Here is a 54,642-nt window from a genome sequence, read left to right on the forward strand (position 1 = left end):
CTTGGTGGGTCTTGGCTTGTGTGGTGGCCCGGTTCGCGTACTACCTCTCCAGCACGGGGCTGATCTGACCGCAGGCGAAGCGACACCCTGGGCCCGGGGGGGGGGGCGACGGCCCCCCCCGCGCCCGGAGACGGTCCCGCCACCGTCGCGCGGTCCGCTCCAGGTGCCAGCGCTCCTCGTACAGCAGGCGCCCCACCAGCGAGCCGCCGAAGACCACGAAGCCGACCCCCACGAGCCAGGACTGGACGACCAGCATGGTCCCGACGGGGCCGTACGCCACCGTGTTCGAGGCGATCAGCGGCGAGAACACCAGCCGCGAGAAGCCCCGCAGCCCCGCCAGTCCGATCACGGTCGCCACCGCACCCGGCAGCAGCGCCCGCCAGGGCAGCCGCCCGCCCAGCAGCAGCCGCTGTGACCACCAGAAGAACAGCACCCCGCTCACCACGGCCACCGTGGCGCGCCACGTCAGGTCGCCCGCGTCGGTCGGCCGCGTGGCCACGTGCGCGGAGAGCAGCAGGTAACCGATGAGGACGGCGAGCCACACGCCGTGCCGCCACATGGTGTGCCAGCGCGCGGCGGGCAGCTCCCACACCTTCTCGTACCCGGTCTGCACGACACCGCCGAAGGTCACCCCGAAGACGGCCAGCGCCGCGAGACCGAAGCCGGTCGTCGACTCCAGCGCCCTCCCCGGCGTCGCGAACAGCCGCCGCACCTCCATGTCCGCCGGCGTCGACACGCCGAGGCCGTCCGAGACCCAGTCGGCGAAGCCCTGCCCGTTCGCCGGATCGGCCGCCGCGACCACGATGAGCAGCGGCACCAGGGTCAGCAGCCCGAGCGCCGCGAACCCCATGGACCGGTGCATCAGCTCCAGCTCGTTGCCCCGGCGCCATCCGCGCCCGGCGGCCGAGCCGTGGAAGGCGCCGTACAGCCGGCCGAGCCGGTCCAGCGGGCCGGCCCACCACCGCCGGCCCTCGGCACCGGAAGACTTCTCGGGCATGGAAGTCGCATACCCCGACGGCGCCCGCCGCTACGGCCGGTCGCGGAGGAGGCCCCGAATGGACGCTCGCGCGGATACTCCCGCCGGGACCTGTCCCAGCGGCCCTTTTCGTGGTGCACTGAGGGTGGGCAGAAAGCTGGGCCGATGGGTACGAAGCGGAAGCCGGGACCAGCGGCGGCAGGGATGGCCGTGGCGGTGTGCGCCGCCGTGGCCGCCGGACTCTACGGCTGCTCCTCCTCCGAGCCCCGGCGGGAACCCCCGAAGCCGTCCACGCCTCCCGCCTCCGCCCCGGCCGGCGTCTCACCCTTCACCGGGCTCCCGGCCCGCTCCGGTACGCCGGTGCTCGCCATCAAGATCGACAATGTGCCCCCGGCGCGCCCGCACACCGGACTCGGCGCCGCGGACATCGTCTACGTCGAACAGGTCGAGGCCGGGCAGAGCCGCATCCTCGCCGTCTTCTCCTCCCGGCAGCCCCCGACGGTCGGGCCGGTGCGCAGCGCGCGCGAGTCGGACCTGGAGCTGCTGCGGCAGTTCGGCCGCCCCGCGCTGGCGTACTCCGGCGCACAGTCGAAGCTCCGGCCCCTCATCGACGCCGCGCCCCTCTTCCCGCTCACCCCGTCGGACGCGCCGGGCGCCTACTTCCGCGGCGGCGACCGCCCGGCGCCGTACAACCTCTACCTGCGCCCCGACCGGGCCCTGGCCGCCGCGCCGCAGGCCGACAAGGCGCGCGACATCGGCTTCCGCTTCGGCGCGGCCCCGGCGGGCGGCCGTCAGGTCAACGAGCACACGGTCCGCTACCCGGCGGCGCGCTACACCTTCACCTGGTCGGAGAGCGGCAAGCGCTGGCAGGTGGCGATGGACGGGACGCCCGCCCGGACCACGGACGGCGGCCGGATGGGCGCCCCCACCGTCGTGGTGCAGCACGTGGAGGTGCGGCCCTCGGAGTTCCGCGACCGGTCCGGCAGCGTCTCGCCGTACACCGAGACCGTCGGCTCCGGCAGCGCGCTCGTCCTGCGCGACGGCCGGGCCCACGACGCCCGGTGGAGCAGGCCCGCGGCCGAGAGCGGCACCACCTTCACCACGCCCGCCGGGCAGCGGCTGAACTTCGCGCCCGGCCAGGTGTGGATCGTGCTCACCGCCCGCTAGGGTCTGTCCTTCGGATCAGCCCTAGGCGCGGCGACGCCGGGTCAGTACCACGCCCAGGAGGACCATCCCGGCTCCCAGGGCGAAGTGCAGCCAGTTGTCGGCCGTGTTGACGGGGATGAAGTTGGCGCCGCTGTCGTGGTCGACGAACAGCCCGTACAGCCACAGCGCCAGGTAGACGACCCCGCCGCCGATGAGGAACGACCGGGCGCCGGACACGGACCGCGCCATGGCGAGGCCCGCGATGCCGAACAGCAGGTGCACGAGGTTGTGCAGGATCGACACCTGGAAGACGCCCAGCAGCTTGGCCTCGGAGTGGTGCTCCGCGAACTCCATCGAGCCGTAGTCGGTGGTGATGCCCGGGATGAAGCCCAGTACCGCCACCAGCAGGAAGACCACCCCCACCAGGAGCGCTGCCTGCTGCACGGGACTGCGGGGCGTGGAGGTCATACGGGGTGTGCTGGTCATGACGGGAGCCTCCCTTTCCGGGGCGGTGCCTCGGGGCCCGCCGTACGGGCCCGCGGCGCCCGGGTACCCCCGGATCGGCACCATGTGCCCAGGGGGTGTCTTGTCGATCAGGCCGGATTAGTGAGCGGGGTCTGGTGCCGTGGATCGCAAGGCGGAGGAGGGAGCCACTGCGGAGCATTGGCGACCGACGACAACGCGGCGTGGGGGCACCCCCAGGCGAAGCTCTGGGGGAGCGGTGCCAGGCGTCGCGAGCCCGGCAAGGTCGACAAGACACCCCCTAGGGACCCCGCCCGTCTCGTCCGGGCGGGGGTCACTCCATGCGGCGGCGGTCCTCGTCGGTCCACTTGCTGGTGTCGCGCGGCTCCACGTACGGCTCCTCGTCCGCCGGATGGCCGCCGTCGATGGCGCGCTGCCGGGCCAGCTCCGCGTCGAACTCCAGGCCCAGCAGGACCGCCAGATTCGTGATCCACAGCCAGACCAGGAAGATGATCACGCCGGCGAGGGTGCCGTAGGTCTTGTTGTACGAACCGAAGTTCGCCACGTACAGGGCGAAGCCGCCGGAGGCCACCATCCAGATGAGCAGCGCGACCAGGCTTCCCGGTGTGATCCAGCGGAAGCCGCGGCCCCGGGCGTTGGGTGCGGCCCAGTACAGGATCGCGATCATGATGGTGACGAGGAGGACCAGGACCGGCCACTTCGCGATGGACCACACGGTCATCGCGGTGTCACCGAGACCCAGCGCCGTACCCGCCTGCCGGGCGAGCGTGCCCGTGAAGACCACGATCAGCGCGCTGACCAGCGCCAGTACCATCAGCGTGACGGTGAGCGCCAGCCGCAGCGGCATCACCTTCCACACCGGGCGGCCCTCGGGCATGTCGTACACCGCGTTGGAGGCGCGGATGAACGCCGCGATGTAACCGGAGGCCGACCACACCGCGGCCAGCAGACCGACCACGGCCATGACCGAGCCGACCCCCGCCGAGCCCTGCAGCTGCTGCACCGCGTTGGTGATGACGTCCCGCGCCGCGCCGGGCGCGAACTTCTGCAGGTTGTCCAGCACCGACCGGGTGACCGAGTCGCCCGCGAGGCCCAGCAGCGAGACGAGGACCAGCAGGGCCGGGAAGAGCGAGAGCACGCCGTAGTACGTCAGCGCCGCGGCCCGGTCGGCGAGCTCGTCGTCCTTGAACTCCGCGAGCGTCCGCCGCAGCACAGCCCCCCAGGACCGTTTGGGCATGTCGGTGGGCTGATCGGGTGCCCTGTCCTCGACCTCGGGGTCGGGCCCGGGGCGGTCGTCGCGGTGAACGTCGCGGTGGCCGCCGCCGCCCTGGCCGGGGCCGGTGACGGGGGGCTCCGGCTCGTTCCTGTGCTGCCGTTTCGTCATCCGTGCCATGGATCCGCGAGTAACCGCTGGGACGGTGGTTCAACCCTCCCGCGGCGGGTCCGGATCCTCCCCGGTGCCGCCGCCGGTCCCTCCGCTCTCCAGGGGCTCCAGGGTGGCGGCCACGTACTCGGCCTCCCGCTCGGCCGCGGACATGTCGGGGACGAGGAAGCCGTCCCCCGGCCGCTCGGGCGACCGGCCGGCCCCGGAGAGGCGCTCCCGCCACCGCTCGGCGAGCTGCTGCTGCCGCTCCTCCGGTTCCCGCTGGACGCGCGCCCGGCTGGCGGAGGTGAGGGCCGACAGGAAGTCACGCAGAACGTCGTTCATGGGGCCAGTGTTCTCCCGCCGGTCCCTTCCGGCACCCGTAAAACGGTTTGCACGCCGTGACGCCCGGCGCCGACAGTGATCCGATGCACCCAGCACCCCCATTGACCGTCCGGGCCGCCCGGACGGACGACGCGCCGCTGATCTGCGAGCTGCTCAACGCCGTCGACACGATCGAGACGGGCGCGCCCGACACCGAGCTGCACAGCGTCGAGGCCGACCTCGCCCACCCCGACGTCGACCTCGCCGAGGACTCGTGGCTCGCCTTCGAGGGCGGCCGGCTCGTCGCCTACGCGCTCGTGCTGCCCGCCACGAGGGCCGAGCGCGTGAACATCGACCACTACGTCCTGCCCGCGCACCAGGCCGCCGGCGAACGGCTGCTGGAGCTGGCCGAGGGGCGGGCCCGCACGCGGGCGGCCCGCAGCGGCGCGCACCAAGCGGTCGTCCACCTCCACCTCAACCACGAGCCCACCACCGACACCGCCCTGCTCGACGCCCGGGGCTGGCGGCGGGTGCGGCGCTACCACGTCATGAGCCGGGCCATCTCGCCGCAGGGCGACCCGGTGCCCGCACCGCCCGCCGGGGTGACGCTGCGCGACTGCACCGACGAGGCCGACCGCCGCCGCGCCCACGCCCTCGTCGAGGAGACGTTCGCCGGGCACTTCGACCACCGGAGCCGTACGTACGAGCAGTGGCGCCACGACATGGACGCCGCGCAGTGCGACTGGTCACTCGTCTGGATCGCCGCCCTGGAGGGCGCCGGCGACGCCGCCGTCCTCGTCAGCCGCAACGACCGCGAGTCCATGGCCTGGGTGAGCAACCTCGGCGTCCGCGAGGACGTACGCGGCCGGGGCCTCGGCGGCCACCTCCTGCGGCACGCCTTCGGCGCGTACGCGGCCCTGGGCCGCCGGACACTGGGCCTGGGCGTGGACACGCTCAACACGACGGGCGCCCTGCGGCTCTACGAGGCGCATGGGATGCGGAGGGAGTACGCCGTCGACACCTGGGAGGTGACGCTTCCCGTGGCGGCCTGACCGGGAAGAGGCCCCCGAGGCGGCCGCACGCCCCCCACGGCGGATCATGGGCCCGTACACTCGTGCCCGGCTTACCCCAGCGGCGGGGCGAGCGACGAGCGACCAACACGCTTTACCGGAAAGGTATTTCGACATGGACTCCGCTGTACTGGGCGATGCCCCGATCTACGACAGGCTGATAGCGGAAAGAGGAGACGTCCCCACCGACGTCCGCCGCGTCGCCGAGGAGACCCTCACGCAGGTGGGCCGCGCGATGGACTTCAGCGGGCTGGGCGGGCGCCAGGCGTACACGCCCCGCATGCCCTTCCCGCCCGCCCCGACGGGCTGACGCGCGACGGGCTGACGGCCGGCGGGCCGACCCGCGGCGTACGGAGGTCCCGGCGGGCTGCACAAAGGTGCGGACCGCCCACACCCCCGCCCCGACCGCGCTCCGCCCCGCCCTCACCCGTTCGCCCCCGTCCTGTTACGGCCGTGCCCGGCGGGGTACCCCTCAGCCCCATGGAGATCGGTTACAAGCTCGCGGCAGAGTCCTTCGGACCCGGTGAACTGGTCAGGCAGGCGGTCCTGGCGGAGGAGGCGGGGTTCGACTTCGTCGAGATCAGCGACCACTTCCACCCCTGGCTGGACAACCAGGGGCACTCGCCGTTCGCCTGGACGGTGCTGGGCGCCATCGCCGCCCGGACCAGCCGGATCGGACTGGCGACCGGTGTCACCTGTCCGACCGTGCGCTACCACCCCGCGATCATCGCGCAGGCGGCCGCGACCCTCGCCGTCCTGTCGGAGGGCCGCTTCGTCCTCGGCGTCGGCTCCGGTGAGCGGCTCAACGAGCACGTCGTCGGCACCGGCTTCCCCGACGCCGTCAGCACCCGCCACGAGCTGCTCCGCGAGGCCCTGGAGATCATCCGCCTGCTGTGGCGCGGCGGCTACCGCTCGTACGAGGGCAAGCACCTGCGCCTCGCCGACGCCCGCGTCTTCGACCTGCCCGCCGAGCCGCCCCTCATCGCCGTCGCCGCGAGCGGCGCGGCCTCCACCCGGATCGCCGCCGAACTCGGGGACGGCCTCTTCGCCACCGAACCCAAGGCCGACATCGTCCGCCAGTACCGCGAGGCGGGCGGCGGCGGCCCCCGGTACGCGGAGGTCCCGATGGCGTGGGCCCCCGACGAGCACACCGCGGCCCGCGCCGCGCTGGAGACCTCCCGGTGGGCGGTGACGGGGTGGAAGGTGATGAGCGAGCTGCCCAACCCCGTGAACTTCGACGCCGCCACGACGACCGTGCGCGAGGAGGACATCCTCGGCCAGTTCGCCTGCGGAAGCGACCCCGAGCGCTACGTGGAGGTGGCGCAGGGTTTTGTCGACGCGGGCTTCGACCGCCTGGTCATGCAGAACGCCGGCCCCGACCCGGACGGTTTCATCGACTTCTACCGCAGCGAACTCGATCTGCGGATGCGTCAGCTGAAGGCCGACGGGGAAACCGGCTGAACGCGGCCTGATGCAGGGCCTGATGCAGGGCCCGCACGTCGACGCTGAGTCGAGGGTTGTCAACTTTCTGGTGGGCGAGCTATATAGAAAGCCGTAGGGCATCCCACGCAGTGAGGAAGACGAGAAAGGCGACTCGCACACCCATGCTCACCACCGTCCCGGCCCCGCGGACCCACACGCCCCTCTCGTACGACGAGTTGGTCGACCTCGTGAAGCGCAACGGCCTGTACGCCACACGGGCGCAGGCGGACGCCATCACGCGCAGCGTGCTGGCGGAGCTCGGTCGCCAGGTGACCGGGGACGAGAGAGTGGAACTCGCGCAGCGGCTCCCCGCCGAAGCGGCGCGCGAGTTCGCCTCGCAGATCCCCGCGACCACGGCCGTGTCCGGATTCGGTTTCGTCCAGCAGATCGCCGCCCGCACCGGCGCCGGCCTGGGCGCCGCCCGCTGGGACACCGGCTCGGTGCTCCGCGCCGTCGCCCGCCTCGCCGGCCCGGAACTCCTCGACCGCCTGCTGGCACGACTCCCCGACGGCTACGCCCTGCTGTTCGGCCAGGCGCAGCTGACCCGTCCCCAGGCCGCCTGAGAGCGGGCAAGAGGACGGGCCGGGCCGGTCAGTCCTCCACGGCGTCCAGCTCAGTCCTCCACGGCGTCCAACACGTCGCCGAGGTCCACGAACGTGAAGCCGGTGGCCGCGCGGTCGCCGTCGCCCGGGGTGTCGTGCCCGTCCTGGACGACGAGGAGCCCGCGCGGGTACCGCGTGCCCAGCGGGGCGTTGAGCACGGCGGCGCCGTCGCACTCCTCCGACCCGTCCAGGACGGAGGAGGCGGCCGTGACGCGGAAGCCGCCTTCGTACTCGTTGGCGTCCGCCACCTCACGGTCGTAGAGGGCGAAGGTGTCGTCGCCCTGGCTGGAGGCGAGGAGGTAACCGTCGCCGTCCGCCTCGGTGAGCAGGGTCAGCCCCTCGACATCGGCCGACAGCCGCGAGCCGCCGAACCCCGGATCGGCCCCCGCCACGCACTCGTCGCTCGGCTCGTCGTACACCACCGGCACCCCGTACTCGCGTACGCGGTCGATCAGCCGCGGCGCCGTGGTGAGGTCGGCGCTCAGGCGCCAGATGCCGACGTCCTCCTGACCGGCGTACAGGACGCCGTTGGCCGGGTCGACCACCATGCCCTCGACCTGCGGCAGTTCGCCCGGCTCGGCGCACGGCGACCAGGTGGACCCGTCGGGGAGCCGGAAGGCGGAGGGCAGGTCCACGGTCCGGACCTTGCGGTAGCCCACCGTGCCGTCGGCGCCGGCCGTCAGCTCCAGGAGCGCGATGCTCGTGCGCTCGCGGCGGCTGACGAGGGCGTACGAGCGGCCGGTCGCGCGGTCGGTCCAGGTGGCCAGACCGTACGCGGTCCGCTGCTCCTCGATCTCGCTCTCGTCGGCGGAGAAGACGGGCGGCGCGGCGGGGTCGGTGACGTCGACGAGCGGGCCGCCGGGCGCACCGGGCCGGATGCGGTAGACGCGCAGCCGGTCGTTGCCGCGGTCGGTGGTGACGGCGACGTCGGCGCGCCCGGTGGGCAGCCGCAGACCGTGGACGAGGTCGACGTTGTTGAACCTGCCGCCGGGCGGTGTCGCGAGGGACTGCACGGGCCGGGCGTCGAGGTCGTAGACCCGTAGGCCGCCCTCCTTGGCGGTGCCGATGACCAGACTGCGGCCGGGATCGGCGGCGTTGCGCCAGATGGCGGGGTCGTCCGCGTCGGCGTTGCCGCCCGCTTCGTCGTCGTACAGGGTGGGCGTCTCGGCCCTGGGAGTGACGGACGGCAGCGCCTCGGCGCCGCCACCGCCCGCCTGTGCGGGCGGGGCGGTGGCGGTCAGCGACGCCAGCGCCGCGAGCGCGGCGACCGATGCGAGGACGGCCGGGTGGGTACGACGGACCCTGATCACGCACGAACTCCTTCATGCCGGGAACATGACACCTTCGGCCCGGGATCTTGGTCGGCTCCCGCGTCGCTAGGTCGTCTTCCGCCGGTGCAGGAGGTGTACGGCGCGTGAACCTACGCGTCCGGCGTGTCCCCCTCGGCCCCTCCCGGCGCCGCCTCGCCGTCGAGGCTCGTCGTGGCCGACTCCAGGGGTCCGAGGAGGTCCGGGGTGCTCAACCCACCCCCGCCGGGAGCGGCTTGGGCGGAGGGAGCGGGGCTGAGGGCGGCGACCGCCGCTCCGACGGCGAGGGACGCGACGGCGAGCATGCTGCGCTTCTTCATGCCCTGTTCAACCGCGAAACCCCGCCCGGCGTCACGACCCACCCGCCTCGTACGGATGTGCTGGTGGTGCCGCGGCCGGTCTCACGGCGCCGGGTCGCGCGCGTCGTACCGCGCGAACCCGCGCCAGCGCAGCGCCAGCAGCCCCACCGCCACCACGCAGGCGACGCCGCCGCCCGTCACGGCGAGCGCGGGTGTGGTCAGGTCGGCCACCGACCCCGCGACGAAGTCACCGAGGCGCGGGCCGCCCGCGACGACGACGAGGAACACGCCCTGCAGACGCCCGCGCATGTCGTCGGGCACCGCCGCCTGGAGCATGGTGGTGCGGAAGACCATGCTGACCGTGTCCGAGAACCCGGCGAGGGCGAGGAAGAGCACGCCCAGCCACAGCTCGCGCGTCAGCCCGAAGACCGCGACGGCGGCCCCCCACGAGGCCACCGCGAGGAGGATCGCGAGCCCGTGCCGGCGGATCCGGCCCTGCCACCCCGAGAACAGTCCGCCCAGGAGCGCCCCGAAGGCGGGCGCGGCCACGAGCAGCCCGGTGGTGCGCGCGTCGCCGCCGTACCAGAGGACGGCGACGGCAGGCAGCAGGGCACGGGGGTGGGCGAGGATCATCGCGCAGAGGTCCGAGAAGAACGTCATCCGCAGGTTGGGCCGGGTGCCGAGGAAGCGCAGCCCGTCGAGGACCGAGGCCCGTCGGGCGCCGTCCTCGCCGTCCTTGGTGTCCTTCCGGTCCGGGAGCATGGCGGGCAGTCGCCACATCGCGTACAGGGCGGCGCCGAAGGTGACGGTGTCCACCAGGTAGGCGGCCTCGTACCCCCACAGGCCGACGATGAAGCCGCCCAGCATGGGCCCGACCAGTGTGCCGGACGTCATCGTCATCGAGCTGAGCGCGTTGGCGGCCGGCAGCTGCTCGGGCGGCAGCAGCCTCGGGATCATGGAGCTCCGGGCGGGCCCGTTGAGCGCCTGGCAGACCGCTTGCAGCGCGACGATCCCGTACAGGAACCAGACGTGGTGGAACCCGGCGAGGGTGGCCGCGGTGAGCGCCGCGGACAGCGCGGCCGAACCGGTGGCGCTGAACAGCCCGAGCTTGCGCCGGTCGATGGTGTCGGCGACGGCGCCGCCGTACAGGCCGAAGAACAGCAGCGGTACGAGGGAGAACAGGCCGACCAGGCCGACCGAGAAGGTGGAGCCGGTGATGTCGTACACCTGGAGGGAGATCGCCAGGGTGGTCATGCCCTGACCGATCCAGGAGACGGTGTTGCCGAACCACAGACGCCGGAAGTGCACCGAGGACCGCAGGGGGGTCAGGTCGGCCAGTATCCGGCGGCGTACGGCGGTGGGTGCCGCGGTCACGGCCGGTCCACCGCGCGGCCGGAGGGGCGTGCGGGCGCGGAACCATGTGCGTGGTGCGTGCATGTGCGTCTCGGCATGGGCAGCAGCATAGGGTTTGACCTTCAAGCCGCTTGAACGCCCACACTCGCGGGCATGGACGACAACGACGGTTCCGACGACAACGACGGCCTGCTCAGCATCGGCGCCTTCGCGCGCAGAGTGGGACTCGCACCGAGCGCGCTGCGGTTCTACGACGACTGCGGCGTACTGCGCCCCGCCCGGGTCGACGAGGTGACGGGCTACCGCTACTACGCGCCCGGCCAGGAGCCCCGCGCTTCGCTGATGCGGCGCCTGCGGGAGGCCGGGGTACCGCTCACCGACGCCTCGCTGGTGCTCGACGGCCCTCCGGAGGAGGCGCGCGCGGTGCTCGAGGCGCATGCGCGGAAGGCGCGGGAGGCGGCCGACGCGGCCCGGTCGGTGATCGGGGAGGTGCTCGGCGGCGGCGCGGGGGACGGCGCCGCCGGGACACCGACCCGGGCGCGTATCGGGGGAGCGGAACTGGCCAGCGCGGTACGGCAGGTGGCGCCCGCCGTCGCAGGCGCGGCCCTGCGCGAGGAGTTCCCCGCCCTCGGCTGCGTCCTCGTCGAACTCGACGGCCAGGAGGTACGGCTGGTGGCCACGGACCGCTACCGGCTGGCCGTCCGGACGCTGCGGCCGCTCGCGATCGAGGGCGGGCCCCGGCACCTCCTGATCGACGCCCGCGACATGAGAGAGCTGGCGTCCTGGGCCGTACGCCGGTCCGAGATCGTGATCGAGACCGACGGCGGAGGCGGCACACGCCTCACGGGCGACGGCCACAACCGGGCCGTGACGCCCGTCGGCGGGACCTTCCCCGACTACCGCCTGGTCCTCGACGGGCTGCCGGCGCCCCGGACGCGGATCATCGCGGACCGGACCGCCCTGCGCGCGGAACTCGCCACGACCGGCGAAGGCGGCCCCGTCACCCTGTCCACCGAGGACCAGCACCTCCTGCTGTCTCGCCCCGGCGCGGCACCCGCACCCCAGCGCGCCATCCGCACCGGGGAGCCGCCGCGCGTCTCCTTCGACCCCGAGGTGCTGCTCGCGGCGCTCGACGCCGGGGTCGGGCCCGACGTGCTCCTGGAGGTCTCCTCACCCTCGGAACCGGTCGTGGTCCGCTCCGCCGACCAGGGAAGCTTCACCACGCTCGTGATGCCCGTCAGAGAGAAGGCCGCGTGAACGCCGAGAACCCCGTCGTCCGGCTGTGCGCCCAGGGCATGCGTGCCGAGGCCGAGGGCCGGGAGAGCGACGCGCTCGCCCTGTTCCGGCGCGCGTGGGAGAGCGCCGCCGACGACTACGAGGCCTGCGTCGCCGCCCACTACCTGGCCCGCCACCAGCCGACGCCCGAGGAGACGCTGCACTGGAACCAGGAGTGCCTCGACCGCGCCGACCGGGTGGCCGACGACCGCGTCAAGGGCTTCTACGCCTCCCTCCACCTGAACATGGCCACGGCCCACCGGGACCTCCACCACCCCGACCTGGCCCGCGCGCACTACGAGCGCGCCGCCGCACACCTGGGCGACCTGCCGCCCGGTCCGTACGCCGACGCGATCCGCTACGCGGCCGCCGCCGGCCTGCGCACCTCGGACACCGCCGCCGACGGCCCCCTGCCGGACCTGATCTCACGCTGGTGCGCCCGCGGCGACCTCAAGGCCCTGGCGCTGGTCCTCCCGCCCCATCTCGGCGACCTCGGCACCCCCGAGGACCGGACACGGCTGGCCACGGCACTGCGCATGGTCCACGCCGGCCGCTGGCTGCCTCAGGACGAGCAACACCTGCTGGCACAGGCCCTCGCCGCACTGCCGGCCGTAGCCCCGCGCGGGCGGGCAGGGGCTTGAGGGCTCAGCCCGTCAGGTCGATGACGACCTTGATGTCGTCGTCCTGCGCGGCGAACGCCTCCTCGGCGCGCTCCAGCGGCACCCGCCGGGTGATCGTGCGCTCCAGCCAGCCCCGGTCCGCCTTGGCGAGTGCCTCGGCGGCGTGGCGGTAATGGCGCAGGTTGGCGTTGACGGAGCCCACGACCACGTCGTTCTCCAGGACCAGCTCCCGGTTGATGGTGCCCGCGTCGACGGACAGCTGCCGCCCCTGGGGCGACACGCCCGTCAGGCACACGACGCCGTACGTGGCCGTCCCGGCCATCGCGGCGAAGACCAGGTGCCCGGCCCCGGTCGCCTCGATCACCACGTCGGGCCGAACGGAGGAGGTCACCCGGTCGATGTCCTCGCTGTGGTACGTCGCCCCGAGGCCGGCCACCAGGTCCGGCTTCGGCCCGGACGTCACCCGGTCGAGGACGTGTACCTCCAGTCCGCGTTGTACGCCGAGGAGCGCGGCCAGCAGCCCGATCGGCCCGGCCCCCGTCACCAGGGCGCGCCGCGGTTCGAACCAGGCCCGGCCGCCCACGCGCTCCACCTGCTCCCACGCCTTGGCGACCACGGTGGTGGGCTCCAGCAGCACGCCGACCTCCTCCAGGCCGGGGTCGAGCCTGACCGCGTAGTCGCTCTCCACGGTCCAGGACTCGCTGCCGTACCCGTGACGCTCCTTGATGCCGCGCTCGGTGTAGCGGCCGTTGCGGCACATGTCGAACTCGCCGTGGGCGCAGGCCCCGCACGGCTCCGGGTCGGGGCGACGCACCACGCCGACCACCAGGTCGCCCGCCTCGAACCCGCCGCCCGGCGGGGCCTCGCGTACCCGCCCCAGCGACTCGTGGCCCAGCACCAGCCGCTCCTCGCCCGGTGGAGCCCACCCGTACGCGCCGGCCAGGATCTCCTTGTCCGTGCCGCAGACCCCCACCGCCAGCCCCTGCACCAGCAGCTCGCCACGGCCCGGCACCGGCTCGGGGACGTCCCTCACCTCCAGGGACCGGGGGGACGAGGGACGGACGGTGACAGCGCGCATCGGCTTCTCCCTGGGCATGCGGAACTCGAGGTGCAGCGGCCGGGAGCACGCGGCCGCCGCACCACGCCTGGCTTATCGCGGGTACCCGACCAAAGGGTGCCAAACGGCCGAAAAAGTCCGCGGGACGCGTCGGACACGCCTCCGCCACCCGCCCCCCGCCGGCCCGCCGATCTGCCGATCCGCCGATCCGCCGGCTCGCCGCGACTGCGCGAGCCGGCGGAAGCCGTGGGGCCGGGGGCTCAGTCGACGGCGGCGAGGACCGCGTCGGCCATGGCCTGCTCACCGGCGGCGTTGGGGTGGAACGGAGCGGCGGCGTTCGTGCTGAGCGGCTCCATCCAGCGCGTCCCGGCCGGCTTGCACGCGTCATGGCCTATGGACTTGGTGTACGTGTCGACGTAGACCGCGCCGTGCGCGGCGGCCTGCGCGGCGATCATGCTGTTGAGGCGCTTGTGGGTGTCGCGCAGCCACGGGGCGTCGCCCTTGGCGATGGAGACCACCGACGGGCAGTTGGTGCCGTCGTCCGGCAGGATCGCGGGGTAGCCCGTGATCAGGATCCTCGCCTGCGGGGAGCGCTCGCGGATGCCCTGGATGGCGGCGGCGATCTTGGGGGCGGTGGCGTTGATGGTCTGGGCCAGTCGGTCGGTTCCGGTCCAGGTGTAGCTGGTCTTGCAGGGCGAGCCCGACATGTTGAACAGGCCGAGGCTCACGCAGCGGACGATGATGTTGGCGAAGCCGATGTCGTTGCCGCCCACGGTGAGGGTGACCAGGTCCGTGTCGGCGCTGAGCGCGTCGAACTGCGGGGGCGCGGAGGCGTGCTGCGCCGATGTCAGGTGCACGGTGGTGGCACCGCCGCAGGTGACGTCCTTGTGGGCGGCGGGCGTCAGCGCGGCGTTCAGCAGCGCGGGGTAGTTGCGGCTGGAGCGCGTGCAGGTGGAGTCGGTCTGGTCCGGTACGCCGGCTCCCGAGGCGTACGAATCACCCAGGGCGACATAGCGGTTGACCGCGGCCTCCTCGGCGACGGCGGGGCTCGCGCCGGCCCCGGCCGCGGTGGCGAGGGCGGCCGCGGTGGCCGTGAGGGTGAGGACGGCCCGGGTGCGGGTGCGGGTGCGGGTGCGGCTGGGTGCGCCGGTACGGCGGCTCGACGGAACTGATCGCATGACGGTGCCTCTCAAGTGGGGAGGGAGCGCCTGCCGTTGGCGGTCGGGACGGTTCGGCGAGGCGCACGGCGTCATGGAGGCGAGGCGGGCCCGTCCGCCTGCCCCATGACACCGCGAGGGCACTGCGCGCGCAGTTACTGATCAGTTGTACTGGCACGTAATATGAGGTCGGAGTGACGGCCCGTCAAGGGATCTCGCAGGAAGTGGTTCAATCGGATACTTGTCTGCCCGAGCCCCTCGTCGCCGGGCTCTTCGATGCGGCGCTCGAACATCGGCAAGCGGCCCCACCCCGTGGCCGTCAGCTCCTACGGTGACGGGTATGAGTACCGACGACGTCAATCCCGATGGCGGCATCAATCCCGATGACGAGTGGCCCCTGCCCCCCGCCTGGATGTTCGACTGCGCGGACTGTGTCCGCATCTACTCGGCGATGAAACGCACCCTGGCGGAGATCGACATCCTCAGCCTCACCGTGGAACCCGGCGTGGATTACGACCCGTTCGACAGCGGCCCGGGCTCACAGATCCGTCTCGCACACCATCTGGCGACCGCCCACCGGGAGTTGTTGCCCGACTGGCTCGGGGGCTGCGCGCGCTGCGCCGATCACCAGCGATGGCTCGCCCGGAAGGGCACGACCGGTTACGAGCTGGTCGCCGCCGAGCACCGGGCCGCTCATGTCTTCATCCCGCCGAGCAGAGTCGGCCTCTTCTAGAGCCCGAGAGGTTCTAGAGCCCGAGAGGCCGAGGGCCCGAGAGCCCGGCCCCGGCCGCCCCGCCCCCGAACCCACCCCTGGAGGAACCCATGTGCGCCGCGAAGATGCACGCGGACGAGCCGGACACCGGCGAGACGCTCGTACACCGCCTGATCAGTGCGCGGTTTCCGCGGTGGGCAGGGCTTCCGGTCGCGCCGGTCGCCTCGGCGGGTACGTCCAACGCCATGTACCGGCTGGGCGAGGACATGGTCGTCCGGCTGCCCCGCACGGCGGGGGCGGCCGGTGATGTGGCGAGGGAGCACACGTGGCTCCCGCGGCTGGCCCCGGAGCTCCCCGTACCCATCCCCGTACCGCTGGGCAAGGGGCACCCCGCCGAGGGCTATCCGTGGCCGTGGTCCGTCTACCGCTGGCTCGACGGCGAGAACCCCACCCCCGGGCGGCTCGCCGCACCCCACGCCTTCGCCCGCGACCTCGCGGAGTTCGCCGCCGCGCTGCACGGCCTCGACACCGCCGGCGGCCCCGCCTCGTACCGGAGCGAACCCCTGGCCGCGAGGGACCCCGAGACCCGCGCCGCGATCGCGCACCTGCACGGAACCCTGGGCCCCGAGGCGGCGCACGGCGCGACCGGCGTATGGGACGCGGCTCTACGCGCCCCCGCCCGGTCCGGCCCGCCGGTCTGGATCCACGCCGACCTCCAGCCGGGCAACCTGCTGACCGTCGACGGCCGGCTCAGCGCCGTCATCGACTTCGGGTGCCTGGGCCTGGGGGACCCCGCCGTCGACCTGATCGCCGCCTGGTACGTCCTGCCGGCCGAGGCCCGCGGCACGTTCCGGGACGCCGTCCGGGCCGACGACGCCTCCTGGGCCCGGGGGCGCGGCTGGGCGCTGTCCACCGCGCTCCTCGAACTGCGGTACTACCGGGACACGAACCCGGCCATGGCGTCGATCGCACGGCACGTCATCCACGAGATCCTCGCCGATCACGAACGCGCCGCGGTGTCGCCCGTGTGACCGCGCTCCCGCCGGGGACCTCTCTCACCCCTCCAGCCAGTCTCCCGGCACCGCCTCCCGCAGCCCCTCCAGCGCCGCCTCCGTACGCGCCCGGGCATACAGGAAGGAGCCCTCGACCTCCCGTATCAGCACGTCCTCGCCGGCGAACCAGCGCGTCCCGCGACCCACGGGCGGCAGTTCCCGGAACCGCCGCTCCACCTCCTCGCTCTCCTGCTCCTCGATCTCCAGGTAGTCGGAGAACCCGTCCGGGAACAGGACCACTTCCGCCATGACCATCTCGACGCACGCGGCGGTCAGGCTGGAATCCCATGGCTCCCAGCGCTCCCGCGACGCGTCCGCCAGGTCGGCCCGGATCACCGTGCCGGGGTCGTCGCCGTCGAGCTCGTCCAGGAGGACGCCCCAGCAGGCAGCGCCCTGGTTCTCCACGCGGTAGACGAGCGCGCCGTCGACGACGTACAACTCCTCGGGCGCCAGCAGCGTGTCGTGGTTGCTGGTGAGGTCCTCGCGACGCCCGAAACGCAGGTACGCCTCCCGGAGCGCCGCCGGCAGGCGCAGGCCCAGGCGCCGCTCGGCGGCCGCCACCTCCGCCGGGCTCCAGCCGTCGCCGGGGCGCAGCGGCTGCTGCCAGTACGCGGCGAAGCCGGCGATGAACGGCCAGGCCTCCGCGCGGTCGCGCAGCGCCCCGGTCAGCCCGGCGTGGATGTCGAACGTCTCAGCCATGCCCGCACCCTACGGCCACGCACTGACAACGCCCCATGGCGCTTCTGGCGGTGCGGTACGCCTCGCGCAGGTCGTCACCGTCGTACCGGTAGCGGGCGAGACGGCGCAGGGCGCCGTCGGCGTTGACCGCCACGGTGTGGGTGAGCTCGCGGAACAGGGGTATGTCGGAGCCCGAGTCCCCGTACGCGACGCAGGAGTCGCGGTCGAGCCCGAGCGCCGTACGGATGCGGTCCATGACGAGGACCTTGTCGGCGGGGGTGAGGATCCGCGCCGGGTCGGGTGCCGCACGCAACGGCAGCGGCGGGAAACCGGAGGCGATGACCTCGTCCACGCCGAGCGCCGTCAGGCGCCCGGCGAAGAAGTCGGGGGACATGGTGATGACGGCACTGTGCTCACCGCGCTCGCGGATGTCCGCGACCACCTCCGCCAGCCCGCCGATCCAGGGAGCGCCGTCGAACACGTCCGCCACGGTCTCGGCGGCCAGCTCCCGCCACAGCACGCACAGTTCGGACGCGAACCCGCGCGTGTCCACGGCTCCCGACGCGAAGGCCGCCTCCAGCCGGACCAGCTCCGGCAGGCAGCCCAGGCGGCGGGCGATCTCCAGGCCGGCGGTGGTGCCGCGCAGCAGGGTGCCGTCCATGTCGAACACGTGCAGGCGGCTCAACGCCCCGCCCCTGGGTCGTCCGGGACCTCCGGGGCGTCAGGGGCGTCCGGGCCGTCCGGGACCTCCGGGGCGGCCTGCGCGGCCGCCGGGTACAGGGCCCAGCCGTCCGGGGCGGGCCGGTTCAGCCAGGCGGCGAGCAGCGCCGCGCTCGGCGGGAACAGCGGCGCGGGCAGATCCTCGGGCCGGGCCCAGACCCACCGGTCCAAGACCTCCGGCTCGCGTACGGAGGCGACGGCGTCCTCGGCCGCGACCCGGGCCAGCACACCCGCCGTCATGTGGACGCGGTCGCCCTCGGTGTGCAGGGCCACGGCGAACACCCGCGCGCCGCCCGCCCCCGTGATGCCGCTCTCCTCGACGGTCTCCCGGAGGGCGGCCTGCTCGAAGCTCTCCCCGGCCTCCACGTGACCTCCGGGCAGAGACCACGAGGCGGGCTCGCCCTGCTTGATCCGGTGCCCGATCAGCACGGCGCCGTCGGGCCGCAGCAGTACGGCTCCGACCCCGACGACCGGCCGGGGAGGCTGCGCCGAGGTGCCCGTCACCGCCGCGGGTCCGTCGTGGTGCACCTCACCCGAACCGCCTCCGCCCACGCGCCCTGTGCGCCCCATCGTTCCCCTCGCATGCCCGCTGAGCCACCCTCGTCATGGGTGGCCCCTCAACCTACTAAAGGCCCGGCTCCGGGCTCTGCCGCAGTGCGTCCCGCAGCTCATCGAGGCTCGGAGGCCGGGGCTCGGGTATGGGCTGTCCGATGTCGGACGGCCAACCGGGGCGGAAGCGGGCGACGAACTCCGCGAAGTCCCGTCGCAGGTACCGGGGATCGGACGGCTTCAGCCGGACCTGCCGACGGTCGTCGGCCCACCAGATCTGGAACGTGGTGACGGTCCCCTCCGCCGGCCAGTGCTCACTCTCCTCCAGCAGCAACACGACGTCGACGAAGCCCCCGACGCCCAGGCCGATGTCCACGAAGATCCCGATCGCGCCGGGCCGGGGCACCCTCACCACCGTGCCCTCGAAGACCTGACCGAAGCGCAGGCCCCTCCGTATCTCCGCCCACTCCTCGTCCGTCACCACCGCCGCATCATCGCACCCTCGTCCGGATCACTGAGAGGATCGCGTACCGGGTGGGTTCAGTGGGGCAGGTCGCTCAGTACCAGCCCCAGCGCGGCTGCCAGTTCGATCGTCCGGCCCGGTGTCGGGCACTGCCTGGCCAGACTGGTCTGGTCGAGACGGCCGCTACGGGCTTGGAAGAGAACCTTCGCCGCAGGATGCCGGCGCATCGCGTCCGGGGCGAGCCCGTCGGCGGCTCGATGCGCTGCGGCGACCAGGGTGGGGAACGTCGCCTGCAGACCCGCGGCCCACTCTTGGAGTGCCTCCAGCCACCGGTGTACCGCTGGGTCGGATGTGGAGGAGAACCGCTCTGCCGCGTCAGCCAGCTCCCGCCAGGTGGCGTCGTGCCAGGGCCTGGTCTTCAGGACGGGCAACTGCCACTGGCGCTTGACCGCCGACCAGTGGTCCGCGCGCGCCCGCACCGAGTGGATTGTGAAGCCCGGGAGACACAGGGCGGTCAGGTTCCAGCCGTGGCAGGCACCGGTGTCGAGACCGAAGATCCTGCCGTCGCGGATCAGCGGTTCCCGGCCGGTGACGTGATGGCCGAACACCACCGGCTTGGCATCGGTGTAGTGCTCGTGCCACGAGCCGTCCGGGAACAGCGCCGTGAGCTCGCGTTCACCCCTCGTCGAGCCACAGAGGATCTCCTCCCGCTGGTCGGCCAGAGGAATGCCGGACAGCATCGCGGCGTGGACGACACGGACGTGCTCGTTCTCGAAGTAGTACGGCAGAGTCCGCATCCAGTCGACCGTTTCGGCGTACTGGTCGCCCAGTTGCAAGCGCGTGATCTCCTGCGCGTAGGAGAGGACGCCGCGTACGTGCTTGCGCTCGTGGTTGCCCATGACCACGACCGAGTTCGGGCGCTCACGGAAGAGCCCGACCACCGCACCGGGCGCCGGACCGCGGTCGACCAGATCACCGACGCTGACCAGCAGGTCGTCCGGCTGGATGTCGACCTCGTCGAGCAGTTCGAGCAACTCGTCGAAGCAGCCGTGGATGTCGCCGATGATGATCGTACGCCGCATGCGGACGATGCTAGGGAGGCGGCGGTGCGGCGGACAAAGGGATTTGTACGTGGAGACGGCTCCCGTGGCGCGCTCATCGGCTAGCGGCGCCCGAGCGCCGGAGCACCGGCCCGCAGCGGAAGCGTCAGGTGCGACGGGGTCAGGGACATGCGGGCGCCCGGCGGGTTGTGCTGCCGGTAGAGGGGGTCCGTGGTGTCGACCACCAGACTGATCCGGTTGCCGGCGGGAACGTCGTACGCCGTCGCCCCCATCTCCAGCTCCACGGTGAACGGCACCCCGGGGACGCGGTCGCGGAAGGTGAACGGCACGTGGCCGATCAGCCGCCCGACACCGAGGGGTTCCACCTCGTAGAGGTAGGCGAACAGCGTTCCCCGCGCAGCGCTGGGCGTGACCGACAGGGTCAGCGAGGGTGTCCCGCGTACCGCCAGGGGCGTGGGCCGGCCGGGGAGCAGGTCCCAGACGGCCGCCCCCGCGCCCGGCAGGAGCGGCATGACGACCGGCTGCGGCAGGCCGTGCTTGTCCAGGGTGGGGGACAGGCCCGGCAGGCCCGCCTCCGCACCGGTGAGCACGCCCGTGCGGACGGTGGCGGTACGCGGCACCAGCGGCCGCAGCGCCGGCCGCCGACCGGTCATGGCCTGCCAGCCGGTGTAGCCCTCGTCGCCGTGCCCGAGGCGGGGCCGTACGAGCAGCGGGCGGGGCTCGCGAGCGGTGGCCCTCTGGTCCCGGACGTAGGTGTCGAGCCATTGCTGCGCGCGTCGGCACGGGGCGATCCGCAGGTTCAGGCCGCAGTACACCAGCGGTTCGACATGGTCACCCGGCCGCAACTCCAGGTGCTTGGCGCCTTGCAGGGCAGTGAAGAAGCGGACCATCTGGGCGGGAGGGGCGACGAACATGTCCCCCCAGTTGTGCACCAGGAAGACCGCGGGGCGGTGCGCGTTGAGCGCCTCCAGGTGGTGTCGCGGTGACCGCGCCTGCGCCCACGTCCGCATGCCCGCGGTGACGGACCCGGTGAGCGCCTCCCGTGCGTACGCCGTCAGCTCGGGCGACGGACGCCCCAGCAGGCGGGCGGAGGCCGCGAGGACGGCGATCTTGGCCCGCTCCTCCGTCGTTCGCCCGAGCAGAGCCTCCTCCAGGTCCGCCCACCCGCCGATCGCGGCCACCGCGTCGATCCGCGGATCGGCGGCGGCACCCAGGAGGCCGATCCCCGCTCCGTAGGAGTAGCCGAGGACGCCGATGCGCTCGGGGTCGACCGCCTGACCGCGTACGGCCCAGTCGATGACGGCGGACAGGTCACGGACATCGCGGGGCCCCGCCGTGTCGATGGTGCCGGTGGACGAGCCCCACCCCCGTGGGGAGTACGCCACCACGAGATAGCCGGCGTCGGCGTAGTGGCGGGCCTCGAGGAGGTAGGGGAGCCTGCCGGCGATCCACGTCCCGGGCATCACCAACAGCGGCGGGCGCGCCCCCCGGGCCCGTACGGTGGGGGCCGGGGCGTACACCATGGCGTCGAGGGTCACCCCGGGCTCGGTCGCGATGCGTTGCACGGGCGGCAGCGGAACGACCGCCTGTGCGGTGGCCCGGGGCGCCGCGGACGGCGTCGCGGACCAGGCCAGCCCGAGGGCGACGGCCACGGCCACGGCCACCACGCCACGGCGGCGGCGTCGTCGGTGAGACGGGGAGCCTGCGGGCGGTGCCTGCGGGGACAGGGGCATGGGCAGGGGCATGGGGCGGCATCCGTCATCAATGCGTACGCGCGTGCACGCGTGTCCGGTCGGTGTGGGGGCTGCGCGCTGGTGAACGACCGCACACGCCGATGGTCACCGCGCCGTCCCGAGGCCTCCGGACTCCGGCTCGTGGAACGCGAGCGCCCTCGCGGGGCAGAGACCGGCGGCCATCCGTGCCGCCGCGCGGTGGGCGGGGGGCGGCTCGGCGTCCAGCAGGAGGACGAGGCCGTCGTTGGGATCCTGGTCGAAGACCTCGGGAGCGGTCAGCACGCACATCCCCGCGCCGATGCAGCGCTCACGGTCGACGCGCACGCGCGCCGCCGGCCTCACCGCGACCCCTCCTCGTCCCAGGTGACCGGAAGGCTCTTCACCCCGGCGATGTCCGCCGTCTCCGGGCGCAGGACCACCTCGTCGGCCGGTACGGCCAGGCGCAGCGTCGGGAAGCGGTCGACCAGCGCGCGGAACGCGACCCGCATCTCGACGCGGGCCAACTGCTGCCCGAGACACTGGTGGATGCCGTGACTGAAGGCCACATGCCCGCCGTACGGCCTGTGGAGGTCGAGCACATGCGGATCGGTGAAGCGCTGCGGGTCGCGGTTGGCGGCGTGCAACGACAGGACCACCGTCGTGCCGGCCTCAATGGTGTGGCCGCCCAGCTCGACGTCCTCCAGCGCCGTCCTCATGAACGTCTTGGCGACGCTCAGGTACCGCAGCAGCTCCTCCACGGCCCCGTCGGTGAGCGCGGGATCGTCGCGCAGCGCGGCCAGTTGCTCCGGGTTCTGCAGCAACGCGAACGTGCCGAGCGCCAGCATGTTCGCGGTGGTGTCGAACCCGGCCGCCAGCAGGATCAGACTGATTCCCTTCAGCTCCTCGTCGGTCAGGTCGGTCTCGGTGAGTTCGCTGAGCACGTCGTCGGTGGGGTGCACCCGCTTGGCGGCCACCAGCTCCGCCAGGTACTCCTGCGTCGCGGTGTAGGCCGCTATCAGCTCCTCGTCGCTCGCCTCCCCGCCCATGAAGGTGTCGATCTGCTCCTGGAACGAGCCCCGGTCCTCGTACGGGACCCCCAGGAGATCGCAGATCACCATGGTGGGGATGGGCTTGGCGAACGCGGTCACGAGGTCCGTCGGCGGCCCGGCCGCGGCCATGGCGTCCAGGCGTTCGGCGGTGATCTGCTCGATGCGCTCGGTGAGCAGGCGCATCCGCCGTACGGTGAACTTGCCCACCAGCGGCTTCCGGTAGCGCCCGTGCCGAGGCTCGTCCATGAGGAGGAACTCGCCCGGCGGCGCCGGAGGAAGCTCGAAGTCGACGACGTTCATGAGCTCCTTGCGGGAGCTGAACCGCGAGTCGGCCAGGACCTGCCTGACCAGGTCGTAGCCGGTGATCACCCAGCCGGGTTTCGCGGCGGGGCCGGGGTGGGTGTAGCGGCTGATGGAGCCGTGCCGGTGCGCCTCGGTCAGCTCCGCGGGCGGGTCGAAGGGGCAGCCGGGGGGACGCGCCGTCGGCAGGGTCGTGACGGTGTGGAGGGACTTATCCATAGCCATTCCTCAAGTCGCGATATGACGTGTTCGGTGTTGCCTGAAAGCTATGGCGCCTTCGTGCGGCCGTCAATCGGCAAGGGAGAATAACTGCAGGTCAGCACAGGCAAATTGATGCAAGGCGCTGGCGTCGAATGCAACGACACGTTGCAATGGACGCCCGGCGAAGGCGATACTCGCGACATGCCAGGAGGACGACTGACCCAGCAGGACCGCCAGCGCATCGCGGCCGGGCTCGCCGACGGACTCTCGTACGCCGAGATCGCCAGGCGGCTCGACCGCTCCGCCTCGACGATCAGCCGGGAGATCGGACGCAACGGCGGCCCCGGCGACTACCGGCCCCAGCACGCCCAGCGGGCCACGGCCCGGCGAGCGCGGCGCGGCAGGCCGGGACCCGCGCGGGCGGGCCGCCCGCCGGGCGGCGGTCCCGTGGAAGAGGAGATCATCCAACTGGCGGTCAGGTCGGGCATGTCGAGGATGACGGCGCGCGTGCACGTCGACCTGCTCCTGTCGGAGGACGGCAGACGCACCGCGGCCGAACTGACCCGCAGACTGGGCGTCAGCCCGGCCTCCGTCTCCGTGGCCGTGAACTTCCTGGTCCAGCACGGCTTCGTCCGGCGCGAGCGCGATCCGCGACGGCGGCGCGACGTCTACGTGGTCGACGACGAGGCCTGGTACCACTCCATCGAGGTCAGCGCGCGCCAGACGCTCCAGGTGGCCCAGGCCGCGATGGCGGCGGCGGAGACGCTCGGCCCCGACGAGCCCGCGGGACGGCGGCTGTCCAAGGGAGGGAGATTCCTGGAGCGGGTGGTCCTCGACATGCAGGACTCGGCGGACCGGTGGCGGGCCCTTTTGGGGTGAAGGCTCGGTACCCGAGGCCATGGTGTGCCCCGCGCGCCGTCGGAGGCGAGGAAGTCTCCGTAACGGTACGGGGAACCATGACGGCTGAACTCCTGCTCCGGGCGGACACGCTGCTCGCCGCGTTCGCCGGCGGTTGAGGCGCCGGCAGCCGGTGCCGGTACGCGGTGGCGTGCCGCCCCGAGCGTCAAGCGCGGCGGCGTTCGCCCGTACCGCACGCGCCTTGCCCTCACGCGAGCCCGGCGGGGATCATGCGGCATGCGCCCGGATCGCTGGCACCTCACCGAAGACGTCGACGCATTCCTCGCCCACGCCGGGGCGTTCCTGCGTTCGCGCCCCGTCCCGCACATCATGCCGCTGACCGTGATCGCGAGGCTGCGCGCCCGCGGCGCGGACGCCTCCGGCGCGCAAGCCACCCTCTTCGGCCACCTCGAGCGGACGGGCGAGGTCCTCGCGACCCTGCACCGCCTTCCCTCCCGCGGCCTGGGCCTCACCCCCCTCACCCCCGAGCAGGCCGACGGCCTCGCCGCCCACCTGGCCGCCCTCGGGCACTCCCTGCCCTACGTCAGCGCGGACGACGGCACCGCCACGGCCTTCGCAAAGGCCTGGCGGCGGCACACAGGAGCGGAGCCGGTTCCGCGCGTCCGGCTGTGCCTGTACCGGCTCGGCACGCTCACCCCGCCCACGCCGTTTCCGGCGGGCCGGGGCCGGCTCGTGGGGGAGCGGGACCATGACCGGCTCATGCGCTGGTGCGCCGAGTTCGCCGCGGACGTCGGAGAGGACGTCTCGATCGACGCCGCCTCCTGGGCCGGCACACGCTTCGCCGACAAGCGCTACACGTTCTGGGAGACCCCGGACGGCACGCCCGTCTCCATGGCGGGCGCCAACCCGATGGTCGCCGGCATGGTCCAGGTCGACCCCGTCCACACCCCGGCCCACCTGCGCGGCCGCGGCTACGCGGGCGCCGTGACGGTCGAGGTGAGCCGGGCCGCGCTGGCCGCGGGCGCCGAGGAGGTCGTGCTGTTCACGAACGCGGCCAACCCCACCAGCAACGCCCTCTACCAGCGCCTCGGTTACGTCCCGGTCACCGACTGGACCGTTTACGACTTCACATGAGCCGGCCGATTGCCGGCCGAAAGCCGATCGAACCGGCCGGTCGGGCTCAGAACGACTGGAACGCCCGGGTGAGTTCGGCGACGGCCGCCGCCAGGGGAGCCGCGGGCTGGGCGAAGAGCGCGAGCCGCTCCAGGGCCCGCCGTACCACCCCGGGCTCGGGAGCGTCCTCATCGAGCTCCTCGCGCAGTCTGCGCAGCTCGGCCCGGGGCGACTCCTGGTCCGGCAGGGCGGCCCTGTGCTCGTCCAGCAGGCGCTCGACGAGCAGCAGCAGGGCGTCCACCTGGGCGCGCTGGTCCGTTCCGGGCGGCTGGATGGAGACGTGCCCGGCGACGGCCCGCGCGTGCGGGCCCACCGCCTGGTTGGCGACCTGGCTCTGACCGCCGTACTGCTGCACACCGAAGTTGAGCACGCGGGACGGCTCGTCGGGGGAGGGGGACTGGGGAGCTTGACCGGACACGTGCCTCTCCTATCGCTGGGCGGGGCCACCGGACCGCGCCGGGTTCCCGGCCGCGGGTGCGGCGGTGGCCGTGGCCGACTCCGCGGTCGCCTGGGCGCCTTGGCCCACAGCCTGGTTCCCCACCACGCTGACGCCGCCCGTCTGCAGGACACCGTGGTTGAGGATCGTCTGCGTCTGGCTACGGAAGTCGGCCGTGTCCACGCCGTGTTCGTCCAGGAAGTCCCGGACGGCCGCGAGGGCGTGCCGGTCCAGGGCGTTCAGCACGCGCTGCGCGTCGCCGAACTGGAAGTGGTGGAAGTACTCCGGGCCCTGGACCTCCTCGCGGACGCTCACGCGGGCGCCCCGGTCGTAAGCGGGGTCGTCGTCCGCCGCCATCTGCTCGTGGAGCAGTCGGCGGGCCCGGCGGCGCTCCGCGAGGACGTCCGCCAGCCAGGACCGGGGCGCGCCCCACAGCGCCGGGCCGGTACGCCCCAGCGCCTTGACCGTCAGCGCCAGACGCGCGTCGTCGGGGCTGCGCAGAAGCACGTCGACCGCGTGCAGATCGCGCCGTACGGGCCCGAGGACGAAGCGCTCGCAGCGCAGGTGGAGCGTCCTGCCCACCACCGCCACGTGCAGGAAGTGGCTGGGCACGACCTCGCCGCCCCACAGGGGGAGGTGAGCCGCCAGGCAGTGGCGGGCCACCCCGTCGGGGTGCGTGGCGATGCGCTCCAGCTCCTCGGCGGGAAGCCGGGTGACGGGCGCGCGCAGCGGGTCGGGCAGGAAGGGCCCGTCCTCGGTGAGTTCCCGCCCACTGACGAACACCCGGTCCTCCACGGCGAGCCCCACGAGCCGCGCATCCCGAGCCCCGGCGCCCGGCGCCCCGTCGTCATGCCGCCGGCCGGGGCCGGGGCCGGGGCCGGGGACGACCGGCAGGCCGCCCGCCGCCGCGCGCAGCCGGTGACGCAACCGCTCCACCACGTCCCAGGCGGTGAAGTCGGCGACGCCCGCCGGCGGTTCGTGCCGTCCCGCTCCGGGCGCGGGCTCGGCCGGCAGCAGCGGCAACGACAGCGTCCACTGGGACTCCTGCCTTCCGTACCCGATGAACGGCGAGAAGCCGCTGTAGCACGTGACGTTGCCGCGCTGGGCCTCCGCCACCGCCGCGATCCGCTCCGCCGCCCACGGCTCCACCGCGCCCGGCCGTGGCAGGGCCTCCGGGTCGAAGGCGTCACGCCGCAGCGCGCCGCGCAGCCGCGCGTCGACGTCCGCCTCCTCGGCGGTGACGGTACGCAGCGCGAGTACGCCGCCCACGATGACGGCGACGAGCGACGAGATGCCCCACGAGTAGCCGCCGACGAGCCACTTCACCAGGCCGGGGAGCGGCAGGGACGACAACCACGTACCCACCAGCACGCCCACCAGGAGGAGGGCGACCGCCGTGCCGGCGAGCCGCCACACGGCCCCGGACGCGTACGGCAGTTCCCGTCCGCGTACCGCATGCTGCCGTGCCCGCGGCCGGGCGGCCGACCCCAGGGCCCCGAAGGCCACCCGGGCGAAGACCAGCCACAGAGGACCGAACAGCGCGATGACGCCGAAGGCCACGGTCAGCTCGCGGTCCCGCTGCCGGCGCAGCCGCCGGGCGGTGAGGCTGTGCCGGGCGACCGGCACCAGATCGACCCCGGGCGACACGGCGATCGCACCGAGCCCGTCCCCCAGCACGTCCTCCACCACACGGCGGGCGAAGGCCGGGTCCGTGTACGCGGCGGCACACAGGTAGCGGGTGGCGTCCCTCGGCCCGGCGCCGGTCGCGACGGCATCGGGGACGTCCGGGGATACGTGCGTCATGGCGGTGCTCCGTTCACGGAGTGCGCGCGGTGCGCGGATACGTGAGGCCGTCCGGCCCCGGGCCTGCGCGGCCGTGTACGTACCCGCGTACAGGAACGCGATCAGGAGGCCCAGCAGTACGCCGAAGACCAGACCGTCGACGAGGAAGGTGACGAGGATGCCGTCGGCGTCCCGGCCGTAGGCGAGGAACACGCCGGGCCCGGCGTTCGCGACCACGGTCCAGGACACCACCATGCTCAGGACCGAGACGAACACCCCCGCCCCCAGCGCGGCGGCCCACCGTACGCCTGTCGCGGGACCGCGGGCGACCAGCCGGGGAACGACGAGGACGACCCCGGCCAGCAGCGCCACGGTCCCCAGGTTGGCCGGCCAGCCCACCTCGCGGGCCACGGGGTCGGTTTCCGGCGACAGGTCCCACTGAGGCACGAACAGCGCCTGGTGGACCAGCGAGAGCACGTGGTTCTCCGGCCACGACGCGATGAGCGCCTCACGCGTCCACGGGCCGCCCAGCACGATCAGAAACACGCAGAGGAAGACGATCCTCCCTCTGTCACCCGCACGTCCCACGGCACCCACCCCCGCCAGATCCGAGACTCCGTACTCTAGGAAGCGGGCGGCCGGGTGTCAGCCGAATGCGCGACAACTCCCTTGACGAGTACGGCACGTCGCGCGGGGCAGGCACAGACGTACGATCGGGGTGTGACGATCACGTACGAGTGGCGGGGCGACGTCGACAACACCGCCCTCAACGCGCTGCACGCCGACGGCTTCGGCCACCCCGTCGCACGGACCGACTGGCGGGACCGCCTCCAGCGCCACAGCCTCGGCTGGGTCTGCGCACGGGAAGACGGCGCTCTGATCGGCTTCGTCAACGTCGCCTGGGACGGCGGGGCCCACGCCTTCCTCCTGGACACGGTCGTCGCCCGGCGGTTCCGGTCGAGAGGGGTCGGAGCCGCGCTCGTCGCGGCCGCGGCCGAAGGAGCCCGTGCCGCCAAGTGCGCGTGGCTGCACGTCGACTTCGAGGAGCACCTGCGTCCGTTCTACTTCGACGCCTGCGGCTTCACGGAGACGCGAGCGGGACTGATCGCCCTGTGAGCGCGGCGGGCCCCGGCCCTCCGGTTGCCGTCCCTCCACGCGGAGCCGATACGGTGCTGACGTGGTGATCAATGGGCACGATGGGGCAGGGACGGCGCTCGTCCTCGCGGCCTCACCCGTCGGCAAGGGACGTCTCATCGACGCGGTGAGCGTCCTGCCGGCGCTCGCGGCGGTACCTCCGGCGGCACTGACGGGAACGGCCGCGGCGACGCTCGTCGAACTCGCCGACCCACTCGAACCGCAGGCGGTGCTGACCCGTCTGCGCGCCGCCGTGGCCTCACCCGGGCCGCTGGCGCTCTACATCACCGGCCAGCTCCACCTGGACCACAAGCAGCGTCTGCCGCACTTCGCGCTCGCCCGTACGACACCCTCCACCCTGCGCTACACCGCACTGCCCTGGCACTGGATCACCGGCGAACTCAAGCTCCGCCGCCCCGGCACGACCGTGGTGGTCGTGGACCTGGTCGCCGACGCGGCGGTGTGGGAGCGGCTGGCGACGCGGCCGTCCGAGCTGGCGCTCGGCTACGGGATACGGGTCTACGGGCGCGTCGCGCCACCTCCGGACCGTCGTACGCTCGCGACACCCGACTACCTGAGAGCCTGTACGTCGATCTGGCGCAGCGGAGCGCGCCCGTCCCTCGCCGACCTGCACGCCCAGGCCGCGGTGCAGGCCGGTGCCGAGGGCAGCCTGCTGTTCGCCGCCGAGCCCCCGTCGGGCGCCGGGACGGCGCAGGGGCCCGCTGTGCCCCCGCAAGCGGCGGTCCCGGCGGCCCCGGTAGCGCACGTGACACCCGTACCGCCCGTACCGCCCGTACCCGGCGGTACGCCGGACCCGCTGCCCGCGATCCTCGGCGCCGCGAAGGCCGGACGCCACGGAGAGGCCCAGGCCGCCGCTCAGGCGTGCGAGCAGGAGGCCCTGCAGGCGTACGGGCCCGGCTCGCCGCAGGTCATCCACTGGCTGGAGGTCCGCGCCGACCTCGCCCGCCTCGCCCACGACGCGGCGCGGAGCTGCGAGCTGTGGATCGCCGCCGCCGAGGCCCGCCTCCAGCGCCAACAGGCCCCGGACCACCCGGACGTGGAAGGCGCCGTCGACCGCGCCCACCACCAGTGGGAACAGCTCCGCGACGCCCAGGCCGCCCGCGCGCTGGCCCCCGCCCTCGTCAGACTGCGCGGCCGGGTCCCGGGGCGGCAGCGCGGCGCCCTGCAGCTGCTGCGGCGCAGGGTCGAGGCCTTGCACACCCCGGCGCCCCCACCGCGGTAGCGGGCTCGCCCGCCGACACCCCTAGGCGGCGCTGCGGGACTGGCGGCGGTAGCCGCCCGGCGCCAGCCCGTACTCGCGCTTGAAGGCCTTGGCGAAGGCGTACTCGGAGCTGTATCCGGTGCGGGCGGCCACGGTCGTCAGAGGCACCTCCGACTCGCGCAGGAGCGTGGCGGCCGTGGTCATCCGCCAGCGCGTGAGGTACGCCATGGGCGGCTCGCCCACGAGCGCGGTGAAGCGGCGGGCGAAGGCGGCCCGGGACAGGCCCGCGGACCGGGCGAGGGACTCGACGGTCCACTGGGCGTCGGGCTTCTCGTGGAGGGACGCGAGCGCCGGGGCGACGGCCGGGTCGGTGAGCGCCGCCGCCCAGCCCGTGGCCGTGGCCGCGGGCTGGGACTCGAACCAGGCGCGCAGGATGTAGAGCAGCAGCGATTCGATCAGCGCGGGCACGATGCCGGCGGAGCCGATGCGCGGGTTCTCCAACTCGGCGGCGAGGAGGCCGACGGCCGCGCTGAGTTCGGGGTGGTGGCCGAGCCCGGTGGAGAGGTGCACGACCTCGGGGAGCTGGCGGACCAGCGGATGGGGACGGGCCTGGTCGAGGTGGTAGTTCCCGCACAGCAGGGTCGTACGGGGGCCGTCGCCGCCGACGGTGACGGTGCCGATGGGCCCGTCGGGGTGGAACTGGTCGGGGCGTTCCTCATGGGCGGGGGTGGAGGGGTGGTCGGCCAGCGCGTGCCCGGGGCCGTTGCGCAGGAACACCACGTCGCCGGGGTTCAGGACGAACGGCTCCAGGCGCACCGTGTCGTCCATGGGGACCAGCCAGCACGTCCCGCGCAGGACCACGTGGAATCCCGCGCCCGCCGCCGGGGGCAGGCGCAGGCCCCACGGCGCCCGGCCCTCGGTCCGTACGGAGGTGGGCACCTGGGTCTTCATCGAGTTCAGGGCCTCTGTCAGCACGTCCATCGCACCACACCTCCGCGTCTCTCTTCCCTGCCGGGCTCAGGCTATGGTCAGGACGACCTTGCCCTGCACGCGCCCCGAGCCGACCAGTTCATGGGCCTTGGCCGCCTCTTCGAGCGGGAAGGTCTCGGCGATGTGGGGGCGAAGGAGCCCGGAGTCGACGAGCGCGGCCATGGCCTCCAGGGAGGCGTAGTCGGGTTCGACGGAGACACCGGCGAAGCGACGCCCGGCCGCCTCGATCCGCGCGGCGAGATCCCGGTTCCAGTGCTCCATGATGCTGACGAGGGTGCCCCCGGGGCGCAGGACTTCGAGGGAACGGGTGCCCTCGGAGCTGGAGTCGAAGACGACGTCGACGTCCCGGACGGCCACGGCGTAGTCGGTGGTGCGGTAGTCGATCACCTCGTCGGCGCCGAGGGAGCGTACGAACGCGTGCTTCGGCTCGCTCGCCAGGGCGATCACGTGCGCGCCCCGGGCCTTGGCGATCTGGACGGCCAGGTGCCCCACGCCGCCCGGTGGATCAGCACCCGCTGGCCCGCCTCCAACCGCGCGGCGTCGACCAGGCCCTGCCAGGCGGTCAGTCCCGCCAGGGGAAGGGCGGCGGCCTGCACATGGTCGAGACCGGCCGGCTTGCGCGCCACCTGGCGGGAGGGGACGGCGACGTACTCGGCGTACCCGGTGGCGGCCCGGGGGAAGAACGGCATGCCGAACACCTCGTCACCGGGCTTGAACCGTGCCCCCGGCCCTACTTCCTCGACGACACCGGAGACGTCCCACCCGACCCCGAACGGCGGCTCGCCGAGCAGCGGCAGGGCGCCGGAGCGCACGGCCGCGTCCACCGGGTTGACGCCGCCGGCGTGCACGCGGATCAGCACCTCGGCGCCGAGGGGAGCGGGGCGTTCGGTCTCGACGACCTCCAGTACCTCGGGTCCGCCGAAAGTCTTCTGGACGACAGCGCGCATGGCGGGTGCTCCTTCAAGTCGACTGCTGGAGCGGCAGGTTGTCCGGCCGCTTCTCGATGCCTCGACTCTAGGAAGATCCAATGAGCGGGTGAATGTTCCGCTGTCTCCCTTAGATGTCCCAGCGTCTCGCCGAGCGGGTGTCCTGGCCATCCGATGCGGGCTCAGCCCGGGCCCACCGGCCCGCGGCCGCGTGGAAGGATGGGCCCATGTGGTCGCGACGGGCACCGGCGTGGGGGGACGGGTTACGGGCCGAGCTGGGATCATCCCGCTACTGGCGCAGACTGGGCAGCAGCCCGCGCTCGCGCGTGTGGCGCGTCCAACTGCCGGAGACAGTGGCGGTGGTGAAGCAGATCGTCGACGGCCCCGATGCCGACGAGCGTTACGCCCGCGAGGTCGCCGCCCTGCGCCTCGCCGCCCGTGCCGAAACGCCCGTGGTGCCCGCGCTGCTGGCCACCGACCCCGGCGAGCGGGTGCTGGAGCATCTGGAGCATCTGGAGCATCTGGAGCATCTGGAGCACCGGCGCCCGTCCAGCGACTGGATCGTCGACTACGCGGCCGCGCTGGCCCGCCTGCACGCCACCGCCGGCCCGCGGGACACGGGGGTGCTGCCCCGATGGCAGGGCCCGAACGAGGCCGACGTCGCTTCCTTCCTCAGGCTGGCCGCGGCCCTCGAGACGCCTGTCCCGCCCGGTGTTCCCGAGGAACTCCACGCCCTCGTGAGCCGGCTCGCACACGCCCCCGGGCACGCGCTGCTCCACGGCGATCCTTGTCCGGGGAATGACCTCCACACCGCGACGGGCGTCCGATTCGTCGACTTCGAGCAGGCCTCACTGGGCAGCGGCCTGATGGAGCTGGCCTATCTGCGCATCGGCTTTCCGACCTGCTGGTGTGTCACTTCGGCGGCCCAACCCCTGCTGGAACGGGCGGAGTACGCCTACCGCGAGGCGTGGCGCACCGTGACCGGCTCCGAGGTCCACGACGGCCGCGAGGCCCACGACGGCTCCGAGGTCCACGACGGCCGCGAGGCCCACGACGGCCTCGCCGACGCGTGCGTCGGCTGGTTGCTCCGCGGTGACGCGCTCGTCGAGCGGGCACGCCGCGGGAGCGAGGACCACCTGGCGCGGATTCCGAGCGGGGACTGGAAGTGGGGCACGGTGACGGCCCGGCAACGGGTCGTCCACCGGCTCGGTGTCGTCAGCGGGATGACCGCCGGCCACCCCTCTCTCAGCGGCGTCGGCAGCCTCACCGCCGGCATGCGCCGCACCATGCTCACGCGCTGGCCCGGGCTCCGGCCGGTCCCCGCGAAGCGGCCGTAGAAGTCGGACTGGCAGTATTCCCCGGCAGGCACGGTGCACGGTGCACGTGGCGGGAGGCGGAGACGATGGGCGACTTCTTCGAGCGGATCGTCGACGTCGAGGTGACCGGCGAGGAGGCCGGGCCGCTCGCGGAGCGGATGGTCGCCTGGATGGTCGGCGAGGGACTCATCACGCAGGAACTGACCAGCACCGGGGTGTACAGCACGACCGTGGACCAGGGCTACGTGCCGGGCCCCGCCTGGGCGCGGGCCGTCGCGGACCCATCGGACCCGTCCTGGCTGCCGGGCCCGGTCGCCGTCATCGTCGGGCGCGACTACCACGTCGGTGGCCAGGGAGCGGACGAGGCCGAGTACGCCGTCTGCCCGCGGTGTGGCGGCAGGACCGTGTTCATCGACTACCCGGAGGAGTTCGCGGCGGACGAGAAGGTGTGGCAGCCGTTCAAGGCCGCCATCGCCACCTGGAAGGAAACGGGGGAGGGGAGCGCCCCCTGTCCTGCCTGCGGTGCCTCGGTGCCGGTCACCGAGTGGCAGTGGGAATCCGGTTTCGCGGTGGGCGCCCTTGCCTTCGACTTCTGGGGCTGGCCGCCGTTGTCCACCGACTTCTACGCGACGTTCAGGCGGCGCCTGGGGCACCGCACGGTGGAGCACATGGGCAAGATCTGACAGCGCCTCGCCGCGGCCTGTTCGGGCTGCTCCACCGTGAAGGTGACCGCTTGCCCCGCGGCCGGCGCGGCTCGGGCACACCCCCCGGTTCCAGTGAGCGTCGACCCGGCAGGCGGCACGCAACCGGTGATCGTCCGGTACCGGCGCCGCCTCCCCCTCCGGGTGGAGGGGGAGGACGGCCCGCCGGACGTCCGTCACAGGTCGCGGATCTCGAACTCCGACCGCGCCTTGCCCAGGAGCTCGTCGGCCTTCTTCTCCGCTTCCTTCCCGGCGGGCAGGGAGACCGTGAGGGTGAGCCGCTCCTGACGGGAGGTGACCACGACGAGGGTCTTGTTCAGACGGCGGGGTGTGCCCTCGGCCTCCACGCTGTGGGTGGTGGTGAACAGCGCGGCGTCCCGGCCCTGGTGATTGTCCGGCTTCACTGCCGCCACCGCCGGCTGACCGCCCTGCGGCGGAGTGGCCTCGGTGTACTCGCGCTTCCAACGCTCCGCGGTCGCCAGCGGGGTCTCGGTGACGTTCTTCAACTCGTCCACCAGGATCGACGTGTCACCGGAGGGCGAGGTGTAGCGGGTCGCGGTGTAGGGGCCCGCCTGGTTGTCCAGTGCGTCCTCGGTGGTGATCTTCCAGTCCGCGGGCGCCGCGACGGAGAGCTGCATCCGGTACTCGTCGTACCGCTTCCACCCCTCCGGCAGCTCCTCCCCGGTGAACTGGAACACCAGCGTCGTGACCAGCGCGAGCACCGCCGCGGCGGCGGCGGCCACCAGCGCGTAACACTTCCTGCGCGCCGAGCCGTCGCCGGCCGCGAGGGGCCCGCCGGAGCCGGGGGGTGCCGTGGCGGAGCGGGCGGTGTCCTGGACCGGCCGGGTCGCGCGGGGCGCCGCGGCGGCACGCAGCATCGCCAGCGCCTCCGTGGCGGACAGCCGGGCCTCCGGTTCCTTTCGCAGCAGTCCGCGGATCACGTCCCCCAGGTCCCCGGCGTGCTGGGTGGGCGGCAGCTCGGCCAGCAGGATCGCCTGGAGGGTGGACGGGGTGGTCTGGCGCCGGAACGGCGAAACGCCCTCGACGGCCTGGTAGAGCATCACGCCCAGGGACCACAGGTCCGACTCGGGCCCCGGCCTGCGCCCCAGTACGCGCTCGGGGGCGACGTACTCGGGGGAGCCGACGAAGCCACCGGTCTCGGTGAGCTTCTGCTCGCCCTCGACCTGGGCGATGCCGAAGTCCGTGAGGACGACCCTGTCGTGGCGGCCGACCATGACGTTGCCGGGCTTCACGTCCCGGTGCAGCACTCCGGCCTCGTGGGCGGCGGAGAGCGCGCCGAGCACCGCGACACCGATCCGCGCGGCCTCCGGCGAGGGGAGCGTGCCCTCGTCGAGCAGGTCGGCGAGGGACCGGCCGCGTACCAGCTCCATCACGATCCAGGGGCTGTCGTCCTCGGTGACGACGTCGTGGATGGTGACGACCGCGGGATGGTCGATACGGGCCGCCGCGCGGGCCTCCCGCTCCATGCGCTGGTGCGCGTTGTGGCGCTCGCCGGCGGTCAGCGTGTCCGGCAGGCGGGGCTCCTTGACGGCCACGTCGCGGTCCACCACCTCGTCGCGCGCCCGCCAGACGGTCCCCATGCCTCCGGCACCGAGCCGCTCCAGCAGCCGGTACCGGCCGCCCACCAGCCGCCCCGCCCCGGCCTCCGGCCCGGGCAGGCCCGTCTCGCCGGCCCTGCCCGGCACCTCCGTCTGCACCTCCGTCTGCACATGCGGCGCCAGCTGCGGCGGTCCCGGTGGAGGCAACGGCGGCTGCGCCGGCGAAACCGCCGGTCCCGGCGGCTGGAGCTCGTAACTGGTCGGGTCCTGCTGTCCCCCGTGAATCGTCATGGCCTCATCATGCCAACGAACGCACCTCCTTGCGGCATTCGACCGCGGCCGCGGTCGAGGGCGCGACCGCGACCGCGGACCCGGGCGAGGGTGAGGGCCTCAACTCCGGTGCCGCGGTGTGGGACTGGTACACGGCGGGCGGTCGGTCGAGTGGCAGTCGGTTGAGGCGGCGCGTCCAAGGGCCGGAAACGCCAGGTTCCGATGGTCTCCTCCTGCTGCCGCGGAGCGCCCGCCCGGCGGGCCGGTCAGCGGTCCTGCGACAGCTCCAGAAGCTCGGCGAAGGTTCCGCCGGCGTGGACGAGGTCGTCGTAGCGGCCCTGTTCGGTGATCCGCCCGTGTTCCATCACGACGATGTGGTCCGCGATCTTCGTGTTCTCCAGTCGGTGGGTGACCACGATGGTGATGCGCTCGGCGGCGATGGCCTTGATCCGCTCGAAGATCTGGTGCTCACCGCGCGGGTCCATCTGCGAGGTCGGCTCGTCGAGGATCAGCAGGCCCGGACGGCGGTACAGGGCCCTCGAACAGGCGATGCGCTGCCACTGGCCGCCGGAGAGCTCCGATCCGCCGAACACGTCGCGGGCGAGGAGGGTGTCCAGCCCGGCGGGCAGGTCCTCGACGGCTTCACGCAGCCCGACGGCGTCGACGGCGTCCCACACGGGTCCGTCGCCGTGGGTGCGCGGCTGGCCGAGTGTGACGTTCTCCCGGACGCGCAGCGGCCACTGGGCGAAGATCTGCGGTACGAGACCGGTGTGCGCCCATACGGTGGCGGGATCGACGTCGGCGAGGTCCGTGCCGTTCCAGGTGACCTTGCCCTTGTCGGGCAGGTAGATCCCGGTCAGCAGCCGGGTCAGGGTGGACTTGCCCGAGCCGTTGGCCCCCACAATGGCCAGGATCTCGCCGCGCCGCAGCGTGAGGGACACGCCGTCGACGGCGGGCTTGTCCTTGCCCGGGTACTGGTAGACGGCTTCGTCGACCGTGATCTCCTCGACCGGGGCGGTCACGGTACGGGGGCCGCGCCTCGGCGCGCGGCGCGCCGCGTCGTCGAGGAAGGACTGCATGTCGCCGAGGTACAGGCTGGTGTGGAAGACCGCGGCTCCGTTGAGGACGACCTGCGACAGGGCGGCGAGCGTCGTCTGCACGGCGACGACGGCGGTGGCGGCGACGGCGAGTTCGATCCGGCCGGTCACGGCGAGCCAGGCCAGCGCTCCCCAGGTGACGACGAGGAAGAAGCCGCCGGCCAGCGACGAGAGCAGGGAGATCCGCAGGGTACGCGGCGTGGCGGCGAGAGTACGGCGATCGCATCGGTCCGACAGGGCGCGGTACCAGAAGACCAGGTAGTCGGTCATCGAGTTGGCGCGGACCTCGTCGGCGTACTTCGCGGTCGTGGACCACCACCGCATCATGCCGCGCACATTGCGGTCGGCCACGTTGGCGTAGTGGGTCTCGTAGTCCACCCGGGCGGTCAGGACGGCGCCGATGCCGGCCGGGAGGACGGCGAGCAACAGCAGCGGCAGCATCAGCACGTTCAGCACCGACAGGACGCCGCCCGCGGTGGCCATGCGGATCAGGGCGGATACGAACCGCTGGGCGTCGCCGACCATCACGTGCGTACGGATCACGCCCATCTCGGCGGCCTCCTGCCGGTCCGAGAACCCGTCCTCCGCGTAGGCGGATGCCTCGACCCGGCACACCGCTTCGACCAGGGCGGTGTCCATCTCCGTGGTCAGCCGCGGCGTGATCCGCCGCTCGGCGTAGGTGGCCGCGGATCCCGCTCCGCGACCGAGAGCGGCGGCGAGGGCCACCACCACGAGTGCGGGCAGGGCGCTGCGCAGCCGGTCGGCGACGGCGTCGTCCGAGAGGATCGGTTCCATGGCCTCGGCGGTCGCGGTCAGCAGGACGGCGGCCGAAACACCGGTGAGCGCCTGGCACAGCACCAGGAGCCGCACCGCGCGCCGGTCGACCCTCCACGACAGCCGGGCGATCCCGCGCAGCACGTTCGGGATCTGCGCGCACATGCGCCGGAAGGAGACCTCGGCGAGCGGGTTGACGGAGTACTGCCCGCTGTAGGTGATCTCCGCCGGAGGAGGAAAGGGCGGCGAGGTGTCCTGCTTCTCGTGGGTTGCGGCCGAGGTCACGTGGCCTCCCTGGTCGGTCGCGGCTGGGTCGTGAGGATCAACGACGCCACCGCAATTTCGAACACCTGTGTTTCGGACGGACCGTGAACCTTGAGATAGAGCGCGTGGCGGAGCATGTGCGATGCATCGACCCATACCGCGCAAAGGGCCCGGCTCCGCATGGCAGTGGCCAAAACGCCGAGGGCGGCCGCTCGCCCGGGTGACGCTCCCGCGGGCGGCCGGAAAGCGGCCAGAAGGCGGCCCGAGGACGGTCAGTGGGCGGCCGGAGGGGGCCGGGAGAGCGCCGCCGGCCGCAAGGCGCATCATGTCCGCGTGCCCGCGTGCCCGCGTGCCCGAGCACCGCGACCCGCTGTCAGGCCTGTGGCCGCTCGCGCCGTCCGACGCGACCCACTGGCTGCTCGAACGGCGCGGCGACGGCGTGACCGGCTTCATGCCGCCGGCGATGCCCGACGCGTGCTGGGTGCTCAACCCCAGGTACGAGCGGGATCAGGAGCACGAGCGCGCGCACGGGCAGGGGGCGGCCGAGATTTCGTACCACGAGTACCAGCAGGCGCGAAGGGCGCAGGGCCAGGTCGCCGGCCCACTGGCCCTGATCGAGGCGCTGCTGCACGGCTCCGAGCTCGAAGCACTCCGACTGCGGTGGGCACCGTGACGCCGAGCCGCCCCCGCTGACCCGCGGGCTTGCTGGCCCGCTGCGCAGCCGTCACGTTCAGATATGGGCCCGGATCTGCTTCACGGGGTGTCCCAGGCGGTTCGCCAGCGCCGTGAGCTCCTCCTCGCCGAACGCGGGGTAATCGGGGTTCCAGATGGCGACCTCGAACCGGGCGAAGCCACAGGGCCAGTCGTAATCCAGCGCGTCCAGAGTGGTGGAACCCCCGCAGCACGGGGCTTCGATCGCGAGCGTCGTGAAGCCGTCGTCGCAGTGGGCCTCAAGGAGATCGGCCCACCACTCCGTGTCGATGGACGCCTGGCACAGGGGGCAGCCGATCCTCTCCAGGTTCCCCCCGCAGTCGACGGCGGTGATCTCGTCGTGCCACGTCACGTCGATCTCGGCGTCACCTTCGACGACTCCGGGAGTCAGTTCCCGGACCAGGGAAAGGAGCTGGTCGACCGCATCGCGTTCCGGCTGCCACCGCGGATCGGTCGGAATGATCGACAGCACGTCCTCGCTCATGACTCCCTCATCTGGCCGGGCCCACTGCGGCCTCCCGGCGTGATGGTACCGAGCGCACGATCCGGGGCGGCATCCGCAGGGGTCGACGACGCCCGCCACGGCCACCCCGTGCTCACCGAACCCGACAGCGGGCATCCCGGGAGACGGTCGATCAGCTGCGCTGTTGACCTTGTCACTGGCGGCAAGGTCGCACGATGACCCGCATGGACACCACCGCACCGCACAACAGCAGCAGGATCGTCGTCGTCACCGGAGCCGGCACCGGCATCGGCCGGGCGACCGCCCGGGCCTTCGCCGCCGAGGGCGCCCACGTGGTCGCGATAGGCCGGCGGAGCGAACCGCTGAAGGAGACGGCGGCAGGGCACGAGGGGATCGTGCCGATGCCCGCCGACATCACCGCTGCGGGGGAGCCCGAGCGGATCGTCCACGCCGTGCTGGAGCGCTACGGCCGGCTGGACGTACTGGTCAACAACGCCGGGATCGTGCGCAGCGGCGCCCTCGGCACGCTGTCGCCGTCGATGATCACGGCTCAGCTCGGGACGAACCTCGTCGCTCCGGTGCTTCTCGCCCAGGCCGCGCTGGCGCCTCTGGAGGCATCGCGCGGCGTGATCGTCAACGTCAGTACGTCGGTGGGGCAGCGGGGCTGGCCCGGCAGCTCGGTGTACGCGGCGACGAAGTCGGCTCTGGAGCTGCTGACCCGTAGTTGGGCGGTCGAGCTGGCGCCGCGCGGAGTCCGGGTGGTGGCGGTCGCTCCCGGGGCGATCGACACACCCATCGGCGAGCACCAAGGCCTGACGCCGGAGCGGATGGCCGCGGTGCGGGAGTGGCAGCTGGCGCACACCCCCCTGGGCCGGATCGGGCGCCCGGAGGAGGTGGCCTGGGCGATCACCCAACTTGCCGCGCCGGCCGCGTCGTTCGTCACCGGAGTGGTGCTCCCGGTCGACGGCGGTGCGGTCGTGGCGTGATAGGAGTGGTCCAGGAGGTGGGACGGATGCGGATCGGTGCTCTGGCCAGGGTAACGGGGACGAGTCCACGTGCGCTGCGGCACTACGAAGAGGCGGGGCTGATCTCCTCCGAGCGGGCCTCCAACGGCTACCGCGTCTACGACGAGCGGGCGGCGGTACGGGTCCGCAACATCCGCCACCTGTTGTCGGTCGGGCTGACCCTGGACGACGTGCGGGTGTTCCTGCCGTGCCTGGACGGTGATGTGACCGCCGCACCGCCATCGGACAAGGGCCTGCAGGTGGCGCTGGACCGGCTGGCGGTCCTCAACGAGCGCATCGCGGCTCAGATCGCGGTCCGGGACCGGCTGCAAGCCGCGCTGCCGGAGCAGGCGGGCGGCGGCCACGTCAACCGGGTGGCCTGATCAGCCGTCCCGGTCCCGGTCCAGGTGCCGGTCCAGGTCCCGGTCACGGCCGCGGGGCCGTGACCGAGAGCATGACCAGCACCAGCACCAGGATCAGGACGGGGAACAGGACTGCGGGCCGGGACCGGGATGCCCCTTCCCCCTCCCAGGCGGTCAGCGTCAGCGAGTGACGCGGGCCGACGACGGGCCCCTGCGCCTCCGGCGTCACCCGGACCCGCACCGCAGGCGCCCACGTCGGGCGTTCGGCGTACTCGGGCTGCCTCAGGCAGCCTTCGTGGCCCGGTCCAGCGCCTGCTCCAGGTCCGCCCACAGGTCCTCGACGTGCTCGATCCCGACGGACATCCGCACCAGCCCGGGGCCGATGCCGGCCGCGTCGAGGGCGGCGGCGTCGAGCTGGCGATGGGAGGTGGAGGCCGGGTGCATCACCAGGGTCTTCACATCGCCGAGGGAAGCGGTCAGGGCGGCCAGGCGCACCGCCTCGATGAACGTGCGGCCCCCCTCACGCCCGCCCGCGAGGTCGAAGGAGACCACCCCGCCGCAGCCCTTCGGCAGCAGCCGCCGCGCGACCGCGTGGTCGGGGTGGTCGGCGAGCGCCGGGTGGTGGACGGCCGCCACCGCCGGGTGCGCGGCGAGCCGGCCGGCCAGCTCACGGGCGTTCGCACTCTGCCGCTCCATGCGCAGTGGCAGCGTCTGCAGGCCACGCAGGGTCAGCCACGCGGCGAACGGGTCGGTGATGGCACCCTGTTCGATCGCGTAGTGGCGGATACGGCCGTACAGCTCGGCGTCCTTGAAGACGGCGATCCCGCCCAGGACGTCGGCATGCCCGGCCAGGTACTTCGTCGCCGAGTGGATCACGATGTCGGCGCCGTACTCGATCGGCCGGCACAGCAGCGGCGAGGCGAAGGTGTTGTCCACGGCGCTGGGCACGCCCGCCTCGGCGGCGGCCGCGATGAGGGCGGGCAGATCGGCGACCCGGGTGGTCGGGTTGGCGATGGTCTCCAGGTACAGCAGCCGTGTCCGGGGCCGCAGCGCCTGCCGCACCTCCTCCGCGTCGGTTCCGGAGACGTACGTCACCTCCACGCCCCAGCGTGCGGCGAGGTCGGTCAGCACCGCGTACGTACCGCCGTAGAGGCACCGCTGCGCGACGACATGGTCCCCGGCGGAGAGCAGGCCGAGCAGGACACCGTTGATGGCGCCCATACCGGAGGCGTAGGAGAGGGCGGCGGCTCCGCCTTCCAGCCGGGCGACGGCGTCCTCCAGGGCGCGGACGGTGGGGTTGCCGAGACGGCTGTAGACGAAGGCGTCGGGCGAGTGGAAGGCCTCGGCCATCGCGTCGGCGGTGTCGAAGGTGAAGACGTGCCCCTGGTGGAGGGGGACGCCCAGGGGTGTGCTGCCGGTGACCCGGACCTCGGGAGGGTGAACGGCGAGGGTCTCGGGCCGCAGCGCTGCGGTGTCGTCGTGGCTCATGGAACTCAGTGAAGGCGAAAGCCACTTGCGGCCACAGGACCAATCCCGTCAGATTGGTCCGGCGATGGAACCAATTCCTCTTCCCCTCGACGACCTTGTCGCCCGCCTCGGCCGCTGGTCGGCCGGCCGTGGTCCGCTGTACCTCCTCCTCGCCGCCCGCCTCCGGCAGCTGATCGACGACGGGTTGCTGACCGCCGGCACCCTGCTGCCGCCCGACCGGCGGCTCGCCGCCGCGCTCGCGGTCGGCCGGACCACGGTCGTGACGGCGTACGACACCCTGCGCCAGGAGGGGCGCCTGGTACGGCGCCAGGGCAGCGGAACGCGCGTCGCGCCGGCCGCCATCCCGCCGGCCGGCCCCCGCGTGCGCGAGACGTCCAACCCCCTCTTCCTCCACCTGCTGGAGGCGCCGGACGGCGTGATCCTGCTGAGCTGCGCGGCACCGCTGAGCCCGACGCCCGAAGTGACGCAGGCGTACCGGACGATGACCCTGCCCGACGGTGACCTGGGCTACCACCCGGCCGGGCTGCCGGCACTGCGGACGGCGATCGCGGCACGGTACGCCCGGCGAGGTGTTCCCACCGGCCCGGAGCAGGTCCTGGTCACCACCGGCGCCCAGCAGGCACTGGCGCTGCTGATCCGGCTGCTGGTCGCACCCGGCGACGGGGTGCTGATCGAGTCGCCGACGTACCCGGGCGCGCTCGACCTGCTCCGGGAGGCGGCGGCGATACCCCACCCGGTGGCCGTGGGGCCGGACGGCATCGACGTGACAGAGGCGATCAGGGTGATGGACCGCCACCGCCCCGCCCTCGCCTACGTCATCCCCCGCTTCCACAACCCGACCGGCACCGTGCTGCCGCCCCTGCCCGGGCGCCGCCTCGTCGAGGCAGCCAACAGCCTGGGAGTGCCGCTCGTCGACGACGAGGTGCTCGCCGACCTCGCGTTCGACCCCGCACCGGCGCCGCCGCCCCTGTCCTCCTACGGCGAGGTCATCGGCGTCGGATCGCTCAGCAAGGTCGTGTGGGGCGGGCTGCGCATCGGCTGGGTGCGAGGCCCCGCGGCACTGATCTCCCGGCTGGCCCGGCTCAAGGCCATCCACGACCTGGGCAGTGACGTGCCGGCGCAACTGGTGGCGACCCGCCTGCTGGACGCCTACGAACCGCTCACGGCCTCACGGGTACGGACCCTGCGCGCCGCCCACGACCACCTCCGGGCCGAACTGGCCCGCCTGCTGCCGTCCTGGACCTGCCCACCGGCCACAGGCGGCCAGACCCTCTGGGTGCGCCTCCCGTACGGTGACGGCGTCGCCTTCACCCAAGTCGCGCTCCGCCACGGGGTAGCAGTCCTGCCCGGAACCACGATGGACACGCTTGGCGGCAGTACCGCACGCCTGCGCCTGCACTTCCTCCAGGACCCCGACGTCCTGTCGGAGGCGGTACGACGGCTAGCCACGGCCTGGCACGAGTACGCACCGGAGGCCACCCCGCCGGACGCCACCGCACCGAGCGCCACCGCACCCAGCGCCATCACACCGAGCAGTCCAAGGCCGGCGCCGGCCCCAGCGGCTCTGAACGCGATCACCCTCTGAACGCCCGGCCCCACCGCCCCCGCCCCGGCCTCACCTAGAAAGGGTCCCGGCCCTCCTCCGTCGCGTAAGCACGCAGCTCGTCGATCCGGCCGGGCCGGGCGAGCAGTTCGGCCAGCGGGTCGCGGTTGTCGACCGGTACGGAGCCGTGCGTGCGCAGCACCGCGATCGCCTCATCCGTCCGGCCCTGCCTCTCGTGTACCGATGCCAGCAGGTGCACGGCGTTGAACGGCTCCCGGGACCGTCCGCCGCACTCGGGGCCGCCGCACCGGGGGTCAACCGGTCCAGCCCACGCCCGTACGCACACCACCCCGAACCCCCGTCGTACGCCGGGCGTAGGCTGTGGATCATGCCCGACGACTCCCCGCTCCTCCAGAGTCTGCGCACCGCCGTCGCCGCCGCACCCACCGACGTACCCCTGCGACTGCACCTCGCCCAGCTCCTGCTGGACGCGGGCCGGTCAGACGAAGCCGTCGCGGAGGCGGCCGCGGCCCTGCAGCACGCGCCGGGCGACGCCCAGGCCCGGGACCTGATGGCCCGGGCGATGGGCACCCCGGCGGCACCAGCGGCACCGGAGGCACCGGAGGCATCCACGGCACCAGTCGCACCAGGCACACCGGCCCCGCCCTCGGCACCGGCGCCGGCGCCGACGCGGCAACCGCCGCACCAGCGGCCCGGGTTCGACTGGAAGGCCGCCGAGCAGCAGGTCGGAGACGTCGTGCCCCCGCGCTTCGTCGAGACGCCGGTCAGCGCGGACGGGCAGGACGACCCCGGAGACGCCGACGCGTGGGACGTGGAGGGGCCCGGCACCGTACGGCTGGCCGACGTCGGCGGCATGCAGGACGTGATGGACCGCCTGGAGGCGGCCTTCCTCGCCCCGCTGCGCAACCCGGAACTTCGCAGGCTGTACGGCAAAAGCCTGCGCGGCGGCCTGTTGCTGTACGGTCCGCCCGGCTGCGGCAAGACGTTCATCGCGCGGGCCGTCGCCGGGGAACTCGGCGCCGCGTTCCTGTCGGTGTCGATCAACGACGTGCTCGACATGTGGATGGGCAACTCCGAGCGCAACATGCACGAGGTCTTCGAGACCGCCCGCCGCCAGGCGCCCTGCGTGATCTTCCTGGACGAGCTCGACGCCCTCGGCGCCAAGCGCAGCCGCACCGCGCACAGCGGCATGCGCAACACCGTGAACCAGTTGCTCACCGAACTCGACGGCATCGACTCGGCGGCCAACGAGGGCGTGTTCGTGCTCGCCGCCACCAACGTCCCCTGGGACGTCGACCTCGCCCTGCGCCGCCCCGGCCGCCTGGACCGGACGATCCTCGTCCTGCCGCCGGACGCCGCCGCGCGCGAGGCGATCCTCCGCTACCACCTGCGGGACCGGCCCATCGAGAACATCGACCTGGGCAAGCTCGTCAAGGCCACCGACGGCCTGTCCGGCGCGGACCTGGCCCATGTCTGCGAGGCGGCCGCGGAGCGGGCGCTGCTGGACTCGGCGCGCACCGGAACCGTCCGCATGATCGGCATGAAGGACCTGCTGGCCGCCGCGAAGGAGGTCGTCCCGTCCGCCGAGCCGTGGTTCGCCTCCGCGCGGAACGTGGCCATGTTCGCCAACCAGGGCGGCATGTACGACGACCTGGTCACCTACCTGAAGAAGAGGCGCAAGCTGTGACCACGGCCGTACACCCCGCCGTGGAGCGGGCCGACCTGCTCATCGACCTCAAGCGGTACGACGAGGCCAGGGAACTGCTGGCCCGCCGGCTCGCGGAGGACCCGGAGGACGTACGGGCCTGGGTCAAGCTCGCCCGCAGCCACCTGTGCGACGAGAAGGACGGCGCCAAGGCCCTGGAGGCCACGGAGCGGGCGCTGGCGCTGGACTCCGAGGACATCGGGGCGCTGGTCATGCACGCGCACGCCCTGCGGGAAGCGCGCCGCTTCCCGGAGACCGAGGGTGTGCTGCGCGAGGTGATCCGCCTCGCCCCCGACTACTGGCACGGCTACGCCCTGCTCGCCAACTGGCTCTGGCGCATCAAGTCGTTCCGCGCCGGCCAGGCCAACGGCGGCGAGATCCCGCGCGAGGCGTACCTGGCCGCCCTGCGGGAGTCCGGCGACCTGGCCCAGGAGGCCATCCGGCTCGGGCCGGAGGAGGTGTACGCCTACGAGGTGGCGTGGTCGATCGCCGACCTGGCGGGCGACCGGAACGCCGCCGACCAGCTCGACGAGGCCATCCTCCGCCTGGACCCGCAGCACGAGGAAGCCCTGGAACGGTGGACGAAGAGGACGGCGGCGGCCCCCGGCGTGAAGGCGGCGCAGGCCGCCACCCTGTACGCCGACGCCCTGGCCTCCGCCCCTGACTCGGCGCCGATGCGGCGCGGCCTGGACGAGGCCTCCTACCGCCTGCTGCGCGGCGTCCGCTGGCTGGCCCTGCTCTGCCTGGCCCTCGCCGCCGTGGGCATCGACCTGTTCGCCACCCAGGGTGAGACCCGGCGCGAGCTGCCCCTGCCGCTCGGCCAGCGGCTCTGGGACCTGGTCCCGATGGCCGTCATCTGGGCCCTGGGCGCCCTGCTGCGGTACCGCCGCCTCCGCGCCGGTATCCGGGTCAACCTGCGCTCCCTCGTACGGCGTCGCGCGTGGCCCCGGATCGTCCTGGGCCAGGCGGCGTGGGCCATGCTGTGCGCGCTGCTGATCACCCAGATCCCCTGGACGGACCGTACGGTCCCGCACGTGCTGTTCTGGGCCGGCCTGGTCCCCGCGGCGGCGACGATGTGGTTCGACCGGAAGAAGACCGGCTGACGCGAAGCGAGCGGGCGCACTCCGCGACCGGCAGGTCGTGCAGCCGGCTGTTCCGACATACGTCCAGCGGTACGGCGTTCACCGCGAGCGCCTGGCTCCCGTAGGACACTGTGGAGTCATGACCGGCTCCACGACCACCGTGTACGGCGTCCGCTCCTCCTCGCGGAAGGAGTCCGCCGACCCGGTGCGGGAGTTCATCACCGCCACCAGGGCCGGCCGCCCCCGATCCGCCGGAGAGGCGGGCGGGGTACGCGTTCGGGCCACCTCGGCTCCGGCCCAGCAGGTTGCGCGCGCACTCGGCTTGGAACAGGCAGCACGACAGCTCGGCCACCGAGGTGGGACGCGCCCGAGGCGTAGCGATGCTACGCACACCGGGCAAGCCGCCCGCCCCTCCCTCGCGCCGAAGTGAAGGACGCACTCTCATGAGCACAGACGCTTCCCGCCCCACCGTCGGTGCCGTGGTACTGACGATGAACGACCGGCCCGAGGAATTCCCCCGCGCCATGGCCTCCCTGCTCGCCCAGGAGGGCATCGACCTCGACGTGGTGGTCGTGGGCAACGGCTGCACACCGCGCCAGGTCCCACCGGGCGTGCGTACCGTCGCACTGGCGGAGAACGTCGGCATCCCCGAGGGACGCAACGTCGGGGCAGCCAACGTCAACGGCGACTACCTCTTCTTCTTCGACAACGACGCCCACATCCCCGACCCCGACGCGCTCGCCCTGCTCGCCGCCGAATTCCGGCGCGTCCCGCGGGCGGCGTACGTGCAACCCCGCATCGCCGACCCGGACACCGGCGTGACGCTGCGCCGCTGGATCCCGCGCCTGCGCGCATCGAATCCCGCCGAGCCCGGTGTCGTCACCGTCATGGCGGAAGGCGTCGTCATGATCCGGCGCTCGGCCTTCGAAGCGGCCGGCGGCTGGCCGGGGCACTTCTTCCTCTTCCACGAGGGCATCGACCTGGCCTGGCGGCTGTGGGACCACGGGGGCCTCGGGCTGTACCGGCCGGAGGTCGTCGTCCATCACCCGGCGACCGACCCGGCCCGCCACGACACCTTCCACAGGCTCAACGCCCGCAACCGAGTGTGGCTGGCCCGCCGTAACCTCCCGCGCCTGCTGATCCCCTTCAACCTCCTCACGTGGACCCTCCTCACCCTGTGGCGCGTGCGCGGCCACTCAGCGCGCCGGGCCTCGATCAAGGGCTTCACCGAGGGCCTCGGAGGAGGCCACGGAACACGGTCCCCCATGAGCTGGACGACGGCCATGCGACTCACCCGTGCGGGCAGGCCTCCTGTCTTCTGACGGCCTTCGCGTGCCACGGAGGACGGCCGGCGCATGCCCGTGCAGCTGGCCGGACTGCCCATCGCCGCGGCATCCGGCTATGGTCCACCTGATCGTTCCCGCGACGTCGGTCAGCCCCAGGTGAGCGGGTCCAAATGGAGGTAGAACCGCAGGCGGTCGTGGTCGAGGACGATGCCGCACCTCTCGGCGAACGCCATGTCCGCGGCCCGCGCCCGCTTCTGGTCCGCCCATGTCTCTCGCGCGTTGGCGAGCAGCAGCGCCAAGTCGGCGTAGCGGCCGACCAGTCCGAGGCGGCCCATGTCGATGAAGCCCGACACATCAAGGTCTCCGGATCGAGGATGATGTTCGGCAGGCACAGGTCTCCGTGGCAGACGACCGTGTCGGAGGCTTCCTGCTCCCGCAGCCGTGGCACCTGTCGGGTGAGGCGGTCCAACAGCTCGGCCGGGGGAGTGTGCTGCTGTTCGTCGGGGAGGAACTCCGGCTTGACGGCGTTACGGGCCACGACGTCGCGCGCCACAGCGACCATGCCGTCCAGGTCCCGGCGGAATGGGCACTGCGAGACGCGCACCTCGTGCAGTCGGCGTACCGCGTCCGCGATGCGTCCCCAGGCGACCTGCAGATCTTCAGCGGGCACCTGATCAGCCGGTATCCCGGACACGGCACTGGTCAGCAGGCAGGCGTCCGCGTCACCGGAGTGCCAGTCGAGCACTCGGGGGCCGGGTACACCGTGACCGTTCAGCCATGCGATTCGGTCACGCTCGGCCTCAAGGTCGGCTGTATCCGCGGCGGGAACGCATTTGGCATACCGGGTGGCGTCCCCGCTGCGAAAGACAGCGGCTCCCGACTCGCCCGTGGCGACCGCCACCCAGTCGCGGTCGTCGAGACCGAGGAACGCCGGCGATATGGCGTGAAGCAGGACGGCAGTACGGCGAAGCCGCCATGGGCCGGGGCCCGCATGCGGCGCAGCGGGCCAGACGACCCCGAAAGGGCTACACGGAAGGATGACCTCCACGTGCTAGGTCCGTAACGATCAGACGGGACGCGGTCCGCGAAGACGCCGAGCGCGCAGAATTCCAGGGTCGGTCACATCGGCCGATTCATGGCACCGCATACGGGGGATCACCATGCACGCTGCCGCTGCCCGCAAGAACGGGAAGAACTGGAAGAACTACACGCTGGGGATAGTCGCCGTCGCCACGCTTCTGTCGACCACCGCCTGCGAGCCGGCTGGCACGGATCCTGGCACCGGCGGCACTTCGTCCGGCACTCCGAGCGCGACGGGTTCGGCGAAGCCGAGCCAGTCCAACGTGAGCCCTTCCACCGACCCCACTGCTCCGCCGAAGCCTACCGCCTCCGCTGAGCCGGCCGCAGCCGCCCCCTGCAGCGACGAGAACGTCACCATCACCGCCACGGCCGAACCGCGCGACGAGCTCAGGCACCTACTCCTCACAGCCGTCAACAACGGCGACCGACCCTGCACGCTGTACCACCACCCGACCGTGACCTTCGAGAACGACAGCTTGCCGCCCGTCGTGCCGATGGAGTCCCCGACCCGGGGCCTGGCCACCATCGGCCCGAAGCAGAAGGCGTACGCGGGCCTGCTCCTGTACCGCGTGGAGGAGAAGGTGGCCACCGCCGAGACGCTGACCGTCGGCTTCCAGGGCCGCGTCCCCAACACCGAGGCGGGCAACCCGATCAGCGCCGAACTTCCCACCGAGGTGACGTTCTTCCACGTCGGCTCGAACCCACAGGTCACCCTCTGGAACAAGGACCTCAAGGCCGTCCAGAGGTACATGTTCGCGAGGTGACGGGCCGAACCGTCGGGTGCTTCAGCCGTTGAGCCATCGGCGCAGGACGCGGCTGACGGCCGGCATGGCGGCGTAGGTCATCAGGACGTTGTAGACGCATGCGATGACGGCGCTGCCGACGGCCACGGGCAGCATCGTCACGTGCGGCACGAGGACGTAACTGCCGAGCAGTGTGATCGGGTAGATCGCGAGGGTGGCGCTGATGGCCATTTTCCAGCGCGGGGGTGCGGGGCGCGTCGAGCCGGGCTTGGCGAACCAGGTTTCCATGCCGGTCAGCTCGCGCCGGGCGATTTCCGTGTGGCGGTGTCCCTCGCAGTTGGCGAACCATGCCGCGCGTTGTGGTGACTCCTGCCAGGCCCGGCATGCCTCCGCGTCACGGAAGCGGTGTACCAGAAACCAGGGGGCGCCGTCTCCGGAGGAGCGGAACAGCCCGTACCCGAGGTGTCCTGGGAAGCGGGACGCGGAGTCGAGGATGCCCTGTGCCCACTGCTCGAAGGCGGCTTCGTAGCCGGGTTCCACTTGGCGGGCTATCAGCAGGGTCACCTCCCCGGCATCGGCGGGGACGGCGGCGTGCTCAAGGCTCGGCGCAGACATTCGATGGTCCTCCTCGTCTCACGCCGCGCCCAGGGACACCTTACGTGTCACCCCACCGCCCGGCCCGGCCGCCTGGGCTGCCCGGCCCGTGCGTCGCGTCACCGGGAGTCCTCCGGAAGCGTCGGGGAGCCCCGGGAGGCGGCGAAGGCGCACAGCTCCGCGCGGGCTGCCACACCACTACGACGGCCGCCATCACGGCGTGGTCGGCGGGGCGAACGGCAGCGCGCGCGAAGCCCACAACGGCTGGGCGGCGGTTTCCCTCGTTCCTGGCCAGACCGGACGGTCGGTGTTGCGGCTACGGCCGCACAACCACGCATGATCCTGGTGACGATCAGGATCGCCGTCGCGCACGCGCGCATTCTGCGCCGGTCCGATGGGGGTCCGGCGCCGGCACATGGCGGACGGGCGTACAGCTGCCTTGAGCGCGCGCAGCGCCTTGAGGCATCTGCCGACCACGGCAGCAAGCTGCCCGTGCCGGGTATCCCTTGCGGCGCGAAGTGCCGATCGTGGTTTCCTGGCCCACATCGTCGACATCAGGATGCATGGGCAGCGAGTTCAGCGCCCCAGGGCTCAGGATGAGGTGGCGGCCTGGTCGAGGTGCCGCATCGCTTCGCAGTGGGCGCTCATCCGGCAGCTCACGCTGCCGCTGGTGAACATGATCGCTCCGGCGAGGGAGACCGGCACCGAAAGCCCCAGGACGGCCAGGGCCTCAGGCCAGTCCCGCTCGTGTTGACACCAGTCTCCGCGGCGCAGGCCGTCATTGGCGGTAGCCCGGTCAGTGAACAGGCGTGACTCGCATTCGGCCGGGTACTGGTCGCCGGCGTCCGTGTCCGCCTCGTACGGCGTCATGAGCAGTACGGCGCACCACACCCACAACACCGTGGCGGCGGACAGCAGTCCGATGCCCCACGCCCGCACCCGCCTGGCCCGGTCGCGGAAGTCCAGGTCGTAGTCATGTGTTCGCATGCCGCCTGAAGCTAGCAGCACCCCTCCACGGTCGAGTGCCCGGGCAGCGGCACCCCGGAAAGCCGTCCCGGAGCCTTGCGCGACTGATCGTCCCCCACATCCGTCCCCCTGATGTTCCCACGGACGGCTCCTGCGGCGCCTGGGTTCGCCAGCCGCGGCAAAACCGGGGCAAAAGGCGTCGCACGGCCTGTGGCAGGGGGCGCGTGGCCGCCCGCTACCCGGTGCGGGCGGTCGTTGCGGCGCTTCAGCACCCTGTGCCGCCAGGTCTCCGTAGCGGGATGTCCCACGGCTCCTCCAGGGGGCCTGCCGGACTGTGCGACGCGGCACGGTCGTGGTCCAGTCGTCGAGCAGCCGCCATGCTGACAGGGCGAGCCCGGCCCGGGATTGGTCCGGCAGGCTCGGTCAGCTCGATGCCCAGGATGTGGGCGATGGCGGCCACGTCGGCGTTGTCCCGCGCCCCCTCGTGTGACACCTGCGCCAGGAGCGCCAGCGCCCCCAGCGCGTCTTAGGGGACGACCGGTCGGCGCGGGGTGGTGAAGCGGAGCGCGGTGCGGGCTTGCTGCCAGGAGCGAGCGGGGCTCTCGGCGGCGCCGATGGCCGCGCGTACCCCCGCCGGAAAACACGTCGCGTCCACCGTGGTGGCGAGGAGGACGCCCACGTCGGCCACGTGTGCCGCCTTCACCGGGCGGGCCGGGCAGATCAGGCTGCCGATCCGGTCGAGCGGCAGCCGGGAGCGTACGGCGACGGCGCTCGATCAAGGCGGGGTCGGCCATGGCGGTGCGGGCCGGGCCGTAGCGCTCGACGACCGCCGCGGCGGCCAGCGCGAGGCGGTCCAGCAGTACGTCGTCGAGCGGATTGGGCGCAGTGGGGCGCTCCAGCCACACCGTGCCGATCCCCTCCTCGTCCAGGATGATCGACGCCGTACTCGACGCAGGACGCAGGACGCAGGTCCGGGCGGGCCGTCGGTTGCCTGCCGGCCATCGGACGCCATGTGGCTCACCCGCCCCGTGCCCGAGAGCGGCGCAGCAGGGTGTCGTAGAGCATCACAACGCGGATCGCGCCTTCGACTCGCGTATCGAGCTGTGACAGCCGTACGACCAGTGCCTCCATGGCCCGGGCGTAGGACCGATCGGAACGCTGTTCGCCCCGGAAGGGCGACGGGTGGCGGATGCCGGCGAGGGCGGCCGGCACGGAGGATGGCCGTCGTGGATCCCGAACTCGAAGTGTTCATCACACTGTTCCCCCTGCCGACCTGAACGACCCCGCCGCCACCCGCGCGCAGCTCGCCGACCCCGCCGCCGCGGTGCCCCCGCCCGACACACCGGCATGGATGTCGAGGTCCGCACGGTGCCCGCCGACTGGGACGTGCTGGTAGGCATCTACCGCCCCCACCAGGCATCACGTGGCACCACCGTCTGGCTGCACGGCGGCGGGTTCGTCATGGGCGATGTGGATACCGAGGATCCGTGAGCCGCCCGGCCGGCGGCCCTGTCCGGCACGGTGGTGATCTCGGTGCCGGGTCCCCGGCCGGCCTCGGCTGGGACCCGGCACGGATAGCGGTCGGCGGCCACAGGGCAGGCGGGGGCCTCGCGGCCGCCTTGGCACTGCGGGCACGGGACCGGCACGGCCCGCCGGTGTGTTTCCAGCTGCTCAACCAGTCTCAGCTCGACGGGATGCCTGCGGAGTGTGGGGTGGCGGCGGCCGAAGCCACCGCGAGATGGTCAGGCGGCGGGCTGCCGGCCCTGGTTGTCGAGGTGGCAGAGGCGGCAGCGGGCGGTCAGGCGTCAGGATCGACTTCGGGATGCGTGAACCGCACGGGCTTGCCGAGCGACCGGGCGTAGGCGATCTCGGCTCGGGTGCTGTCTCCGATGTAGTCACCGACTACGAGCACCTCATCAGCGAGCCGGATCTTCGCCCGGTGCAGATCGTCGAGTCGAGCCTTCAGCGCCTCGGCCTCGGCAGGATCGGACCAGAGTTCGTGCGGCGACTTCATGTCACAGCCCGGTTTGACGACGATCTTTCCGGCTGTGGTCTCCCGCAGGTCGGCCTCGTTCATGTCGGCCATGAAGCGGGTGGAGCCGCAGATCGCGACGATGCGCGGGAGGTTCAACAGCTTCTTCGCGTCGGCGAGCTTCTCCTCGGGGGTGAACAGTTGCGGGTGTGACACCGGTTCCTCCTGGTGTGTGGTCCAAGGGGTGCCTGCGGAGACGTGGACGAGGGTGTCCAAGATCGTTTTGTGACGAACGACGTGGACACCCTCGCGGCAGCACCCTATGCGACGACCGACATGCTGGAGGAACATCCCGACCTGGCGCCGCGCTGCACAAAGCCGCCACCCACTGCGGCGTCTTCCGGGGCCCGACGGCACAGTCTGGGGAGCCGGAACGATGTCTCCGACCCCCAGCACCACCCCATCGACGACGCGCACTCAGCCCTCTACCGGCAGGCAATGTGCGGGGCCACGCCCACCCGGACAAGAGGCCCGGCACACCGCCCGTGCCCCGCCCGGCACGCGCCCGCCGACCCCATCTGCCAGCCGGCCAACGGCAGCGGGCTGCCACCGACAGGCGCAGCAGCATCGAGTGGTTCGCCACGGGACGACGACTGGTGACCGTCCACGGGAGTCACAGCGGGTGGGACGCAATCCGCAGTGGCGCGGGGACGCGGATGGCATGTCGCGGACGGCCCGCACTCTCCTTCGCGTGCGTGCGGGCCGTCGCTGTTGCGGGTCGGTCAGCAGCTGGAAGCGGAGCTGATACGGATCTTGTCGACCACCCACGAGTTGAAGGTGGTAGTGGTGTTGGGCGGGGTGCACCAGGTCTTGCCGTTGGTGAAGTGCGTGTACACGACGTCGTCGCGGCGGGTGTTCACCATCGAGGTGGCGCCCTTGCTGGAACCGAGGTTCTGCCAGCTGCTGGTGACGTCCTTGAACTGGCCCGTCTTCGTGGAGCCCTTGTAGAAGCAGACGTACGGGTAGGAGCAGCTGGCGGCGGTTTGCGGGGCCGCCGAGGCCAGCGGCGCGATGGCCAGGCTGGAGCCCACTGCCACGGCGGCCGAGCAGAGGGCGAGGCGTTTACGAATGTTCATCGGGTCGGTTTCCTTCCCGGTGTCACGGGCCGGGTCCCCCTGTTGGATCCCCCGAGTTGGCCCGCGGTGCGAGTGCCACGGCGCCGACGGTCACTCGGCGCCGCCCTGTTGACGGCGTACAACCTACGGGCGGCACCAACGCCCCGCGTAGACGGTCCCCGGTCAAACTTCGGTGGCAAACGGTTCACGCAACAGTCGCATCGAACGCTCGCCCACAGAGCGGCTGCCCGCCCCTGCGCCGTGGCGGGCCGGTGATGACTGACGCGATAGGACATGCTGACTGCGCGGCCGCTGGAGCATCGACGAGGCCGCGCTACTGCGGGGCACCTTCGGGGAGTGAACACGTTAGTGAGTGGAGCAAGCATGGAAGTTGAGATCCAGCCGCACGTCGGCGTGGGCCCTTTCCGGTTCGGTATGCCCTTCGACGAGGCGATGGAGATTGGTGAAAGGCTGGGCCGGATCAGCAGTCAGCCCGGGCGCGAGCGACCGCCGGGGGTGTTCGTCGTCAATCTCGACGACTCCGCCTTCCAATTCGTCCTGTCATTCCCCGAGGGCGGGACGCTGATCGGGGTGGAGCTGTGGCGTTTCCGCAAGGAAGACGCGGATATTCGGGCTGTTTTCGGCGGATTGGATGTCTTTCGTATTCCCAGTGAACAGCTGGTTGAACGGCTGCAGGGAAACGGGCACTCGCTGTCCCATGACGATGATTTCGGAACCTTCGCCTTTCCCGAGCTCAAGATGTCCTTCGCCAAGAACAGCTCCTACGCATACCCCGCCGACGAAGAGGGGCATCCGCTGTACTTCGACTACCTCCTGGTCACCACGAGGCCCGTTTCATGACGTGGCGGTCGGCGGCGGCAGCGCAACGGGGAGTCCATTGCGTCCCATGAACCCGTACGTCGGCCGTCTCGTCGAGCACACGGAGCACCGCCGTCGACGGTCTGGACGCGGTCCTGCGGACCGAGTCCGCTCG

General features: G+C 72.7%; 54 protein-coding genes and 3 pseudogenes. 25 read left to right on the forward strand and 32 right to left on the reverse strand.

Annotated elements, in window-relative coordinates; genetic code table 11:
* Window positions 1-40: 40 nt before the first annotated feature.
* A complete protein-coding gene (locus tag AC07FJ_RS20405) occupies window positions 41-997 on the reverse strand; it encodes a ribonuclease BN (protein WP_479050754.1) in 957 nt (318 codons plus the stop codon).
* Between the two features lie 144 nt (window positions 998-1,141).
* Between AC07FJ_RS20405 and AC07FJ_RS20410 the strand changes: the two genes are divergently transcribed.
* Window positions 1,142-2,143 carry a DUF3048 domain-containing protein gene (locus tag AC07FJ_RS20410; RefSeq protein WP_479050755.1) on the forward strand — a complete coding sequence of 334 codons (1,002 nt, stop codon included), beginning with the start codon at window positions 1,142-1,144 and terminating at the stop codon, window positions 2,141-2,143.
* Between the two features lie 21 nt (window positions 2,144-2,164).
* Here the strand turns inward: AC07FJ_RS20410 and AC07FJ_RS20415 are convergent, their stop codons facing one another.
* From AC07FJ_RS20415 to AC07FJ_RS20425, 3 genes are all read right to left on the reverse strand, one after another.
* Window positions 2,165-2,608, reverse strand: a complete 444-nt coding sequence (locus AC07FJ_RS20415) for a DUF4383 domain-containing protein (protein WP_479050756.1) — start codon at window positions 2,606-2,608, stop codon at window positions 2,165-2,167.
* Between the two features lie 310 nt (window positions 2,609-2,918).
* A complete protein-coding gene (locus AC07FJ_RS20420; RefSeq protein WP_479050757.1) occupies window positions 2,919-3,998 on the reverse strand; it encodes a YihY/virulence factor BrkB family protein in 1,080 nt (359 codons plus the stop codon).
* 30 nt (window positions 3,999-4,028) lie between these two features.
* On the reverse strand, window positions 4,029-4,313 hold the full coding sequence (locus AC07FJ_RS20425) for a hypothetical protein (protein ID WP_479050758.1): 285 nt from the start codon (window positions 4,311-4,313) through the stop codon (window positions 4,029-4,031).
* 83 nt (window positions 4,314-4,396) lie between these two features.
* On the opposite strand from AC07FJ_RS20425, the gene AC07FJ_RS20430 reads away from it, so the two are divergent.
* From AC07FJ_RS20430 to AC07FJ_RS20445, 4 genes are all read left to right on the forward strand, one after another.
* Complete coding sequence (locus AC07FJ_RS20430) at window positions 4,397-5,344, forward strand: GNAT family N-acetyltransferase (protein WP_479050759.1); 948 nt, start codon at window positions 4,397-4,399, stop codon at window positions 5,342-5,344.
* A gap of 133 nt (window positions 5,345-5,477) precedes the next feature.
* Complete coding sequence (locus AC07FJ_RS20435; RefSeq protein ID WP_361424982.1) at window positions 5,478-5,672, forward strand: hypothetical protein; 195 nt, start codon at window positions 5,478-5,480, stop codon at window positions 5,670-5,672.
* A gap of 170 nt (window positions 5,673-5,842) precedes the next feature.
* The gene (locus AC07FJ_RS20440) at window positions 5,843-6,823 is read left to right on the forward strand and encodes a TIGR03557 family F420-dependent LLM class oxidoreductase (protein WP_479050760.1); all 981 of its coding nucleotides are present in this window, start codon (window positions 5,843-5,845) and stop codon (window positions 6,821-6,823) included.
* A 143-nt stretch (window positions 6,824-6,966) separates the two neighbouring features.
* Complete coding sequence (locus AC07FJ_RS20445; RefSeq protein WP_479050761.1) at window positions 6,967-7,407, forward strand: DUF2267 domain-containing protein; 441 nt, start codon at window positions 6,967-6,969, stop codon at window positions 7,405-7,407.
* Between the two features lie 50 nt (window positions 7,408-7,457).
* Here AC07FJ_RS20445 and AC07FJ_RS20450 read toward each other — a convergent pair whose 3' ends face one another.
* The 3 genes from AC07FJ_RS20450 to AC07FJ_RS20460 form a co-directional block, all read right to left on the reverse strand.
* The gene (locus AC07FJ_RS20450) at window positions 7,458-8,753 is read right to left on the reverse strand and encodes a phytase (RefSeq protein WP_479050859.1); all 1,296 of its coding nucleotides are present in this window, start codon (window positions 8,751-8,753) and stop codon (window positions 7,458-7,460) included.
* Between the two features lie 113 nt (window positions 8,754-8,866).
* Window positions 8,867-9,073 (reverse strand): hypothetical protein, encoded by a 207-nt coding sequence (locus tag AC07FJ_RS20455; protein WP_479050762.1) that lies wholly within the window; start codon window positions 9,071-9,073, stop codon window positions 8,867-8,869.
* 81 nt (window positions 9,074-9,154) lie between these two features.
* Window positions 9,155-10,489 carry an MFS transporter gene (locus tag AC07FJ_RS20460; RefSeq protein WP_479050763.1) on the reverse strand — a complete coding sequence of 445 codons (1,335 nt, stop codon included), beginning with the start codon at window positions 10,487-10,489 and terminating at the stop codon, window positions 9,155-9,157.
* Between the two features lie 69 nt (window positions 10,490-10,558).
* Between AC07FJ_RS20460 and AC07FJ_RS20465 the strand changes: the two genes are divergently transcribed.
* Window positions 10,559-11,662: a DNA polymerase III subunit beta family protein gene (locus tag AC07FJ_RS20465; RefSeq protein WP_479050764.1), complete on the forward strand. Its 1,104-nt coding sequence runs from the start codon at window positions 10,559-10,561 to the stop codon at window positions 11,660-11,662.
* The gene (locus tag AC07FJ_RS20470; protein ID WP_479050765.1) at window positions 11,659-12,321 is read left to right on the forward strand and encodes a hypothetical protein; all 663 of its coding nucleotides are present in this window, start codon (window positions 11,659-11,661) and stop codon (window positions 12,319-12,321) included. The genes AC07FJ_RS20465 and AC07FJ_RS20470 overlap by 4 nt, the downstream gene beginning before the upstream one ends.
* Before the next feature lie 4 nt (window positions 12,322-12,325).
* Here the strand turns inward: AC07FJ_RS20470 and AC07FJ_RS20475 are convergent, their stop codons facing one another.
* Window positions 12,326-13,378, reverse strand: coding sequence for a glucose 1-dehydrogenase (locus AC07FJ_RS20475; protein ID WP_479050766.1), 1,053 nt, complete (start codon window positions 13,376-13,378; stop codon window positions 12,326-12,328).
* Between the two features lie 239 nt (window positions 13,379-13,617).
* The gene (locus AC07FJ_RS20480; RefSeq protein WP_479050767.1) at window positions 13,618-14,535 is read right to left on the reverse strand and encodes an SGNH/GDSL hydrolase family protein; all 918 of its coding nucleotides are present in this window, start codon (window positions 14,533-14,535) and stop codon (window positions 13,618-13,620) included.
* Between the two features lie 319 nt (window positions 14,536-14,854).
* Here AC07FJ_RS20480 and AC07FJ_RS20485 point away from each other — a divergent pair, with 319 nt between their 5' ends.
* The gene (locus AC07FJ_RS20485; protein ID WP_479050768.1) at window positions 14,855-15,247 is read left to right on the forward strand and encodes a hypothetical protein; all 393 of its coding nucleotides are present in this window, start codon (window positions 14,855-14,857) and stop codon (window positions 15,245-15,247) included.
* An 89-nt stretch (window positions 15,248-15,336) separates the two neighbouring features.
* Window positions 15,337-16,257 (forward strand): aminoglycoside phosphotransferase family protein, encoded by a 921-nt coding sequence (locus tag AC07FJ_RS20490; protein ID WP_479050769.1) that lies wholly within the window; start codon window positions 15,337-15,339, stop codon window positions 16,255-16,257.
* Window positions 16,258-16,281: 24 nt separating this feature from the next.
* On the opposite strand, the gene AC07FJ_RS20495 is transcribed toward AC07FJ_RS20490, so the two are convergent.
* The 8 genes from AC07FJ_RS20495 to AC07FJ_RS20530 all read right to left on the reverse strand — a co-directional run bounded on the left by AC07FJ_RS20495 (window position 16,282) and on the right by AC07FJ_RS20530 (window position 23,029).
* On the reverse strand, window positions 16,282-16,977 hold the full coding sequence (locus tag AC07FJ_RS20495; RefSeq protein ID WP_479050770.1) for an SMI1/KNR4 family protein: 696 nt from the start codon (window positions 16,975-16,977) through the stop codon (window positions 16,282-16,284).
* Window positions 16,970-17,641 (reverse strand): HAD family hydrolase, encoded by a 672-nt coding sequence (locus tag AC07FJ_RS20500; RefSeq protein ID WP_479050771.1) that lies wholly within the window; start codon window positions 17,639-17,641, stop codon window positions 16,970-16,972. Before AC07FJ_RS20500 ends, AC07FJ_RS20495 begins: the two co-directional genes overlap by 8 nt.
* On the reverse strand, window positions 17,638-18,180 hold the full coding sequence (locus AC07FJ_RS20505; protein ID WP_479050772.1) for a nucleotide triphosphate diphosphatase NUDT15: 543 nt from the start codon (window positions 18,178-18,180) through the stop codon (window positions 17,638-17,640). Before AC07FJ_RS20505 ends, AC07FJ_RS20500 begins: the two co-directional genes overlap by 4 nt.
* 121 nt (window positions 18,181-18,301) lie before the next feature.
* Window positions 18,302-18,709: a S1 domain-containing protein gene (locus tag AC07FJ_RS20510; protein ID WP_479050773.1), complete on the reverse strand. Its 408-nt coding sequence runs from the start codon at window positions 18,707-18,709 to the stop codon at window positions 18,302-18,304.
* Window positions 18,710-18,765: 56 nt separating this feature from the next.
* On the reverse strand, window positions 18,766-19,770 hold the full coding sequence (locus AC07FJ_RS20515) for a metallophosphoesterase family protein (RefSeq protein ID WP_479050774.1): 1,005 nt from the start codon (window positions 19,768-19,770) through the stop codon (window positions 18,766-18,768).
* 80 nt (window positions 19,771-19,850) lie between these two features.
* Window positions 19,851-21,407 (reverse strand): alpha/beta fold hydrolase, encoded by a 1,557-nt coding sequence (locus tag AC07FJ_RS20520; RefSeq protein WP_479050775.1) that lies wholly within the window; start codon window positions 21,405-21,407, stop codon window positions 19,851-19,853.
* A gap of 180 nt (window positions 21,408-21,587) precedes the next feature.
* Window positions 21,588-21,824, reverse strand: coding sequence for a ferredoxin (locus AC07FJ_RS20525; RefSeq protein WP_479050776.1), 237 nt, complete (start codon window positions 21,822-21,824; stop codon window positions 21,588-21,590).
* Complete coding sequence (locus AC07FJ_RS20530; RefSeq protein WP_479050777.1) at window positions 21,821-23,029, reverse strand: cytochrome P450; 1,209 nt, start codon at window positions 23,027-23,029, stop codon at window positions 21,821-21,823. Before AC07FJ_RS20530 ends, AC07FJ_RS20525 begins: the two co-directional genes overlap by 4 nt.
* A 183-nt stretch (window positions 23,030-23,212) precedes the next feature.
* On the opposite strand from AC07FJ_RS20530, the gene AC07FJ_RS20535 reads away from it, so the two are divergent.
* Window positions 23,213-23,890, forward strand: coding sequence for a GbsR/MarR family transcriptional regulator (locus AC07FJ_RS20535; RefSeq protein WP_479050778.1), 678 nt, complete (start codon window positions 23,213-23,215; stop codon window positions 23,888-23,890).
* Between the two features lie 255 nt (window positions 23,891-24,145).
* A complete protein-coding gene (locus tag AC07FJ_RS20540; protein ID WP_479050779.1) occupies window positions 24,146-25,003 on the forward strand; it encodes a GNAT family N-acetyltransferase in 858 nt (285 codons plus the stop codon).
* A gap of 46 nt (window positions 25,004-25,049) precedes the next feature.
* Here AC07FJ_RS20540 and AC07FJ_RS20545 read toward each other — a convergent pair whose 3' ends face one another.
* Entirely contained in the window at window positions 25,050-25,460 is a 411-nt protein-coding gene (locus tag AC07FJ_RS20545) for a hypothetical protein (RefSeq protein ID WP_479050780.1), read from the reverse strand.
* A gap of 9 nt (window positions 25,461-25,469) precedes the next feature.
* A complete protein-coding gene (locus AC07FJ_RS20550) occupies window positions 25,470-27,806 on the reverse strand; it encodes a hypothetical protein (RefSeq protein ID WP_479050781.1) in 2,337 nt (778 codons plus the stop codon).
* A gap of 174 nt (window positions 27,807-27,980) precedes the next feature.
* Here AC07FJ_RS20550 and AC07FJ_RS20555 point away from each other — a divergent pair, with 174 nt between their 5' ends.
* Window positions 27,981-28,376, forward strand: a complete 396-nt coding sequence (locus AC07FJ_RS20555) for a GNAT family N-acetyltransferase (RefSeq protein WP_479050782.1) — start codon at window positions 27,981-27,983, stop codon at window positions 28,374-28,376.
* A gap of 61 nt (window positions 28,377-28,437) precedes the next feature.
* Window positions 28,438-29,637, forward strand: coding sequence for a hypothetical protein (locus tag AC07FJ_RS20560; RefSeq protein WP_479050783.1), 1,200 nt, complete (start codon window positions 28,438-28,440; stop codon window positions 29,635-29,637).
* 21 nt (window positions 29,638-29,658) lie between these two features.
* Here AC07FJ_RS20560 and AC07FJ_RS20565 read toward each other — a convergent pair whose 3' ends face one another.
* The gene (locus AC07FJ_RS20565) at window positions 29,659-30,597 is read right to left on the reverse strand and encodes an AraC family transcriptional regulator (protein WP_361424905.1); all 939 of its coding nucleotides are present in this window, start codon (window positions 30,595-30,597) and stop codon (window positions 29,659-29,661) included.
* Between the two features lie 36 nt (window positions 30,598-30,633).
* Window positions 30,634-31,553 (reverse strand): annotated as a pseudogene (locus AC07FJ_RS20570) (NADP-dependent oxidoreductase).
* Window positions 31,554-31,759: 206 nt separating this feature from the next.
* Between AC07FJ_RS20570 and AC07FJ_RS20575 the strand changes: the two are divergent.
* A complete protein-coding gene (locus AC07FJ_RS20575) occupies window positions 31,760-32,869 on the forward strand; it encodes a phosphotransferase (RefSeq protein WP_479050784.1) in 1,110 nt (369 codons plus the stop codon).
* A 65-nt stretch (window positions 32,870-32,934) separates the two neighbouring features.
* A complete protein-coding gene (locus AC07FJ_RS20580) occupies window positions 32,935-33,531 on the forward strand; it encodes a hypothetical protein (protein ID WP_479050785.1) in 597 nt (198 codons plus the stop codon).
* Between the two features lie 194 nt (window positions 33,532-33,725).
* Here AC07FJ_RS20580 and AC07FJ_RS20585 read toward each other — a convergent pair whose 3' ends face one another.
* Together AC07FJ_RS20585 and AC07FJ_RS20590 are read right to left on the reverse strand one after the other, a co-directional pair.
* Window positions 33,726-35,399 (reverse strand): serine/threonine-protein kinase, encoded by a 1,674-nt coding sequence (locus AC07FJ_RS20585; RefSeq protein WP_479050786.1) that lies wholly within the window; start codon window positions 35,397-35,399, stop codon window positions 33,726-33,728.
* 245 nt (window positions 35,400-35,644) lie between these two features.
* On the reverse strand, window positions 35,645-37,534 hold the full coding sequence (locus AC07FJ_RS20590) for an ATP-binding cassette domain-containing protein (protein ID WP_479050787.1): 1,890 nt from the start codon (window positions 37,532-37,534) through the stop codon (window positions 35,645-35,647).
* Window positions 37,535-37,862: 328 nt separating this feature from the next.
* On the opposite strand from AC07FJ_RS20590, the gene AC07FJ_RS20595 reads away from it, so the two are divergent.
* A complete protein-coding gene (locus tag AC07FJ_RS20595) occupies window positions 37,863-38,186 on the forward strand; it encodes a hypothetical protein (RefSeq protein WP_479050788.1) in 324 nt (107 codons plus the stop codon).
* A gap of 57 nt (window positions 38,187-38,243) precedes the next feature.
* On the opposite strand, the gene AC07FJ_RS20600 is transcribed toward AC07FJ_RS20595, so the two are convergent.
* Window positions 38,244-38,708, reverse strand: coding sequence for a hypothetical protein (locus AC07FJ_RS20600; protein WP_479050789.1), 465 nt, complete (start codon window positions 38,706-38,708; stop codon window positions 38,244-38,246).
* A gap of 194 nt (window positions 38,709-38,902) precedes the next feature.
* On the opposite strand from AC07FJ_RS20600, the gene AC07FJ_RS20605 reads away from it, so the two are divergent.
* Window positions 38,903-39,673: an SDR family NAD(P)-dependent oxidoreductase gene (locus AC07FJ_RS20605; RefSeq protein ID WP_479050790.1), complete on the forward strand. Its 771-nt coding sequence runs from the start codon at window positions 38,903-38,905 to the stop codon at window positions 39,671-39,673.
* Window positions 39,674-39,699: 26 nt separating this feature from the next.
* Window positions 39,700-40,074, forward strand: a complete 375-nt coding sequence (locus tag AC07FJ_RS20610; RefSeq protein ID WP_479050791.1) for a MerR family transcriptional regulator — start codon at window positions 39,700-39,702, stop codon at window positions 40,072-40,074.
* 261 nt (window positions 40,075-40,335) lie between these two features.
* On the opposite strand, the gene AC07FJ_RS20615 is transcribed toward AC07FJ_RS20610, so the two are convergent.
* Window positions 40,336-41,541 (reverse strand): trans-sulfuration enzyme family protein, encoded by a 1,206-nt coding sequence (locus tag AC07FJ_RS20615; protein ID WP_479050792.1) that lies wholly within the window; start codon window positions 41,539-41,541, stop codon window positions 40,336-40,338.
* Between the two features lie 64 nt (window positions 41,542-41,605).
* On the opposite strand from AC07FJ_RS20615, the gene AC07FJ_RS20620 reads away from it, so the two are divergent.
* The gene (locus AC07FJ_RS20620) at window positions 41,606-43,126 is read left to right on the forward strand and encodes an aminotransferase-like domain-containing protein (protein WP_479050793.1); all 1,521 of its coding nucleotides are present in this window, start codon (window positions 41,606-41,608) and stop codon (window positions 43,124-43,126) included.
* Between the two features lie 34 nt (window positions 43,127-43,160).
* Here the strand turns inward: AC07FJ_RS20620 and AC07FJ_RS20625 are convergent, their stop codons facing one another.
* Window positions 43,161-43,343: a hypothetical protein gene (locus AC07FJ_RS20625; protein WP_479050794.1), complete on the reverse strand. Its 183-nt coding sequence runs from the start codon at window positions 43,341-43,343 to the stop codon at window positions 43,161-43,163.
* 129 nt (window positions 43,344-43,472) lie between these two features.
* Here AC07FJ_RS20625 and AC07FJ_RS20630 point away from each other — a divergent pair, with 129 nt between their 5' ends.
* The 3 genes from AC07FJ_RS20630 (at window position 43,473) to AC07FJ_RS20640 (ending at window position 47,214) form a co-directional block, all read left to right on the forward strand.
* On the forward strand, window positions 43,473-44,792 hold the full coding sequence (locus tag AC07FJ_RS20630; protein WP_479050795.1) for an ATP-binding protein: 1,320 nt from the start codon (window positions 43,473-43,475) through the stop codon (window positions 44,790-44,792).
* A complete protein-coding gene (locus AC07FJ_RS20635; RefSeq protein WP_479050796.1) occupies window positions 44,789-45,913 on the forward strand; it encodes a tetratricopeptide repeat protein in 1,125 nt (374 codons plus the stop codon). Before AC07FJ_RS20630 ends, AC07FJ_RS20635 begins: the two co-directional genes overlap by 4 nt.
* 422 nt (window positions 45,914-46,335) lie before the next feature.
* Complete coding sequence (locus AC07FJ_RS20640) at window positions 46,336-47,214, forward strand: glycosyltransferase family 2 protein (RefSeq protein ID WP_479050797.1); 879 nt, start codon at window positions 46,336-46,338, stop codon at window positions 47,212-47,214.
* A 110-nt stretch (window positions 47,215-47,324) separates the two neighbouring features.
* Here AC07FJ_RS20640 and AC07FJ_RS20645 read toward each other — a convergent pair.
* A pseudogene (locus tag AC07FJ_RS20645) lies at window positions 47,325-48,217 on the reverse strand (APH(3'') family aminoglycoside O-phosphotransferase).
* Between the two features lie 121 nt (window positions 48,218-48,338).
* Here AC07FJ_RS20645 and AC07FJ_RS20650 point away from each other — a divergent pair.
* The gene (locus tag AC07FJ_RS20650) at window positions 48,339-49,022 is read left to right on the forward strand and encodes a DUF4232 domain-containing protein (RefSeq protein WP_479050798.1); all 684 of its coding nucleotides are present in this window, start codon (window positions 48,339-48,341) and stop codon (window positions 49,020-49,022) included.
* 21 nt (window positions 49,023-49,043) lie between these two features.
* Here the strand turns inward: AC07FJ_RS20650 and AC07FJ_RS20655 are convergent, their stop codons facing one another.
* The 3 genes from AC07FJ_RS20655 to AC07FJ_RS20665 all read right to left on the reverse strand — a co-directional run bounded on the left by AC07FJ_RS20655 (window position 49,044) and on the right by AC07FJ_RS20665 (window position 51,249).
* Window positions 49,044-49,616 carry an antibiotic biosynthesis monooxygenase gene (locus tag AC07FJ_RS20655; RefSeq protein WP_479050799.1) on the reverse strand — a complete coding sequence of 191 codons (573 nt, stop codon included), beginning with the start codon at window positions 49,614-49,616 and terminating at the stop codon, window positions 49,044-49,046.
* Between the two features lie 570 nt (window positions 49,617-50,186).
* Window positions 50,187-50,582, reverse strand: coding sequence for a hypothetical protein (locus tag AC07FJ_RS20660; RefSeq protein WP_479050800.1), 396 nt, complete (start codon window positions 50,580-50,582; stop codon window positions 50,187-50,189).
* 505 nt (window positions 50,583-51,087) lie between these two features.
* Complete coding sequence (locus AC07FJ_RS20665) at window positions 51,088-51,249, reverse strand: hypothetical protein (RefSeq protein WP_479050801.1); 162 nt, start codon at window positions 51,247-51,249, stop codon at window positions 51,088-51,090.
* Between the two features lie 538 nt (window positions 51,250-51,787).
* Here AC07FJ_RS20665 and AC07FJ_RS20670 point away from each other — a divergent pair.
* A pseudogene (locus tag AC07FJ_RS20670) lies at window positions 51,788-52,252 on the forward strand (alpha/beta hydrolase); the annotation flags it as partial.
* Window positions 52,253-52,359: 107 nt separating this feature from the next.
* Here the strand turns inward: AC07FJ_RS20670 and AC07FJ_RS20675 are convergent.
* On the reverse strand, window positions 52,360-52,749 hold the full coding sequence (locus AC07FJ_RS20675; protein WP_479050860.1) for a hypothetical protein: 390 nt from the start codon (window positions 52,747-52,749) through the stop codon (window positions 52,360-52,362).
* A gap of 566 nt (window positions 52,750-53,315) precedes the next feature.
* Window positions 53,316-53,669, reverse strand: a complete 354-nt coding sequence (locus AC07FJ_RS20680; protein ID WP_479050802.1) for a hypothetical protein — start codon at window positions 53,667-53,669, stop codon at window positions 53,316-53,318.
* A gap of 363 nt (window positions 53,670-54,032) precedes the next feature.
* Between AC07FJ_RS20680 and AC07FJ_RS20685 the strand changes: the two genes are divergently transcribed.
* Window positions 54,033-54,509: a hypothetical protein gene (locus tag AC07FJ_RS20685; RefSeq protein ID WP_479050803.1), complete on the forward strand. Its 477-nt coding sequence runs from the start codon at window positions 54,033-54,035 to the stop codon at window positions 54,507-54,509.
* Window positions 54,510-54,642 lie beyond the last annotated feature (133 nt).

Source organism: Streptomyces sp. NPDC045998, from assembly GCF_056430285.1.

What these genes read in the sequence shown, in the direction of transcription:
- AC07FJ_RS20495 (WP_479050770.1), bottom strand. Translation starts at nt 16,977, where the DNA reads ATGGCTGAGACGTTCGACATCCACGCCGGGCTGACCGGGGCGCTGCGC.
- AC07FJ_RS20650 (WP_479050798.1), top strand. Translation starts at nt 48,339, where the DNA reads ATGCACGCTGCCGCTGCCCGCAAGAACGGGAAGAACTGGAAGAACTAC.
- AC07FJ_RS20440 (WP_479050760.1), top strand. Translation starts at nt 5,843, where the DNA reads ATGGAGATCGGTTACAAGCTCGCGGCAGAGTCCTTCGGACCCGGTGAA.
- AC07FJ_RS20410 (WP_479050755.1), top strand. Translation starts at nt 1,142, where the DNA reads ATGGGTACGAAGCGGAAGCCGGGACCAGCGGCGGCAGGGATGGCCGTG.
- AC07FJ_RS20475 (WP_479050766.1), bottom strand. Translation starts at nt 13,378, where the DNA reads ATGCGCGCTGTCACCGTCCGTCCCTCGTCCCCCCGGTCCCTGGAGGTG.
- AC07FJ_RS20660 (WP_479050800.1), bottom strand. Translation starts at nt 50,582, where the DNA reads ATGCGAACACATGACTACGACCTGGACTTCCGCGACCGGGCCAGGCGG.
- AC07FJ_RS20630 (WP_479050795.1), top strand. Translation starts at nt 43,473, where the DNA reads ATGCCCGACGACTCCCCGCTCCTCCAGAGTCTGCGCACCGCCGTCGCC.
- AC07FJ_RS20600 (WP_479050789.1), bottom strand. Translation starts at nt 38,708, where the DNA reads ATGAGCGAGGACGTGCTGTCGATCATTCCGACCGATCCGCGGTGGCAG.
- AC07FJ_RS20540 (WP_479050779.1), top strand. Translation starts at nt 24,146, where the DNA reads ATGCGCCCGGATCGCTGGCACCTCACCGAAGACGTCGACGCATTCCTC.
- AC07FJ_RS20455 (WP_479050762.1), bottom strand. Translation starts at nt 9,073, where the DNA reads ATGAAGAAGCGCAGCATGCTCGCCGTCGCGTCCCTCGCCGTCGGAGCG.
- AC07FJ_RS20530 (WP_479050777.1), bottom strand. Translation starts at nt 23,029, where the DNA reads ATGGATAAGTCCCTCCACACCGTCACGACCCTGCCGACGGCGCGTCCC.
- AC07FJ_RS20535 (WP_479050778.1), top strand. Translation starts at nt 23,213, where the DNA reads ATGCCAGGAGGACGACTGACCCAGCAGGACCGCCAGCGCATCGCGGCC.
- AC07FJ_RS20575 (WP_479050784.1), top strand. Translation starts at nt 31,760, where the DNA reads ATGTGGTCGCGACGGGCACCGGCGTGGGGGGACGGGTTACGGGCCGAG.
- AC07FJ_RS20640 (WP_479050797.1), top strand. Translation starts at nt 46,336, where the DNA reads ATGAGCACAGACGCTTCCCGCCCCACCGTCGGTGCCGTGGTACTGACG.
- AC07FJ_RS20585 (WP_479050786.1), bottom strand. Translation starts at nt 35,399, where the DNA reads ATGACGATTCACGGGGGACAGCAGGACCCGACCAGTTACGAGCTCCAG.
- AC07FJ_RS20415 (WP_479050756.1), bottom strand. Translation starts at nt 2,608, where the DNA reads ATGACCAGCACACCCCGTATGACCTCCACGCCCCGCAGTCCCGTGCAG.
- AC07FJ_RS20580 (WP_479050785.1), top strand. Translation starts at nt 32,935, where the DNA reads ATGGGCGACTTCTTCGAGCGGATCGTCGACGTCGAGGTGACCGGCGAG.
- AC07FJ_RS20515 (WP_479050774.1), bottom strand. Translation starts at nt 19,770, where the DNA reads ATGCGGCGTACGATCATCATCGGCGACATCCACGGCTGCTTCGACGAG.
- AC07FJ_RS20420 (WP_479050757.1), bottom strand. Translation starts at nt 3,998, where the DNA reads ATGGCACGGATGACGAAACGGCAGCACAGGAACGAGCCGGAGCCCCCC.
- AC07FJ_RS20490 (WP_479050769.1), top strand. Translation starts at nt 15,337, where the DNA reads ATGTGCGCCGCGAAGATGCACGCGGACGAGCCGGACACCGGCGAGACG.
- AC07FJ_RS20480 (WP_479050767.1), bottom strand. Translation starts at nt 14,535, where the DNA reads ATGCGATCAGTTCCGTCGAGCCGCCGTACCGGCGCACCCAGCCGCACC.
- AC07FJ_RS20460 (WP_479050763.1), bottom strand. Translation starts at nt 10,489, where the DNA reads ATGCACGCACCACGCACATGGTTCCGCGCCCGCACGCCCCTCCGGCCG.
- AC07FJ_RS20485 (WP_479050768.1), top strand. Translation starts at nt 14,855, where the DNA reads ATGAGTACCGACGACGTCAATCCCGATGGCGGCATCAATCCCGATGAC.
- AC07FJ_RS20565 (WP_361424905.1), bottom strand. Translation starts at nt 30,597, where the DNA reads ATGGACGTGCTGACAGAGGCCCTGAACTCGATGAAGACCCAGGTGCCC.
- AC07FJ_RS20655 (WP_479050799.1), bottom strand. Translation starts at nt 49,616, where the DNA reads ATGTCTGCGCCGAGCCTTGAGCACGCCGCCGTCCCCGCCGATGCCGGG.
- AC07FJ_RS20680 (WP_479050802.1), bottom strand. Translation starts at nt 53,669, where the DNA reads ATGAACATTCGTAAACGCCTCGCCCTCTGCTCGGCCGCCGTGGCAGTG.
- AC07FJ_RS20615 (WP_479050792.1), bottom strand. Translation starts at nt 41,541, where the DNA reads ATGAGCCACGACGACACCGCAGCGCTGCGGCCCGAGACCCTCGCCGTT.
- AC07FJ_RS20465 (WP_479050764.1), top strand. Translation starts at nt 10,559, where the DNA reads ATGGACGACAACGACGGTTCCGACGACAACGACGGCCTGCTCAGCATC.
- AC07FJ_RS20445 (WP_479050761.1), top strand. Translation starts at nt 6,967, where the DNA reads ATGCTCACCACCGTCCCGGCCCCGCGGACCCACACGCCCCTCTCGTAC.
- AC07FJ_RS20620 (WP_479050793.1), top strand. Translation starts at nt 41,606, where the DNA reads ATGGAACCAATTCCTCTTCCCCTCGACGACCTTGTCGCCCGCCTCGGC.
- AC07FJ_RS20610 (WP_479050791.1), top strand. Translation starts at nt 39,700, where the DNA reads ATGCGGATCGGTGCTCTGGCCAGGGTAACGGGGACGAGTCCACGTGCG.
- AC07FJ_RS20430 (WP_479050759.1), top strand. Translation starts at nt 4,397, where the DNA reads ATGCACCCAGCACCCCCATTGACCGTCCGGGCCGCCCGGACGGACGAC.
- AC07FJ_RS20605 (WP_479050790.1), top strand. Translation starts at nt 38,903, where the DNA reads ATGACCCGCATGGACACCACCGCACCGCACAACAGCAGCAGGATCGTC.
- AC07FJ_RS20435 (WP_361424982.1), top strand. Translation starts at nt 5,478, where the DNA reads ATGGACTCCGCTGTACTGGGCGATGCCCCGATCTACGACAGGCTGATA.
- AC07FJ_RS20405 (WP_479050754.1), bottom strand. Translation starts at nt 997, where the DNA reads ATGCCCGAGAAGTCTTCCGGTGCCGAGGGCCGGCGGTGGTGGGCCGGC.
- AC07FJ_RS20425 (WP_479050758.1), bottom strand. Translation starts at nt 4,313, where the DNA reads ATGAACGACGTTCTGCGTGACTTCCTGTCGGCCCTCACCTCCGCCAGC.
- AC07FJ_RS20685 (WP_479050803.1), top strand. Translation starts at nt 54,033, where the DNA reads ATGGAAGTTGAGATCCAGCCGCACGTCGGCGTGGGCCCTTTCCGGTTC.